The organism is Lentzea roselyniae (assembly GCF_039537795.1).
Taxonomy (GTDB): Bacteria; Actinomycetota; Actinomycetes; order Mycobacteriales; family Pseudonocardiaceae; genus Lentzea; species Lentzea atacamensis.
In genome coordinates this window covers 1-57,488 of record NZ_BAABBE010000007.1, presented here as the reverse complement: position 1 = coordinate 57,488, position 57,488 = coordinate 1, and the positions used below count along the sequence as shown (strand labels likewise).

Here is a 57,488-nt window from a genome sequence, read left to right as displayed (position 1 = left end):
CCGCCACGTCGTCGGTCTCGATGTCGACGTGGTAGCGCGGTGCTTCGTCGATCGCCTGGATGTCGACGGTCAAGCCGGGGACGGCGCCGTCCAGAGCCGTGAACTGCTCCTCGCCCTCCACCGGACGCGCCGGGACACCCAGCGCGGCGGACCAGAAGGCCGCCGCTGAACCGGCTTGTGCGACGGGTGTGTCGATGAAGATTCCGAACAGTCGGCTGCGATGCACGGCACCGGCTCCGCTCTCGTCAGATGTTGCGCCGGTACTGGCCGCCCACCTCGAAGAACGCCTCGGTGATCTGCCCCAGCGTGCACACGCGGGCGGCGTCCATCAGCACGGCGAACACGTTCTCGTTCGTCTGCGCGACCTCACGCAGCCGTGCGAGCACCTTCTGCGCCTCGTCGCGGTGCGCCGCCTGGAACGCACGTGTGCGCTCGACTTGCGACTTCTTCTCCTCCTCCGTGGCGCGGGCGAGCTCGATCTTCACGACCTCCCGCTCACCGCCCTCGGGCAGGAAGGTGTTGACGCCGATCAACGGCAGCGAGCCGTCGTGCTTGCGCTGCTCGTAGAGCATCGACTCGTCCTGGATGCGGCCGCGCTGGTAGCCGGTCTCCATCGCGCCGAGCACACCGCCGCGTTCGGAGATGCGGTCGAACTCCATCAGCACGGCCTCTTCGACGAGGTCGGTCAGCTCCTCGATGACGAACGAGCCCTGCAGCGGGTTCTCGTTCGCGGACAGGCCCCACTCCTTGTTGATGATCATCTGGATGGCCATCGCGCGGCGGACGGACGACTCCGTGGGAGTGGTGATCGCCTCGTCGTAAGCGTTGGTGTGCAAGGAGTTGCAGTTGTCGTACAGAGCGCACGACGCCTGCAGGGTCGTGCGGATGTCGTTGAAGTCCATCTCCTGCGCGTGCAGCGAGCGGCCGGACGTCTGCACGTGGTACTTGAACTTCTGCGAGCGCTCGGCGGCGCCGTAGCGGTCGCGCATGGCCACGGCCCAGATCCTCCGCGCCACCCGGCCGATGACGCTGTACTCGGCGTCCATGCCGTTGGAGAAGAAGAACGACAGGTTCGGCGCGAAGTCGTCGATCTTCATGCCGCGCGCCAGGTACGACTCGACGTAGGTGAAACCGTTGGCGAGCGTGAAGGCGAGCTGGCTGATCGGGTTCGCCCCGGCCTCGGCGATGTGGTAGCCGGAGATCGACACCGAGTAGAAGTTGCGCACCTGCTGCTGGATGAACCACTCCTGGATGTCCGCCATCATGCGCAGCGAGAACTCCGTGGAGAAGATGCAGGTGTTCTGGCCCTGGTCCTCCTTGAGGATGTCGGCCTGCACGGTGCCGCGGACGTTGGCGAGCGCGAACCTGCGCAGCTGCTCGTACTCCGCCGCGTCCGGCTCGCGGTCGTGCTCCGCGCGGAACTTGTCGACCTGCTGGTCGATCACCGTGTTCAGGAAGTAGGCGAGGATCGTCGGCGCGGGGCCGTTGATCGTCATCGACACGGACGTGGTCGGCGCGACGAGGTCGAAGCCGTCGTAGAGCGCCTTCATGTCGTCCAGCGAGGCGATGGAAACGCCGGACGTGCCGATCTTGCCGTAGACGTCCGGCGGGGTGTCCGGGTCGCGGCCGTAGAGCGTCACCGAGTCGAACGCGGTCGACAGGCGCGTGGCCGGGTTGCCCTTGGACAGGTACTTGAAGCGGCGGTTGGTCCGGAACGCGTCACCCTCGCCGGCGAACATGCGCGCCGGGTCCTCACCCTCGCGCTTGAACGGGAAGACGCCGGCGGTGTACGGGAAGAAGCCCGGCAGGTTCTCCTTGCGCAGGAACCGCAGCAGCGAGCCCTCGTCGTCGTAGCGCGGCAGGCTGACACGGCGGACCTGGTTGCCGGACAACGTCTCCCGCGTCAGCTTGGTGTGGATCTCCTTGTCCCGCACCTTGAACACGAGCTCGTCGCCGGAGTACTGCTCGCGGATCTGCTCCCAGCCGCTCAGCAGGTCCGCGGTGTCGCGGTCGACCTGGCGCTCGGCGTCGGACGCCAGCTCGGCGATGTCGGTGACACCCTTGCCCGCGGCCTCCAGCGCCCTCTGCGCGGCGGTGAGCTGGGTGTGCGTGCGGACGGCCTCGACCTGCTCCTCGGTCTTGCGGTGGTAGCCGCGCACGGTGTCGGCGATGTCGGACAGGTAGCGAGCGCGCGAGGCGGGCACGACTGTGGACGCCGAAGTCGACGTCTTGCCGTTGACCGGCGCGAGAGAACCGGCCTCCACGGCCAGACCGTGCTCGACGAGCCCGTCGCGCAGGAACTGGTACAGCGCGGTGACGCCGTCGTCGTTGAACGTCGCGGCGGACGTGCCGAACACCGGCATGTCCTCCCACTTGGCGCCGAACGCCTCACGGTTGCGCACCATCTGCCGCGCCACGTCGCGGCGCGCGTCCTCGGCACCGCGGCGCTCGAACTTGTTGATCGCCACGGCGTCGGCGAAGTCGAGCATGTCGATCTTCTCGAGCTGTGACGCGGCACCGAACTCCGGCGTCATCACGTACAGCGAGAAGTCCACGAACGGCACGATCGCCGCGTCACCCTGACCGATACCGGGCGTCTCGACGATGACCAGGTCGGCACCGGAGGCCTTGCACGCCGTGATGGCCTGCTCCAGGCCGTCCGGGATCTCGCTGCCCGCACGGCGCGTGGCCAGCGAACGGAAGAACACGCGGTCACCGTCGAGGCAGTTCATCCGGATGCGGTCGCCGAGCAGCGCGCCACCACCGCGGCGGCGCGTCGGGTCGACCGCGAGCACAGCGATGCGCAGCTTGTCCTGCTGGTCGAGCCGGAAGCGGCGCACCAGCTCGTCGGTCAGCGACGACTTGCCGGAGCCGCCGGTGCCGGTGATGCCGAGCACCGGAACCTTGCGCGTGGTCTCCAGCTCGACCGGCAGACCGGCCTCGATGTGCGTGATTGCGCGCGCGAGGGCCTCGTCCGCGCCCGTCAGCAACGCATCGTGGCTGAACGGCTCGGTGAGCGCGTGGTCGCACTCCTCGATCATCAGGTTGATCATCCGCGCGAGGCCGAGCGTCTGGCCGTCCTGCGGCGAGAAGATCCGCGCGACGCCGCGGGAGTGCAGCAGCTCGATCTCCTCGGGCACGATGACGCCGCCGCCACCGCCGTAGACCCTGATGTGCCCGGCGCCGCGCTCTTTGAGGAGCTCCACCAGGTACGAGAAGTACTCGACGTGCCCGCCCTGGTAGGCGCTGATGGCGACGCCCTGCACGTCCTCCTGGATCGCGGCGTTGACGACCTCGGCCACCGACCGGTTGTGACCGAGGTGGATGACCTCCGCACCCTGCGACTGCAGGATCCGCCGCATGATGTTGATCGCCGCGTCGTGGCCGTCGAACAGGCTGGACGCGGTCACAAAGCGGACCGGGTTCGCCGGCTTGTGCAGTGTGGTCGCCATGAGAATAGTTTGACTTCCTACTATTGGACGTGCAACCGAGGGTGGTTCACGTCTCTGAATCGAGCACGAACCGCCACCCCGTCGACCCTGCACGGACGGTCTCGACCGGGAGTCGAGGACGGCTGCGCGAGGGCGATTCGCGGCGGAACCAAGAGGCCACTCGCGGATCGCGCCAATGATTCCATATGTTGGAGAAAACGAAACCGCGCCGATCCGAGAATGCGCGCCGGACTGGCGCGAACCAGCCGAATGCAACGAGCACCGATGTTTTGTATTCCACGACACGGGTATGCGCACGCGCGCGAGGTGGTACCCCTTCGGGCAAGGGTCGAAAGACCCTGAAACGAACCGGAACCCTGCCCCCGCACTCCATCGGAAGCACTCGGCTCGTACACCTCCACCTGCGCACCAGTAGTCCGTTCGGCCCCATACGTTGCTCCCGAAAAGTCCTCCGTTTCGCACGAAACGAGGTACCGCCGGACAACTTTTCGCCATATCTTTTCTTTCGCGCCGACAGGGGAGGTCAATTGCGCAATCCCGCCTGACCGCTGCCCGGACGATGACTCCTGCCGTCATCACGGGATTCAATCCACCACACAAACCGCTGCTCCGCGCGGACAGTGCCGCGCGCCCAAAATCCCGAGGAAACCGCCATGGCTGCACGCACGAAGTGGATCGCGTCCGTCCTCGCCACGCTGACCGCGGTGGCGTTCGCCGGCCTACCCGCCGCAGGAGCCGCGGAGGACGCGGCCAGACACGGACTCAAGCACGGACACAGACACGGGCTCATCAGGGGTGACGTCGCACGGCCGGCACCACCGCCACCGCCGAAGCTGCGCGTGGTGAACGGCCCCCTCGAGCCGGGAAGGTCACGAGTCGCCGGCACCGGCAAGGTCGCGCTGCGGGTGCTGGTGATCGCGCTCGACTCCGCGGACTTCGGCCTGTCCACCTGGAAGGCGGTGCTCGACCGGATCGGCACGCCGTACGACGTGCTCACCGCGCGAACGGAGCAGCTGACCGCCGATCGCCTGGTGCGGTCGGACGGCACCGGCCGCTACCACGCCGTGCTGCTCACCGACAACGCGCTGCTGCAACCCGACGGGTCGGGCGGGTACGTCAGCGCGTTCGAGCCGGCGGAGTGGCAGACGCTGTGGGACTACGAGCGCAACCACCGGATCCGGCAGGTGTCGCTCTACACCTCCTGGGGCACGTTCCCCGAGGACTACTGCCTTCGCCCCGGGGTCGAGGGCAGCGTCGGCGGCAGCGGGCTGAGCGCGACGCTGACCGCTGCCGGAGCCGGCGTGTTCGACCGTCTCGTCGCCGACGCGGACGTACCCATCACCTTTTCCTATGTGTACCGCTCGACACTTGCACCCGGTTGCGCCGCGCAGCCGACGTTGATGGTGGGCGATCACGTCCTCGGCGTCGTCGGCACCTCGGCGGACGGACGCGAGCGCGCGGCGTTGACGTTCTCCTCCAACGAGTTCCTGCCGCAGACCGACATGCTGGGCTACGGGCTCGTCCGCTGGGCGACGCGCGGGGTGTTCACCGGCGAGCTGCGGCACTGGATCAACGTCGACGTCGACGACTGGTTCAACAGCACCGACCACCTCTACCCGGACGGTCACCTGGAGACCGATCCCGGCTTCCGGCTGAGCGGATCGGACGCCGCCGGGACCAACGCGCAGCAGAACGCCTTGCGCGCCGGCTACCCGGCGACCGCCGGCTTCACCCTGAACCTGCCCTACAACGGCGGTGACCTCACGCCGTCAGCACCGTCCCGCTGCTCGGGCTCGGGCACGCCGGACGCGCTCACCAGCTACTCGAAGTGCCTCAAGGGCAACTTCCGGTGGGTCAACCACACCGTGTCGCACCCGGAGATGAACTTCCTCGACTACTCGACGAGCCGCCGCGAGATCGCGGACAACCTCACCATCGGACGGCAGGCCGGGCTCACCGTGCCGACCGACGTGCTCAAGACCCCCGCCTACTCCGGACTCGGTGTCTACCACCCGGATCCGAACGCTCCCGACACCGAGCCGCCGGTCGACTTCGGGCTCCGCGCGTCCAACCAGGCGATGCTCACCGCCGCCGCGGACGTCGGCGTGCGCTACCTGCACGGCAACATGTCGTTCCAGAGCCACCGCCCGTCCTGCTTCAACTGCGGCATCCGGCATCCCCTGCGCCCGGAGCTGCTCGTCGTGCCCGACTGGCCGACCAACATCGGCTACCAGGTGACCACGCCGGCTGAGGAGACGTTGCTCTACAACAGCCTCTACGGACCGAACGGGCGATTCCCCTACTACGACCACGATCTGAGCTACCCCGAGCTGCTGAACTACGAGTCCGAGGTGGCGCTGCAGCACGTGATGAGCGGGTCGGCGTACGCCCACACGCTGCACCAGGGCAACCTGCGCCAGTTCGCCCCCGGCCGCAGCCTCACGTTCGACTGGCTGCGGACGGTCGTGGACAGGTACAGCACCCGGTTCTCGGTGCCGCTGCGCAACCCCGACTGGCCGTCCCTCGCGCGCTACGTCGACGCGCGCACGAGCCACTTCGCCGAGATCCGCGGTGGCGCGGACGCGGTGTGGGACCGCGCCACGAACACCGTCACGAGGACGAGCACGACGACCGGTTCGTTGTTCCTCACCGGTGTCACGCACGCGTCCGGAACGACGGACCGGTACGGGGCAGAGCTCATCACCCGGTTGCCGATCACGGCAGGCACCACCGTCCTCGCCACAGCGGTGCCCAGACCATGACGCCGAAGGTGATCGGTCCGCTGCTGGCGGCCATCGCGCTCGCCATCACGACGATCACGGTGCTCAGCCCGCCCGGCACCGACCGGGCGGGCAGGGCGCTCCAGTCCGCCGACCCGGTGCCGTACCCGTTGCCCGCCAAGCGGTTCGTGCCCGTCCGCGCGGCACAGGCACCGGTCGGCTCCGGCCGCCGCGGTGACCTCGTGGCGTTGCGGCAGCTCGTGGTCACGACGGGCGAGGGCGACTTCGGGCTGGAGACCTGGAAGTCGGTGCTGGACACCATCGGCACGCCCTACGACGTGCTGAACGCGAGCACCGAGCTGCTGACGCCCGACCGGCTGGTCCGGCCGGACGGCACCGGCCGGTACAACGGCGTGCTGCTCACCAGCAGCGCGCTGCTCAAAGCCGCGCCGGACGGGACGTACGCGAGTGCGCTGACCCCGGGACAGTGGGAGGTCCTGTGGGACTACGAGCGCACGTACGGCGTCCGGCAGGTGTCGCTGAACACCCACCCGAGCACGTCCCCCGAGGACCTCTGCCTGCGGGTGGGTGACGAAGGCCCCGTCGGCGGCACCGCGGTCGAGATGGCGCTGTCCGCGGAGGGCAGCGCCGTCTTCGACCACCTCAGGCCGGACGCGCGGATCCCGCTCCTGCGGTCCTACGTCCACCGGGCGCGGCTCGCGCCCGGTTGTGCCGCCGAACCCGTGCTGACGGCCGGGGACGCGGTGCTCGGTGTGCGGAGCAAGGCACCGGACGGCAGGGAACGGCTCGCGCTGACGTTCTCGTTGGGAGCCAACGACACGACGGCGCACCTGCTCGGCCCGTCGCTCGTGCGGTGGGCGGCTCGCGGCGTCCTGCTCGGGGAACAGCGGCACTGGTTCACCGTCGACGTCGACGACTGGTTCAACTCCACCGCGCGCAAGCACCCCGACGGCACCACCGACATGTTCCGGTTGAGCGGGAGCGACGCCAAAGCCGCGAGCGCGCAACAACGCGATCTCCGCGCCCGCCATCCCGTCGCCGCGGAGTTCACGCTCACGTTGCCCTTCAACGGAAGCAGGCTGAAGCCGGACGCGCCGGCGTCCTGTGACGACCCCGGCACACCGGACTCGCTCAGCAGCTGTTCGCGTGAGCTGGTGCGGGAGTTCCGCTGGGTCAACCACACCGCCACCCACCCGCAGATGAACCACCTTTCCTACGACGTGAGCCGGACCGAGATCAGCGAGAACCTCGCGATCGCCGCCGCGGCCGGGCTGCCCGTCCCCGCGAGCGTCCTCAAAACGCCCGAGTACTCGGGACTGGGCGTGTACACACCGGATCCGGGCTCGCTCGACCCGCCGACGGACTTCGGTCTGACCGGGTCGAACCGCGCGATGCTCGACGCGGCGCACGACGCCGGGGTGAAGTACCTGCAGGGCAACATGTCCTTCGCCGGTCATCGGCCGAAGTGCGGCAACTGCGGGATCTACCACCCGTTGCGGCCGGAGCTGCTCGTCGTGCCGGACTGGCCGACCGCCATCGACTTCGAGGCGACGAGCCCGGAGGAGCAGACCGCCCTCTTCAACCGTCAGTACGGCCGCAACGGCAAGGCGGACGACCACCGTGATCACGACCTGACCTACGAGCAGGTGATCGACACGGAGGCCGAGGAGGCGGCGCGCCACCTGATGAGCGGGTCGGCGTACGCCCACACGTTGCACCAGGGAAACCTCCGCGAGTACGCGCCGGGCCGTTCGCTCGCGTTCGACTGGATCAACGCGACCGTGGCGAAGTACGCGGCGCTGCACCGGGTTCCGCTGCTGGGGCCCGACTGGCTGACCCTGGCGCGGTACGTGGAGGCGAGGACCGCGCACTTCGCCGCGCTGGACGCCGGGCGTGACGCGGTGTGGGACCGCAGCACCGACGCGATCACCTACGTGCCGAGTGCCGCCGGGAGCCTCTTCCTCACCGGGGTGCGGCAGCGGGAGGCGACCGAGGCCGATCAGGGCGGCGCCGACGAGAGCGACACCTACGGCGCCGCCACCGTGGCGAAGATCGGCTTGGCGACGAACCAGACCGTGGTGCTGACGGCGAGCCCACGCCCATGACGACCCTGTCGAGCGAGGATCCGCTCCGCGTCGCGCTCGTGTCCGAGGGGTGTTACCCGTTCCACCCCGGCGGCGTGAGCCTGTGGTGCGACCAGTTGATCCGGGGCATGCCGCAGCACGCCTTCACCACCGTCGCGCTGACCGTGGACGGCACCGAGCGGCCGTGGTGGCCCGCTCCCGCCAACCTCACCGAGGTGGTGACCATGCCGCTGTGGGGTAGACGACCCCGGCGCGCGCGTCGCAGGCCCGCCGGGTTCGATGAAGTGCACGAGGCCTTTCTGAGGTCGTTCATCCCGCACACCGACAGCAGCCCGGAGAAGTTCGCGCGGGCGGTGCGGCGGATCTTCGACCTGGCGCAGACCTCGGACGTCGGCGCGGCGCTGGTGTCCAACGACTCGGTGGCGCGGCTGGTCCGCGCTGTGCACGACTGCGGCGAGGGGCCGATCTCGTTGCAGGACGCAGTGATCGCGACCGATCTGCTCGAACACTCGTTGCGGCCGTTGTCGTTCCCGCCTGTCCGCGCGGACGTGTGCCACCTGGCGATGAACGGGTTGAGCGCGTTGGTGGGTCTGGCGGCCAAGTGGGCGCACGGTACGCCGTTGCTGATGTCCGAGCACGGCGTGTATCTGCGTGAGCGCTATCTGGGCGCGGTCGGCGAGTCGCTCGCCCTGCCGGCGAAGGTCGTGCTGCTGAGCTTCCACCGGGCGCTCGCGGGCGCCGCCTACCGCGCCTGCGACATGCTCACGCCGCACTCCGACTACAACCGGCGGTGGCAGCTGCACAGCGGGGCCGACTCCGGTCGCATGTGGACGATGTACAACGGCATCGACCCCGCCGAGTTCCCGGTGGCGCCGGGAGAACCCGACGTGCCGACGATCGTGTTCGTCGGGCGGATCGACCCGCTCAAGGACCTGCACACGTTGATCAGGGCGTTCGGCGAGGTCCGCCGCGCGCTGCCGGAAGCGCGCCTGCGCGTCTTCGGCCCGGTGCCCGAGGCCAACAAGGACTACCACGCGAGCTGCGTGCGGCTCGTCGACCAGCTCGGGCTCGCCGGCAGCGCGGTGTTCGAGGGACTGGTGCCGAGCCAGGTCGACGCCTACCACGCGGGCCACCTCGTCGCGTTGACCAGTGTGTCGGAAGGCTTTCCGTTCACCGTCGTGGAAGCGATGTCCACCGGCAGACCGCCGGTGTGCACGGACGTCGGCGGGGTCAGCGAGGCGGTCGCCGACGCGGGTCTCGTGGTACCGCCGCGTGATCACGAGGCGGTCGCACGGGCGTGCGTGCGGCTGCTCACCGACAACGTGTTGCGGCGCAAGCTGGGCGGACTCGCGCGCCAGCGGGTGATCGAGCGCTTCACCGTGCAGCGGTGGAACGACAGCTACCGCGCGAGGTACGCCGAGCTCACTACGACGGGGGTCGCGCCGTGATCCTCGACGAGCTGGTGGAGCGCGTAGCGAGCCTGCTGCCCGACCCGGTGGACGAGCTGCAGGTGGCTGCCTTGCTGGAAAGCCAGGGCATCACCGACCAGGTCGCGGTGGACCGCTACGGGCGCGCCGACGTGTTCGCGCTCGGGCAGGAGGTGTTCGAACGGTTGCCGCGTGGGAGCGTCGCCGTCGAGGACCACTCCCCTGGCACCACGTGGCTGCACGCCGTGCGCGGACCGCTGTACCTCGTGCCGACGACCGTGTTTCCCGCCGTGGCCGCGGTGCTGGGCGGTCCGGCCGCCGTGCGGGCGATGGTCGTCGCCACCGCCGTGAGCTGGGTGTGGGGCTCGGGTGCGAGCGCCGTCGCGCACCGGTTGCTGAGCGGCGGGGCTGCGGCCACCGCGGCCAGGTCGTTGCGGTGGCTCGGTGCCGCGGGGACGGCTGTCGCGGCGACGACGGCGGCCGCGGTGCTGGGCTGGTGGTCCGCGTTGTTCGTGCTGGCGTTGGCCGGTCTGCAGTTCGCGATCGGGGTGCTCCTGTTCCACCGCGAGGAGGTTCGGCTCGCGGTGGCGGTGCTGCCCGCCGGTGCCGGCGGGGTGCTGTTCCTGGTGTCGGAGGTCGTCGGGATCGCGTTGGTGCTCGGTGGTGTGACGGTGCTGCTCGCCGTCGGTGGCGCGTGGCGGGCAGGGCGTGCCGCCCACGACTCCGGTGGTGTGCGCCCGCCCCGGGCGTTGACGCTGCTGGGTACCGCGTTGCCCAGCAGCGTGTACGCGGCGCTGTGCGCGATCCTGTTGCTGTACACGGACTCTCGCTACGTGCTCAGCGCACTCGACCTCGCGGTCGCGGCGGCGCCGTTGGTGCTGGGGATGGGCGTGGTCGAGTGGCGCGCCCACCGGTTCTTCGAGCTGGCGACGCAGGAGCTGCGCCGGTGCGCGCTGCCGGCCGACTTCCACCAGGCGATCTGGCGCGGGTTGCTGCGGGAACTGGGCTTCTGCCTGACGGCACTCGGCGCGGCCGCTCTCGTCCTGCTCGTGGCACTGCGCGTCTCCGGTGTGCTCACGTCGCCGGGTGCCCTGCTGATCGACGGGCACGTGCTGCTCGGCGGTGCGTTCTTCCTGGGCTTCGTGCTCGTCCGGACCTCCGGCCCGCTGCCGGCGCCGCTGATCGTGTCCGCCGCCCTGCTCGGTGACGTGACGGCGGTCGCGCTCGGCGCCGATCCCGTGCCGGCCTTCCTGATCACCTGCACCGCGTTGTCGATCTTCTTGCTCGTGGCGCTCCGCGGGAGCGTCGGACAGGTCCGCCACTACCGATGAGGAAGTGATTCCCATGCATGCGGTGATACTCGCCGGAGGCAGAGGAGTGCGGCTTCGGCCGTACACCACGGCTTTGCCGAAGCCGCTCGTGCCGATCGGCGAGGAATACGCGATTCTCGACATCATCCTGCAGCAGCTCGGCAGGCGGCACTTCGACCGCGTGACGCTCGCGATCGGCCACCTCGGTTCGCTGATCCGCGCGTTCGTCGGCGACGGGTCGCGATGGAACATCAGAGTGGACTACGCGGAGGAGAAGATGCCGCTGTCCACCATCGGGCCGTTGCTCAACATCGTCGACCTCCTGCCGGAGCACTTCCTCGTGATGAACGGCGATGTGCTCACCGACCTCGACTACGAGGCACTGCTGGGCCACCACATCACGTGCGGTGCTCCGCTGACAGTCGCTACCTACCAACGGAAGGTGAAGATCGACTTCGGCACGCTGTCCACTGAGGAGGGACGCATCGTCAGCTTCGTCGAGAAGCCCGAGCTGTCCTACGGCGTGAGCATGGGTGTGTACGCGATGACCCGCAAGACGCTCACCCCGTACCCGCGCAACGTCCCGTTCGGACTGGACGAGCTCGTGCTCGACCTGCTGGCGCGCGGCGAGGAACCGGCAGCCTACGAGTTCGGCGGCTACTGGCTCGACATCGGCCGGCCCGACGACTACGACGAGGCCAACCGGAACTTCGAGCAGCTGCGGCCGGCGCTGCTGCCCGGATCCGTTCGCCACACGCGATGGACGTGACGTCGTGACAGTGCTGCTGTTCGGCGCGTCCGGCTACCTCGGCCGCGCGGCGGGCGAAGAACTCCACGCGCGTGGCGCGCGGGTCGTCCGGGTCACCAGAACGGTGCCGGGCGAGGACGGCTGGGTGCGCCACGACCTGGTGCGAAGTAGCAGCGGTGAGCTCGTCGGCCTGTTGCGGTCGGTCAGGCCGGACGTCGTCGTCAACTGCACCGGGTTGCTCGACGGTACGACGAGTGAGCTGGTCACCGCCAACGTGACACCGACCGCGGCGCTGCTCGACGCGATCCCGCAGGCGGTGCCGCGTGCCCGGCTCGTCGTGCTCGGGTCGGCCGCCGAGTACGGACGCGTCCGGGAGGGCAGCGCGGTCGCGGAGGACGCGGCGGCGAACCCGGTGTCCGCGTACGGGATCACGAAGCTCGCGAGCACGTTGCTGGTGCGGGACGCGGTCGCGGCGGGACGGCTGGACGCGGTGGCGTTGCGGATCTTCAACCCGATCGGCCCCGACCTGCCTGCCGGCACCGTGCTCGGCCGAGCGGCGGAGGCGATACGGGCGGCGATGCGGGAGGGGGACGACATCACGCTCGGCCCGCTCGGTTCCTACCGCGACTTCGTCGACGTCACCGACGTGGCGTCGGCGATCGCCGACGCCGCGCTGGCACCGGGGCTGGGCGAGCCGGTGCTCAACGTCGGGAGCGGGCAGGCCGTGGCGGTGCGGCAGGTGGTGGCGATGCTGGCCGAGGTGGCGGGGTTCCGGGGCAGAGTGCGCGAGACCGCTCCGGTTCAGTCGCGGTCGGGCGCCGTCACGTGGATCGCCGCGGACACGAGCCGCGCCCACCGGGCACTGGGCTGGTCACCGCACCACGACCTGGCCGACTCGGTCCGTTCGCTGTGGCAGCACTCGTGACGCACAACGGGAGAAGCACGTCCGGGCTCGTCCCGGACGTGCTTTCCGCGCTGGGCTCAGAACTGGTCGGCGCGGTACCAGTCGAAGGTCCGGCGGACGCCCTCGTCGAGGGCGACGCGCGGGCGGTAGCCGGTCAGGCCGCGCAGCAACGTGAGGTCCGGGCAGCGGCGGGCGACCGATCCCGGCGGTGCGGCGGCGCGGTGCACGGAGGGAGCATGGCCCGCGATCTTGAGCACCAGCTCGGCCAGCTCGCCGATGTTCGTCTCGGCCGTGTCGTCTCCGATGTGGACGATCTGGTGCGCGGCCTTCTCGGTGCGCATCAGCCCCACCACCGCCTCGACGGCGTCGTCCACGTGGCAGAACGCCCGGAACTGGTCGGTGCCGTAGACCGTGAACGGGTCCTCGCGGCGCAACGCGCGCAAGCACAGTTCCGGGATGACGTGGTCGGCGCCCATGCGCGGTCCGTACACGTTGTGGAAGCGCCCGACGACGACCGGCACGCCCTTGGCCCTGCCCGTGTGGATCACCGCCGCCTCGCCCAGCATTTTGCTGACGCCGTAAGCGAACCGGGGCGCGGTGACGTCCTCGACCACGAGCGGCACGGTCTCCGGGGTGGGCACCGGCACGAGCCCGGTGCCGACGCCGCCCGCGTAGGTCTCGCTGGTGGAGGCGAAGAACAGCCGCTGCCGCGGCGTGATCCAGTCCAGGGTGTTGAGCACGGCGAGCGTGTTGATCCGGACGACGCGTGCGGGGTCGCGTTCCACGTTGCGCACGCCCACCACCGCGGCGAGCAGGTACACGTCGTCGCAGTCGCGTGGCAGCGCGGCGAACGACGCGGGGTCGGTGAGGTCGGCGGAGATCACCGGCACGTCCAGCGCTTCGAGCTCGGGATCGCGGCGGCCGCGCGAGAAGTCGTCGACGACCGTCACCTCGTGGCCGTCGGCGAGGAGTCTCCTGGTGAGGTGGAGGCCGATGAACCCGGCGCCACCCAGCACGAGGTTCTTCATTCACGCCACCTCCGGCTCGTAGCCGAGGGCGGCGTACCGGATGCCGTGCCCGGTCACATCGCGTTCGCTGAGCACCCGCCACGAGTCGTAGACGAGCCGCACTCCCGATCCCGGCAGCAACCGGCCGACGTCGAGCCGCCGGTACTCGGGGTGATCGGTGATCACCAGCACGGCGTCGGCGCTCGCGAACCCGGCCTCGACGTCCACCGGTGTGCCGCCGTAGCGCCTGATCACGTCGCCGTCCACGAGCGGGTCGTGGCCGAGCACCTGCACACCCGCCTCGGTGAACCCCGGCATCATCGACGCGATCGGCGTGCCGCGCATGTCGTCGGTGGGCGGCCAGCCCTTGTAGGCCCAGCCGAGCACGAGCAACCGCTTGCCCTCCGGCTCGCCCATCATCTCGATCACCCGTTCCGCGACGTGCACGGGCAGGTCCTCGTTCACGCCGCGAGCCGACTTGATCAACCTCGGCACGTAGCCCGCCTGCTCGGCCGCGGACAACAGCAGGTACGGGTCCTTCGACAGGCAGCTGCCGCCGACGTAGCCGGGCTTGCAGATGTCGGGACGCGGGTAGTCGGCGTTGGTCGCCCTGATCACCTCGAGCGGGTCGAGCCCGAGCCGTTCGGTCAGCCGCGCGACCTCGTTGCCGAACGAGTAGATGACGTCGGTGTGGCAGTTGTTGACGAGCTTCACCAGCTCGGCGGTCTCCAGCGTCGAGACCGGCACGAGCTGTGCGGAGAGCCCACCGAAGAGCTCCAGCCCCAGCCGCAGGCTCTCGTCGTCGAGACCGCCGACGACCTGCGGCAGTTCGACCAGCTCCCGCAGCGCCTGTCCCTGGATCGTGCGCTCGGGTGCCATCACCAGCCGGGCCGATCCCCACGCCTCGGCCAGCTTGGGCAGCACCACCGACCTCGTCGCCCCGACCGGCACGGTGCTGCGCACGACCACCAGCGTGCCCGGTGCGCACCGCTTGCCGATGTGCTCGGCCGCCGCGGCGAGGTTGAGCAGGTAGGGCTCGCGGCCAGACTCGCCGACGGGCGTGGACACGCAGATGATCGCCGCGTCCACCCCGGAGTCCGGCAGGTCGTGCGACAGGAAGATGCGTCTGCCGACCCACTCCTGGAACACGTCCTCGACACCGGGTTCGAAGATGTGCGGCCGCCCGTTGGAGAGCGACTCCAGCAACGCCGGCTGGGTGTCGACGCCGTGCACCTCGTAGCCGCGGCGGGCCATCGCCGCGGCGAGCGTGAGGCCGACGTACCCCATTCCGATGATGCCCACTTGGCGGAATTTCGTTTCCTCGCCTGTCACGACCGGCTCCTCCCTCGTGTTCGCACGCCATTCACCGGCAGGGAGCCGCGACCGTGTCGAGCGCCCGCACCGTCACATATCCTTCGAATCCTTCTTCGCGATAACGCCGGCACGCTTCGGCGACGTTCTCCGCACGCGTCGCGTAGTCAACCGCCAAAACGGTCTTCCCGGCTTCCTTCAGCTTCCTCGTCTGGGCGAGGTTCGCGGCGCAGAAGTCCGCGGTGCACGGCTCGTCGGTGGCACGGAAGAAAAGCTCCTCCATCCCGATGCCGTCAATCGCGCCGAGGTAGCCGGGGTACTCGCGCAGCTCCGGCGAATTCTGCGGGTAAACACCGAAGGCCGGGTTCAGCCGCTTGACGTGAGCGCTGATCCGCACGATCAGGTCCGTCATCCGCCCCGCCAGTGCCACCCGGTCGGTTCCCGGCAGGAGCGCGAGGTCGATCTCCTCGTACGCGAGCGGTGTGTCGAGGTAGACGCCGTCGAAGCCGGCTGCGAGCGCACGGTCCAGCCGCGGCCGCACCGCGAGCTCCCACCAGCCGGGTTCCCAATATCGGACGAAGTGCTCGCCCGGCCAGCTCGGCCACTCGTTGAGCAGCAGCCGCTCGGCGCGGATCGCCGCGTAGTCGGGCCGGAACTCCTCGATCGAGCCGATCTCGAAGTAGGCGAGCACCCGCTTTCCGGACACCTTGAGCCGGCCGATCTCGTCAGCCCGGAAATAGGACGAGCCGGCGTCGCGCGCCAGATCCACCACGGCGGTGCGAAACGGCGCGGCCGCCAGCTCGTCCAGTCGCCCGCCGGGATAGCCCTGCAACTGGTACACAAAGCCGCCCGGCAGCGGAGAATCGTCGGCGCAGGCGCTCGAAACCGAGGTCAGCATCGTCACCAAAACGATGACGAGCACTCGGAAACGGCGGCCTCCCACACGTTCACGGTACCGATCGGAACCAAACCATCAATGCGCCACCTGGACGATTTCCCGTGATTTACAACCCGCCAGGAATATCTCGAAAAGGCACCGGAATCACGCTTTCAACACCTCGACGAGGCTCGTGAGGCTGCGCTGCCCGTGGCCGGCCGCGACTCCCCGGCGGAAGAGCTCCAGCACCGCCGCGGGCAGTGAGCCGTCCACACCGGCCGCCTCCGCGGTGCGCACCACGTGCTCGACGCTCGCGACGCCCATGGAGATCCGGTCGACGTCCCCCTCGTGGTGGCCCGCCGTGATGCGCGGCGCGTAGAACTCCAGGAAGTAGCGGAGGTCCAGGGTCCTCACCGCGTGCGGCAGGAACTCGTCCGCCGAGATCCCGTTGGCCTCCGCGACCGCCTGGCCGTGCAGGTAGCCGGCCAGCGCCGTCCAGAACATGTCGATCCCGATCTGGTAGTACAGCGGCGCCAGCCCCTGGTCCGCACCGAGGTAGTGGACCCCGGTCAGCACCTCGAGGTCCGCCCGGCGCGACTCGATCACCTCCTCGGGCCCGCTGTAGTACGTCATCGCCTCCGGCGTACCGATGCCGGGCGGTGGCACCTGCACACCACCCGCGAGCTGGACGGCCCCGCGCTCAGCCAGCCACGCGGCCGTCGCGCGCATCCTGTCCGGGGTGTCGGAGGTGAGGTTGACGAACACCCGTCCGGCCAGCGCGGTCTCCGGCGCCTGCGCCAGGACGGCGTCCACCGCGTCGTGGTCGATCAGGCTCAGCACCACCAGGTCCGAGGCGATGAGCGCCGCCTCGACCGATCCCGCCCTGGCCGCACCCCGCACCACCAGCTCGTCCGCCCTGGCCGGCGTGCGGTTCCAGACGGTCACCTCGTACCCCTTGTCGAGATAGGCGCCGGCCATGGCCTGCCCCATCGGCCCCATCCCGATCACAGTCACAGACTTCATGAGACCCCTCTAGAAAGAACGTTCTAATTAGACCGTAGCAGCTCTAGAACGAACGCTCTATCCAGTACTCTGGCCGTCATGCGGACCCAGCACGAGATCGGCACCAGGGAGCGGATCGTCCGGGCGACCTCACGCCTGATCCAGCGGCAGGGGTACGAGGCGACGGGCCTCAAGCAGATCTCCCAGGAGGCGGAGGCCACGCTGGGCTCGGTGTACCACTTCTTCCCCGGCGGCAAGCGAGAGCTCGCGGTCGAGGCCATCGGCCACGGCGAACGGGAGTTCGCCGAGTTCCTGCGCGAGGCGTTCGAGCGGGAGGAGGACCCGGCAGCGGCGCTGGTCGCCTGCACCCGTGAGCTCGCCGAAGGCCTGCGCGAGTCGGACTGGCTGGACGGCTGCCCCGTCACCACCGCGGCGCTGGAGAGCGCGGGCAGGGAACCCGAGATCCAGCAGGCCGCCGAGAACGCCTACGAGAACTGGCGCGCGCTGGTCCGCGCCAAGCTCGAACGTTCGGGCTTCGCCGCCGACGTCGCGCACGACCTCGCGCACAGCGTGATCAACCTGCTCGAAGGGGCCGAACTGTCGGCGCAGGTCTCCCGGAGCAGCGCGCCGCTGGAGATCGCCGGCCGGCATCTCGCGGTGCTCGTCGAGGCGTACCGGCCCCGGTAGCGCGCCGTCATGGCGACGTGGTCCGCGTCCTCGACGACCTCGGGATCGGAGAGGGCGAGACGCTGCTGGTGCACGGGGCCGCAGGGGTCGTGGGTGTCGTCGGCGTTCAGCTCGCGGTGGCCCGCGGCGCCACGGTCATCGGTACCGCCTCCCCCGGCAACCACGACCACCTGCGCCCTCTCGGCGCGATCCCCGTCGCCTACGGTGGCGGCCTCGCCGACCGCGTCCGTGCGACAGCACCGCAGGGCGTCGACGCCGTGTTCGACGCCGCCGGGGCGGGTGACCTGGAGGTGTCGATCGAACTGCGCGACGTCCACCGATCGGATCATCACGATCGCCGATCCCCGCGCCGCCGAGCTGGGCGTCACGTTCTCCGCCGGCAGTCGTCCGTTCGGTGCCGAGCTCGCCGAGTACGCCCGCCTCGCCGCGGACGGCAAGCTCGTCGTGCGCGTCGCGGAGAGCCTGCCGCTGGTCGACGCCGGCCGGGCACAGGAGCTGAGCGCGTCCGGTCACGCACGGGGGAAGCTCGTCCTGCGCCCGTGAGCGCTGTCATCGAGTGGCAACATCTGACTCATGACTCAACGTGTCGCGGTGACCGGAGGCAGCGGGAAGCTCGGGCGTGCCGTCGTGGCCGACCTGCTGGAGCACGGCTGGGAGGTCCACAACCTCGACCAGGTCGCTCCCCCGGCTGATCAGGGGTGTGACTTCACGCGCGTCGACCTGACCGACTACGGCCAGGTCGTGGAGGCGATCAGCGGCATCGACGACAGGTACGCCGGTCTGGACGCCGTGGTGCACCTGGCGGCGATCCCCGGACCGGGTGTCGCACCCAACGCGCGTACCTTCCACAACAACGTGACCAGCACATACAACGTGTTCGCCGCGGCACGGCTGGCCGGTGTGCGCAACGTCGTGTGGGCGTCCAGCGAGACGGTGCTGGGGCTGCCGTTCGACACTCCCCCGCCGTACATCCCGATCGACGAGGAGTACGCGGGGCGGCCTGAGACGTCGTACTCGCTGGGCAAGCTCGTGGACGAGACGCTCGCCCAGCAGTTCTGCCGGTGGGAGCCGGAGATGAAGATCATCGGGCTGCGGTTCTCGAACGTCATGGAGCCGCACGACTACGAGCGCTTCCCGTTCGACGCCGACCCGCTTGCGCGCAAGTGGAACCTCTGGTCGTACATCGACGCACGGGACGGTGCTCAGGCCGTGCGCAAGGCGTTGGCCCACGACGCCACGGGCTTTGACGTCTTCATCATCGCCAACGCCGACACGTGCATGACGACGCCGAACGACGAGCTGGTGGCGAAGGTCTATCCGGGCGTGCCGCTCAAAAGGGAGTTCGGTCCTCACGAGACGCTGCTGTCGATTGAGAAGGCACGGCGGGTGCTGGGGTTCGAGCCGGTGCACACCTGGCGGTCGTGATCTCCCTGGCGAGGCCGGACAGGTCTTCCGCCGCCCGCGCCCTCGGCCCGGCCTGACGCAGGTGGTTGAGGGCGCGGGCGAGCAGCAGTTCCGCCTGCTGCTCGCACCACTTCCTACCGCCCGCCCGCTCGACGCGAAGAGCCAGCTCGCGGGGTTCCGCATCGGTCGCGTAGACGTCGGTGCCGGCGTTGATCGCGGCGACCACGGGCAGCGTGCGGCGGCGGTGCGCGAGGTCGTCGTAGAGCGGCCGGCCGCTGACGGGGGCGCCGCCCCAGATGGCCAGCACGTCGTCCACGTGCTTGCGCGCGAGGCCGACGTCGTCGCCGAACTCCCTGAGGTGGACGGCCTGACTCCTGACGGCGCCCGCGGCGAGGGCACCGAGCTCGCACGCGCAGGCCGTCAGCGCCGAGTGCTTCGCCGCCGCGACGCCCAGGTACTCGGCTATGTCGACGTCGTCCCGTTCGTCCATCTCGGCTTCCTGGACGTAACCGTCCACAACGGACAGCAGCGCGGCGTTGAGGATCATCACTTCGGGCCTGGTGAGCTGCGCGAAGGCGAGGGAGATCAGGGCGTCCGCGGCCGAGACGGCACGGTCGTCGCCGAACTCCACCCACGCGCTCGGCTGGTGGCCGCGGCTGAGTGCACGGGTCATCAGGTCCGCGTGCAGCTGTTCGTGCTGGTGGGCGAGTTCGACGGCGGTGGCGACGCGGATCGCCGGGATGGCGTCGCCGACGGCGTCGGCGGCGAGCAGCGCGAGTGCGGCCGTCGAGAAGTCCGACCGGTGGTACTCGACGACCTCGCGGGTCTCGTCGGGCAGTGCGGCGAACGCGGCCTTGAGCGGCGCGTCGATCATCGCGCGGCTCCAGGCCAGCACGGCCCGCGGCGGCGCCACCACGTCGATGCTCGTCATGCGCCTCCTCTCGGACCTCGGGAGGAGACGCTAAACCCGCAGGTCAGGTGTGGAGGCGTGATTGCCACTGTCGTGTTGAAGAGAGGCACGATCCGGCGAGCGCGACTACGTTGATGTTGAACGGGTTGTTGCCACCATCACCCGACCGTGACCGTCGTTTTCCTGAAGGGCTGACCGTGCGTTACACCAAGCTCGCCGGCATGGACGTGTCTGAGATCTGCCTCGGCATGATGAGCTACGGAGATCCATCGCTGGGCAACCATCCGTGGTCGATGCCGGAGGAGGAGTCCCGGCCGTTCATCAAGGCCGCGATCGAAGCCGGGATCAACTTCTTCGACACCGCCAACGTCTATTCGGCCGGTTCGTCGGAGGAGATCACCGGGCGTGCGTTGAAGGACTTCGCCCGCCGCGAGGAGATCGTGCTCGCGACGAAGGTGCACGGCCGCATGCGCCCCGGCGTGAACGGCGCGGGGTTGTCCCGCAAGGCGATCTTCGCCGAGATCGACGCGTCGCTGCAGCGGCTCGGCACGGATTACGTCGACCTGTACCAGATCCACCGCTTCGACGCGTCCGTTCCGCTGGAGGAGACGCTCGAAGCGCTGCACGACGTGGTGAAGTCCGGCAAGGCGCGCTACATCGGTGCCTCGTCCATGTACGCGTGGCAGTTCGCCAAGGCGTTGTTCACGCAACGGCAGAACGGCTGGACGCGCTTCGTGTCGATGCAGAACCACTACAACCTCCTTTATCGCGAGGAGGAACGCGAGATGCTGCCGTTGTGCGCGGACCAGGGCATCGCCGTGATCCCGTGGAGCCCGCTCGCCCGCGGCCGCCTGACCCGCGACTGGGACGCCACGACCGCCCGCACCGAGACCGACGAGTTCGGGTCCACCTTGTACGTCGAGTCGGACCGCGCGATCGTCGAGCAGGTGGCGTCCGTCGCCGCCGCGCGTGGTGTGTCACGGGCCCAGGTCGCGCTGGCGTGGCTGCTGCGCAACCCGGTGATCACCGCACCGATCGTCGGTGTGACGAAGCCGCACCACCTGGACGACGCGGTGGCGGCGCTGGAGTTCGAGCTGACCGACGACGAGGTGCGGCTTCTCGAGTCGGCGTACGAGCCGCACCGCATCGCCGGGCACGCGTAGGCAACACTCCGGCCCGGCGCAGTTGGTGGCGCGCGTGGTCGATGGCTTCGGGTGTGGTGGCGAACATCGGTGTGATCACGTTCGCTACGGAGCTCCCGGTCCGGGTCGTCGGCAGGAAGCTCACGCGGGTTCCTCGCGGAGCTGGACCAGCAGCTCGTTCCGCCCCACCAGCAGCTCGGTCAGGATGCGCCTCGCGGCTCGGAGCAGATCGGCCACGTCGGCACCCGCGAGGGCGTACACCACGGTCGAACCCTCGCGGGTCGCGGTGACGATCCCCGATCTTCGCAGCACGGCGAGCTGCGCGGAGAGGCTGGACGGCTCGACCTCGATCTCGGCGAGCAGCTCGCGCACCGCTTTCGGCCCGTCCTGGAGCAGCTCCAGCACCCGGATGCGCACCGGGTGCCCGAGCATCCGGAAGAACTCGGCCTTCGCCTGGTACAGCGGGACCGGCACCGGTCAGCCCACCCCGTGCTCGGCGGCCAGGCGCCTGAGGTTGGCGAGGTCGGCGCTGTGCACTTCCTCGGCGTAGGCGTCCTGCTGTTCGACCGCCTGCCGCACGGCTTCCTCGGCCTGCTCGATGCGGGCGAGGAGGTTGTCCCTGAACTCGTTCACGGCATCACGACCTGTCGAATTGAAGAAGTCTTCAATTCGGCAGGCTACCCGAGCTTGGCGACCTCGATGAAGTCGGGGACCTGGGCCTTGAGGGCCCCGTTCGGCTGGAACCGGTAGAACAGGACGGCGGTGCTGCACGCGGAGTTGCCGAACCAGGTGTGGTCGCAGGTGATCTGCGGGCCGAGGAAGCTGTCGAGGTTCTTCACTGCCCGCAGGGCCTGTTCCGGCGTACCGTCCGAAGTGGACAGCACTCGCGCGAGCGTCATGATGTCCGCGAACGACATCACCGCGCCCGCAACGGGTTCGTCGTGCCCGGCGGCCTTCATCGCCGTGCGGTACTCCTCGATCTCCACCTGGTTGGCGGGCGGCGCGGACAGCGGATCGGTGGGGTGCCAGAAGTCGGACGACAGCTCGACCCCGATCGACTGGTTCCCGACGGACTCCGGCAGGCCGGTGCACGACGCCGCGAGGATCCGCCCGGCGTAACCGGCTTCCCGCAACGCCCTGACGATGTGGGTGCACTGCTCCTCGGTGGCGGCGATGCTGCCCGACGCCTCCGCGGTCTTCACGGCCCGCGCGAGGCCGGCCCAGTCCGGGCTGCCGGCCGGGTAGTAGACGGAGCGGTAGCTGAGCCCGAACCTCTTGGCGGCCGGGACGAGCACGGTGTCGGTGAAGGCGTGCGTGGCCGGAGACTCGGGCAGCAGCCACGCGACTGTCTTCACCTCCTGGTCGGCGTAGTACTTGAGCGCTGCCGTGCCGTACGCGACTGCCGCGGCACCGAAGAAGAAGGCGTTCTTGTGGTTCATCAGACCTGGCGTGAACTGCACGTGCCCCACCAACGGGATGGCAGCCGCGCTCAGCACGGGCATCGCGGCGTCGGCACCCGTGTCCACACCTTGCACGACGACCGCGACCTTCTCGCCGGCGAACTTCTCCGCGCACTGGTGCGACTGCTCCGGCGTGCCGTCCGTGGGACAGGTGACGAGCTCGAAGGGACGGTTGCGCACGCCGCCGTTGCGGTTGAGGTGGGCAACGGCGACCTCGGCACCGATCTGCAGCTCCGGCACCGCGAAGGCGCCGGACGCGTTGTTGAGATACCCGATCTTCACGGGTTCTCCGCCTGGGCCTTTCTGCGGCCCGGCGGCACATCCGGTGACCAGAAGGAAGACGGCGACCAAGGTCCTTGAGTGCATGGCCGCCGATGGTCGCCAGCTGAGATGCCACCGATAAGTCGGGTTCCCTCGACACCTACGATCCGCACGGTTGAGAGTTCCGCAGACGCGGATATAAGCTCCCGTTCGTGCCGAATCTGCGGATCAGTGAGGCCGCCGCGTTGCTCGGGGTCAGTGACGACACCCTGCGCCGGTGGATAGACCAGGGCCGCCTGCGGTCCGTTGTGCTCGACAACGGGCGCAAGGGTGTCAGCGGGACAGAACTCGCCGAGTTCGCCCAGCACCTGACCGAGGTGGCGGAGCCGGGCACGACGGTCGCGGCATCGGCACGCAACCGGATGAAGGGCATCGTCACGCGCGTCATCAAGGACGGCGTGATGGCCCAGGTCGACATGCAGGCCGGGCCGTTCCGCATCACGTCGTTGATGAGCCGTGAGTCCGCGGACGAGCTCGGCCTCGAAGTGGGCAGCGTCGCCGTGGCCTCGATCAAGTCCACGCACGTCGTCGTCGAGATCCCGGAGGCCTCGAGTTGAAGCGCGTTCTCGTGCTGACGCTGCTGCTGGCGGGCTGCGGTTCCCCGGCGGCGACGAGCACCGGTGGGGACATCACGGTGTTCGCGGCGGCGTCGCTCAGCGAGTCGTTCACGAAGCTGGGGACGGAGTTCGAGGCCGCGCACCCCGGTTCGAAGGTGCGCTTCAGCTTCGCGGGCAGCTCGGCGCTGGCGCAGCAGATCAACCAGGGCGCGCCGGCGGACGTGTTCGCGGCCGCGGCTCCGGCCAACATGAAGCAGGTGACGGACACCGGGGCGGTCACGGCGACGCCGGCGACGTTCGCGAGGAACACGCTGCAGATCGCCGTGCCCAGGGGAAATCCGGGCAGGGTCACCGGACTCGCCGACTTCGCCAAGGCGGACCTGAAGATCGCGCTGTGCGCGGAGCAGGTGCCGTGCGGGGCGACGGCGAAGAAGGTGTTCGAGGCGGCCGGCGTGAAGGCCGCGCCGGACACGCTGGAGCAGGACGTGAAGGCCGTGCTGACCAAGGTGTCGCTGGGTGAGGTCGACGCGGCGCTCGTCTACCGCACGGACGTGAGGGCGGCGGGCGGCAAGGTCGAGGGCGAGGACTTCGCGGAGGCGGCCAAAGCGGTCAACGACTACCCCGTCGCACCGCTGGCGAAGGCTCCGAATGCTCCTACTGCCAAGGCTTTCGTCGACTTCGTGCTGTCCGGCCGCGGTCGCGAGGTGCTCATCGAGGCGGGTTTCAGCGCGCCGTGAGGTCCAGGCTGCCGGTCGTCCTCGTCCTGCCCGCGGTGATCGGGCTGGTGTTCCTGCTCGTGCCGCTGGCGGGACTGCTGATCAAGGCACCCTGGGCGACGCTGCCGGCCCAGCTCTTCAGCCAGGAGGTCGGGCAGGCGCTGCGGCTCTCGTTGATCTGCGCTTCGCTCGCCACGGTCGTGTGCCTCGTCCTCGGCGTGCCGCTGGCGTGGTTGCTCGCGCGCAGCGACCTGCCGGGACGAGGTGTGCTCCGGGCGCTGGTCACCGTGCCCCTGGTCCTGCCGCCGGTGGTGGGTGGTGTGGCGCTGCTGCTGGTGCTCGGCCGGCGCGGAGTGGTCGGCCAGTACCTCGACCAGTGGTTCGGGATCTCACTGCCGTTCACCACGGCGGGCGTCGTGCTCGCCGAGGCGTTCGTGGCGATGCCGTTCCTGGTCATCTCGGTCGAAGGTGCGCTGCGCGCCGCGGATCCGCGTTACGAGGAGGCAGCGGCGACGCTCGGCGCCTCGCGCTGGCTGACGTTCCGCCGCGTGACCCTGCCCGGCGTCATGCCCGGCGTCATCGCGGGAACCGTGCTGTGCTGGGCGCGTGCGCTCGGCGAGTTCGGCGCGACGATCACGTTCGCCGGCAACTTCCCCGGCAGGACGACGACCATGCCCCTCGCCGTGTACCTGGCGCTGGAGACCGACCCGGACGCCGCGATCGTGCTCAGCATCGTGCTGCTCCTGGTCTCCGTCGCGGTGCTCGCGGGGCTGCGCGACAAGTGGATCAGCGGGCCGTCATGACGCTGCAGGCAGAGCTCCGCGTCGAACGGGCGGGCTTCACCCTCGACCTCGACCTCACGATCGAACCGGGCGAGGTCGTGGCGTTGCTCGGCCCCAACGGCGCGGGCAAGACCACCGCCCTGCGCGCCCTCGCCGGACTGCTGGCCAGCACGAGCCGCATCCGGCACAACGGGTCCACTTGGGACGGTCTGCCCGCCGAGAAACGGCCCATCGGCGTGGTGTTCCAGGACTACCTGCTGTTCGCGCACATGAGCGCGCTCGACAACGTCGCGTTCGGCCTGCGCGCCCGCGGCATCCGCAAGGCCGAGGCCAACGCCGTCGCGCTGCGCTGGCTGGACCAGGTCGGCCTGGCGGACTTCGCCCACGCCAGGCCCCGCCGGTTGTCCGGCGGCCAGGCCCAGCGCGTCGCCCTCGCCCGCGCCCTGGCGACGTCACCGGAACTGCTGCTGCTCGACGAACCCCTGGCGGCACTGGACGCGAGCACCCGGCTGCGCGTGCGATCCGAACTGGGCAGGCACCTCCAGGACTACCCCGGCCACACGCTGCTGGTCACCCACGACCCGCTGGACGCGATGGTGCTCGCCGACCGGCTCGTCATCCTGGAGCACGGCCGGGTCGTGCAGGAGGGCTCGCCGCGTGACGTCGTCCGGCAGCCGCGGACCGACTACGTCGCCCACCTCGTCGGCCTGAACTTCTACCGGGGTGTCGCCCGCGGCACCGAGGTTCTGCTCGACGGCGGCGGCACCCTCACCATCGCCGAGCCGGCGGATGGCCCCGTGCACGTGGTGTTCCCGCCGTCCGCGGTCAGCCTGTACCCCGCGAAACCCGCGGGCAGCCCGCGCAACACGTGGCAGGCCGTCGTTTCCGGCATCGAACAGCACGCCCACACGACCCGCGTCGACCTCGACGGCTCCCCCGCCGTGCTCGCCGACATCACGACAGCGACGGTCGCCGAGCTGCGGCTGCAGCCCGGCGACGCGCTGTGGGTTTCGCTGAAGGCGACGGAGATCCACACCTATCCGCGTTAGTTCACACGAAAGCGCCGCGAAGTGCCCGCTAGTCCTTGCGGAGGCGTTCGGTGACCTGATCACCGACGGCGCGCGTCAGGCCTTCAGGAGCGTTGATGCCGAGGTGCTCGACGACGGCACCGGCGTGCAGGTCGACGGCCGACTCGATCAGATCGGACAACGTGTCGCAGGACGCCCTGCCGCGTCGCCACGCCACAACACAGGTCCCCACCGCGATCACCGCTGACGGCCACCACCACAGCGCAGGCACCAGATACATCAACCCCCACGCGCACAAGCGGGCGTCGTCGGTCAGACGTGCCCGTGCCGACGAGAGCTCTGTGCGGACACCGTCCGGGACGACCAGCCAGAGCCGGGGCCAGAGCGAGCCGAGGTCGAGGCCGTACGTCCCGTGCACGCGTTCGCCGACCGCCCGCAACCGGTCGGCCATCCACAGTGGACGATCTGGCTGGACCGGGCAGATGCGATCACGCCTGGCGAGCAACAGGTTGAGTTTCCGCATGTCGGGGTTCGACGCGACCAGCTCGTCCCCGTAGGCGTCGTCGGCCCGCTTCCACCACCACCGGCGCAACGCCGTCAGCGCCCAGCCCGGCGGTCCGAGCCGGGTCGCGAACCACAGCCGCTGCACGAGCGCGCCCAGGCCCTGCGCGACGAAACCCGCCCCGGCCGCGCCGACGAGCACCGCCGCGGCCAGCAGCACGAGCGAGGCGGCTGGGCGGTGGGGCCGCGACAGCTCCGCCACCACCGGCGAGACGTCGAACAGCCGCCCGTCGCGCATCAGCCAGGTGGCGGCGACGAAGGCGAGGAACAACGCGCCGGGCAACGCCAGCAGGGCGATCCACCGTTCGGCCGCCTTGGCACCGAGCGTGGTCAGCACGCCGGTCATCGCCGCCGCTCCACTCGCATCCGGCGGTCGTGCACCTGACAGATCGGTGGTTCGAGGCGCGTCTGCGGCGTGCTGCGCTCGATGCGCGGGCAGTCGCCGGGGCAGCGCAGCACCATGTGGACGGCGTGCACGTCCAGAGCGGACAGTGGCCGGTACGACCCTGTCACGCGAACCCTCGCCGGTTCCAGGCCGCGTGGAAATCCGGCCCGTCGCATCGCGGCGTCGAGCTCCTCGAACAGCCGGTCGAGATCATCACCACCCTTGCGCACAGCGCCGATGATGTCCCGCACCTTCGCTTGCAGCTCCGGATCACGGGTCAGCGGGCTGTCCGCTTCGGGCAGCCGCACGCACAACGCGGCGAGCAGCGGGCCGATACTGCGTTCGGGTGTGTTCACCGTTGAGCCCTCCACGTCGCGGCGCACGACCGTAGGCTGAGAATGCCTTCGACAACGCCGAGGAGCAAGATCGGTGGACCTACCGGATCTGATCGCCGCCGCCGGCCGGTTGTCGGCACAGGACGACCTGTTCGCTCCCGAGGCGCAGGAGATCTACGACCGCCTGCTCGTGCTGCACGGCGAGCAACCCGAGGCCGCACTGGCCGCGGGACGCCTCGCCTGGGCCCGGCATGTCGCCGCGATGCAGCCGTTCCTGCCCGACGACCTCATCGTGGCGGTCACGCTGCTGCACGGGTTTCCCGACGCCGAACCACCTGAACTCGCCTTCGTCCGGCAGGTCGAGCTACCCGATGACGTCGAGCCCGCCGCACCGGAGGCGCTCTACCACCCCGGCAAGCTCGTCATCGGCGCCGAACGGCTGTACCGGCAGCTGAGCTGTGACAGGTCCGAAGAGGACATCTCCCGCCTCGTCGTCCTGACGAGCATGGTGAACCTCGGCATGCTCTGGACCCGGCCCGACGGCGAGCTCAGGCCGTTCGCGCTGGACTCGCTCGCGCGCATGGTGCAGGCGCTGGTCGGCGCGACCTCGAACGGCCCGCTGGTCCCGTACCTGGTCCAGCTGCGCCGGGAAGCGGTCGCGGCGGCGAGGCCCGGCGAGGAGATGATCGACGAGTTGCTGCGCGAGCTCGGAATCGCGCTCGCGATGCTGTTCGCCGTCACCGGTGACATCGACGCGCTCGACGAAGCGGAGTCGCTGCTGGAGCTCAGCATCCAGAGGTCGCACGTGGAGTCCTCGGCCGGGCCGTCGGTAGAGGACCGGGCAGAGCAACTGGCCGACTACCTCCACATCCTCATCAGCGTCGCCACCGAGGAGGGCACGCTGCACTACTCCCATCTGGCTCTGGCACTCGCCCGCAAGGCGCTGATGAGCCGCACTGGCGGACGTGAGCTCAGGGACCTGCTCGTACTGGCCGATGCCGGGCCCGGCGGCACGGCGAACGTGGTCGACCACGACATCGACGGCGTCGGCGAGCCCGTGCGGTCCGCCACCGTGAACTTCGTCGAGATGACCATCGCCGCGATCGCGGAGGACATGGAGCGGACACCTTGGTGGAAGCCGGGGGCACGCGCGCGCCTGTTCGCCGAGTTGGCCGTGGTCTACCGCGACCGGTTCCACAACCGCCGCAGGGCCGTTTTCGTCGACCGGTCCATCGACCTCGCGCGCGCGGCGGTGCGGCGCTGCCCTCGTTGGCACAGCGCCCGTTCCCACTGCCTGTTCGTGCTGGCGTCCACGCTGATCGCCCGGTACCAGCACCTCGCGGGCACCGCCGATCGCGACGAGGCGATCACCGTGTTGCGGTCGCTCGCCCGCCACGAGCGCAAGCGGCCGGGCACCGGGACGATCATGCTGGCAAGCCTGCTCGCGGACCGCTACGACGAGACGCGCGTCCCCCGCGATCTGGTCGAGGCCGAGACCGTCGCCCGTCGGGCCGAGAGCGCGGCTGCCGCCGGCAGCGAGGCCGCGCTGGAGGCCGCGGGCGTGCTCGGGCAGGTGCTGCTGATCGCGCACGGCGCGAGATCACCCGGCCTCGACGAGGGCATCGCCTTGCTGCGCGAGGCCGCGAAGTTGCCACCGGGCCACATCAACCGGCACATCGCGCTCGTGAACCTCGCCGCCGCTCTCGCCACCCGGTACCGCGGCGGCGGTCCTTCGACCGATCTGGACGAGGCGATCGAACTCAGCCGGGCCGCGCTCGCGGGCGCGGCGGAACACGGCCACCAGTGGATGCGGGTGCACGAGATCCGCGGCAACCTCGCGACCATGCTCACGTCGCGCTATCGCGCCCAGGACACGTTGAGCGATCTCGACGCGGCGATCGAGCTGTCCAGGACGGTCGAGGCCGACCTGCCGCGGGGCCATCCGCTGATCGCCGAGGCGAGAGCGGCACTCGCGGAGCGGCTGGCGATGCTCGCGGCCCGCACCGCCGCGCAGCCGCCGATGACGGAGGCGCTGTGGCTGGCGGAGCAGGCCGTCGCCGAGCCCACAGAAGACTCTCGGGTGAGCACGGAGCTCAGCCTCGCGCGGGTGCTCGCCACCCCGGTCGGAGAGGACCGTGCCGTGCGGCTGGAACGGGCGATCGCGCTGCGCCGGTCACCCGCGTTGCGGTCGCGCGACTCCGGCAACGACGCCGCGCTGGCAGGTCTGCTCACCGAACTGTTCCTGCTGCGCCGGGACACGGCACTCGCCAGGGAGGCGGAGTCGCTGCACCCGGAGGGTTCGCTGGAGCTCGCCTCCCTCCGCTACGAACGCGGAAAACTCGACGGGGACACGGATGCGCTGGTCTCGTCGATGCAGCTCGCCCGCGCCATCGCCGGGAACGAGACGGTGCCGGTGCCCGGCCGGCTCGCGGCCGCCCGCATCAGCGGGGCCGCCGCGGCGACGCTCGGTCAGTGGCAGGAGGCGGCCGACGGCTTCGCGCTCGCGGTCGGCCTGCTCTCCGCGCTGGCGCCGCGCACGCTCGCCCGCGCGGACCAGGAGTTCCGGCTGGCCGCCGCCGCCGACCTGCCGTCGGACGCCGCCGTCGCCGCCGTGCGCGCCGGTGATCCGGTGCTCGCGGTGCAGTTGTTCGAGAGAGCACGCGGCGTGCTGTGGTCGCAGCTGGGCAGGAACTCCCTGGACGACCTGGAGATCGCCGCTCCGGAACTCGCCGAGCGCTACCGACTGCTGCGCGCCGAACTGGGCAGGGAGACCGGCGCGGCACGGCCCGATCCCCGCTTCCCGTACGCGTGGCGACGGCTCCTCACCGGCGACCCCGGCGGGCCTGCGGAACGTCTGCGCGCCCTCGGCTCGCGCTGGCAGGACACGCTCGCGGAGATCCGGGCGCTGGACGGGTTCGCGGAGTTTCCCGCCGAACCGCTCACCGACCGGCCGCATCCCGGCGTCGACGGGGAGGTGGTGCTGCTGGCGGTGAGCGACCACGGCGGTTGTGCGCTGATCGTGCGGCCCGGTTCGGTCGACCCGCTGCCGTTGCCGGAGCTGACTCCGCGTTCGGTGCGGCAGCAGGCGGATGCGTTGCGCGCCGCACTCGACGCCCTGGAGGATCCCGATCTGCCTCTCGCCGAACAGGAGCGGCGGGAGGACGAGATCAGTGCGTGCCTGGCGTGGTTGAAGAGCACGATCACCACGCCCGTGCTGGAACACTGCGGTGAGCGCGTGTGGTGGATTCCGGCGGGCCCGCTCGCCGCGTTGCCGGTCCACGCGGCCGCACTGACCGAGGTGTGCTCGTCCTACAGCCCGACGCTCGCGGCATTGCGCGGGCCCGAGCGCGGTGGTGAGGCGAGTTCGCTGCTACTCGTCGCCATGCCCGAAACGCCTGGTGCGCCGCCGTTGCCGGGGGTGGCCGCCGAGGTTGACCTGCTGCGGCCGTTGTCCCCCGTCGAGCTGATCGGCGAGGACGCGACCAAAGCCCGTGTCACCGCGGCGCTCGGCTCGTGCGAGGTCGCGCACTTCGCCTGCCACAGCGCACCCGCGACGGACCAGGCCCCGCCCCGGTTGCTGCTGCACGATCACCACCTGGAACCGTTGACGCTGCTGGACATCGCGCACGTGCCGGTGCCGTCGGGCCGCCTCGCCTACCTGTCGGCGTGCGCCACGTCGCTGGGCACCGCCCGGCTGGCCGACGAGGCCACCCATCTCGCGGCCGCGTTCCAGCTGGCCGGCTTCCCTCAGGTGGTCGCGACGCTGTGGCCGGTGGACGACGAAACGGCACTCGCCGTGGCGACCGGCTGCTACGGGCTGATGCGCACCGAGCGCGGTGTCGACCCGGCCAGGGCGGCGGAAGTGTTGCGCACCACCACTTTGCGGCTCGCGGCGGACAACCCGCGCAATCCGAGTCTGTGGGCCTGCCACATCCACGTCGGACGTTAGGAGCCGAGCGCGCCGAGCCTGCGTGCCGCTTCCGACTCACCCCACCGGAACCCGATCCGCCGCGACAGCGCCACAGCCTCGCCGTAGGACGCCTTGGCCTCGGCGACCCGCCCGGCGAGCTCGTGCACGATGCCGCGATCCAGCAACACCCCGGCCTCGATCTGCCTGTCCCCCACCGAACGCGCCAGCTGCAACGCTTCCGCGGACAACTCCAGAGCCCGGTCCAGCGAACCCATCTGCCGGTGCGCGTCGGCCATGTTCGCCAACGCGTGCAGCTCGCCGGACCTGTCGCCACAGGCGCGGAAAGTCCGGAGAGTCTCCTCGTAACACCCCAGCGCGGCGGGCAGATCACCCAAAGCCGCGTGCACCAGCCCCAGATTGGTGCGCACGTAAGCCGCGCCCTGCGAGTCGGCGAGCTCCTCGCGCAACGTCAGCGACGCTTCCAGCGAGGTGACCGCGGCGGGCAGGTCGCGCCGGCGCCAGTGCACGATGCCGAGGTTGTTGAGCGTCACGGCTTCGAGCTGCCGGTCGCCCAGCGAGCGGGCCAGGGAGAGGGCCGCGGTCCAGTGCTGCTGAGCCTCGGCGAACTTGAAGCCGCGCTCGCAGGCAGCGCCGAGTTCCTTCAACGCCAGGGCTTCCGCACGCGTGTCGCCCAGAGACCGCGCGGCTTCCAGGGCGAGCGTGTTGAGCTCGGCCCAGTCCGCCACCTCTGAGCGGCGGCGGAAGTACCAGGACAACCCGGCCGCGAACGCGATCGCGTCGGCGGGGGAAGCCTGGTGGGCGGCGGCGATCAGGTTGTCGCGCTCCTCGGCGAGCCAGAGGTCCGCAGGGTTGTCCGCCAGGGCTTCCAGGTAGTGCTTGTGCAGGCGTTCCAGCGCCAGCGCCCGCTCTGCGGACGACTCCGAGCCGCGGCACCGCTCCCGCGCGAACAACCGCAGCAGGTCGTGCAGGGCGAAGCGACCGGGTACCGGTTCCTCGACGAGGTGGGCGTCGGCCAGTTCGGCGAGCAGCTCCTCGACGTCCGGCACATCGGTCAGCGCCCGTGCTGCCGCGACGGCGAAGTCCGGGCCGTCGAGGAGGCCGAGCAGCCGGAATACCCTTGCCACGGCGGGGGATCCGAGCTCGGCGTAGCTGACCTCGAACGCCGAGCGCACCGCGACGTCACCGAGCCTGAGCTCGTCGAGGCGGCGCGCCTCGTCGGCCAGCCGTGCCGCGAGCAACGGTGCGGTCCACTGTGGACGGGCCACGAGGCGAGCACCCGCGATGCGCAGCGCGAGCGGCAGTCCGCCGCACCAGCGCACGAGTTCCGCCGCGTCGTCGACCTTTCCGGCGACACCCTCCAGCAGCTGGAAGGCCTCCTCCAGCGGCAAAGCGCCGAGTTTCACGTACGAGGCACCGTGCAGGGAGGTGAGCGGGCGGCGTGAGGTGATCAGCACGGCCGAGCCCGGCCCAGTCGGCAGCAGGCGTTTGACCTGGGAGGCGGTGGCAACGTTGTCCAGCACCACGAGCAACCGGCGCGACGCGGTGAGAGAGCGGTAGCGCAGGGCTTCCTCGTCGCCGGGACGTTCGCCGAGCGCGCGCAGGAACTGGCTCAGGATCCGGTCGGAGGCGCCGTCGGAGAGGTCGGCGTAGAGCTGGCCGTCCGGGAACCGGTCGGCGATCTCGTGCGCCGCCCGCACGGCCAGTGCCGACTTTCCGATGCCCGCCTGCCCGGTGATCACGCACACCGCGACCCGGTCCTGCCGCGGCTGCCCCTTGATCAGACTCAGCTCGCGCGACCGGCCGGCGAACGTGACCACGTCCGGCGGAAGCTGGCGGATCGCCGACACGCCAACGGGTTTCGCGCGCAGGATCTCCGCCTGCAGCCGCCGCAGCGACTCCCCCGGCTCGACGCCGAGCTCGTCCATGAGCACCCGGCGGCACTCCTGGTACGCGGCCAGCGCCTCGGCCGGGCGTCCCGCGCGGTGCAGCGCGAACATCTGCTGTTCGCGCAGGCGTTCGTTCAACGGGTGTTCGCGCACCCACTCGTTCAGGTCGGCGACGATCTCCACGTGCCGCCCGAGGTCCAGCTCGGCCTCCGCGCACTCGACCCGCGCGGCCAGCCGCAGCTCCTCCAGCTGGGCGACGACCCCGCGCAGCAGCCCGGACGCGGCGAGATCGGCCAGCGCCGGACCACGCCACAACGCGAGCGCCTCTCGATATCGTTGCGGCGTGCGTTCCCTGCGGGCGACGTCGAGCAGCTCGGTGAACCGGGTGAGGTCGAGCTCGGCCGGGTCGATCGACATCAGGTAGCCGGGCGCCCGCGACAGCAGCCGCGAGCCGACGATCTTGCGCAGCTGGTAGACGTAGACCTGCAGGTTCTTCAACGCGGTCTTGGGCGGCGCGTCGTCCCACAGCACGCTGATCAGCCGGTCGACCGACAGCACCCGCCCCGGCTGGGCGAGCAGCAGCGCGAGCACGGCCCGTTGCTTGGGCGGCCCAAGGCTCAGACGCACGCCGTCGTCGGCGTAACACTCCACCGGCCCGAGCACCCGGAACTCCACAACGCCCGATCGTAACTACCGAACGCATACCGGACACATGCCACGCGCGTTGACGTTTGATCCATGACGAAAACATCACTGGCGCTGGTGGTGGCACTCGGCACGCTGGCCGCCGCCGTGTCCCCCGTCCAGGCTGCCGAGCCCTACTCCGAGAGCCCGTCCCAGTCGCAGGCCGTCCGGGCCGGCAACGGCTACGACGTGATCGTCGGCGGCGTCAAGAGAGCCACCGTGCAGGTCAGCGACCCCGCCTACACAGTCCGCTCGGTCTCCTCGGCCGACGGCTCGCTGGCCGCCGTGATCTCCGACTTCGACGGCGTCAAGGGCGCGTCGCTGCAGACCGTCGACCGCTACGGCAAGTCGCGATTCGTGGCACGCGGCGCGATCACGTCCGCCGTCTTCCACGGCTCGAAGCTCGCCTACGCCGACGGTGAGAACGTCGTGGTGGACGGCGCGGTCGCGGGCAAGCTCAAGGGCCGCGCACCCGAACTGCTCGGCTTCACCTCCGACGGCACCGGCCTGCTGGCCGTGCAACACCCCGACGCGGCCGACGAGAGCACGTACGTCGGCTCGCTGGTCCGGTTCGACCTGAAGACCGGCGCCGCGAAGCCGTTGGTCACCTCCGGCATCGAGGCGCTGTACCGCGACTTCAAACTCGTCGACGTCAAGGGCGAACGGCACGTCAGCTTCATCAAGCACAACGAGATCTACCGCTGCGGCGGCGCGGAACCGCAGTGGCTGGGCCTGGTCTCCGAGAACGGCGAGGTGCGTTCCCTCGTGGGCGAGACGCGCCATCACTACCGCAGCGCGGTGTGGAGCACCGACGGCACCCGCGTCGCCTACGAGGTCATGGGTTGCGTGTCCGACAAGACCCGCGGCCCCGACCAGTTCGCGGGCTTCAACGGCGTCTACGTCCAGGACCTGGCCACCCGCAAGGCGTCCCGCGTCGTCGAGGGCCTGTCGTTCAACTACGCCCTGACCGGCATCGAGGGCTCCACGCCGGTCATCGGCAGCCCGCAGAAGGGCTACCTGAAGGCGTCGGGCATCTCCGCGTCGTCGCTGGACGGCGAGATCACCACGATGGGCCGCCTGAACCGCGCCGAGTACATCCACCAGCTCTGGGACACGCGCAACGAGTTCAACGGCAACTCCTCCTGCGGCCCGACCAGCGCCGTGATCGACCTCGTGACCTACCAGCTGCCCAACGAGTTCGGCGTGCAGGTCTCACAGCCGACCTCCCACTGGTCGAAGTGGGGCCGCTACATCACCGACGAGTTCACCAACCGCGGCACCACCTTCAACCGCACGATGAACGACTGGTCCCGCACCGGCAGCTGGAAGGGCGCCCACGGCTGGATCACCGGCTACTACTGCGGCGGCAACCCGGCCCGCCCTTGCGCCTCCTGGGAGTCCGAGCGCGACTTCCTGGCCCGCAACGGCGCCGCCGTGCAGCAGGGCAACTTCACCCCGGCCCAGGTCCGCGCGTTCATCGACCAGGGCAAGTTCGTCATCATGAGCGGTACGTGGGGGTCGACCTCCGGCCACCTGTCCGTGGTGATCGGCTACCACGACAACGGCTCCTTCTACGTCCACGACACCTACGGTGCGGGGACTGACGGCAGCTACGACGGTGCGAACCAGCTCTACACGTGGAGCTACATCGCGCCCGTCCAGATGTGGGCCGCCTGATCCAGCGCTCGCCTTCCCTCCTACCTGTGCGTGCCGCGGGTAGGAGGGATTAGGCCGTTCAAGTGACGGCTCTCTGGCCAAAAAATGGCCATGAATCCAGTCGAAGCAAAGATTCTAACGCGAAACTGAATGGCCGGGAACAACATCACTGATCCGGAGCAGACCTGCACTGCCCGTTCGCGTGAACCTGATCGTCCGCACTCCAGCCGGAAGTATCGTACAAATCAGCAGCGGGTGCACCCGCCGAGGGGGTCACGAGGATGTAGCCGATGACGTTCGGAGCGAGTATACGCAGGACACGACGCAAGCAGTCGAAAAACGGACAGTCCACAATGCTGGGCTCCACAGTGGAGGCCCTGCAGTCGTACGTGCTCAACACAGGCGTCATAGGCATCGTCGAAGGCGTGCTCGGAATTCTCGCCTGCGGCGGAATCCTCAGCGCCCTGCTCGGCCGGCCCGGTGTCCGCGCCGCCTCGACAGTCGCGGTGATAGTGGCCGTCCTGGGATTGTTCGTCCTCCTCGTCGCGAACAAGCTGGAGTGGCGACGCCGGACGGAGCTGGACCGCAGGCTCCTGCTCCGTTACTGCGACCGGCTCCACGAGCGCTGCAACTTCACCTGGCGGATCTCCGACTGGCGGCAGGTCGTGACGATCGAGGCCAACGGCGACACCCACGACAAGATCACGTTCACCGCCGTGCCGACCTGCGACACCCTCGACTTCCTGACGTTCTGGGAAGGCCCGAACTGGGACTGGCCCGAGAGGTGCCGGCGCAAGACCGACGTGCACGTCCGCAGCGTCGAAGTCGAAGGCGAGGGCGGGACCCGCTTCGACGTGACGTCCCGGTGGCTGAGCAGAGGACGCCTCAAGGTGATGGTGCACCTGAGTGAGCCCGCTCTTCGCGACAGCGAGATCAGCCTCATCGCCGAGTTCACTTTTCCAGCGAAGTGCCTGCCGCTGGTGCAGGGCTCACCCGAGGAATTCGTCAAGAAGTTCACCCCGGGACCCGAACACCTCGAATACACGGTGGTCCTGCCGCCGGACTGCAGCGGTTACTGGGACGGGGTGGGCCTGAAGTCCGGAACCGAGCGTTATTCCATTCAACGGCGTACGAACACGAGCGGCCGCGAGGAGATCAGCCTCGTCGCCGATGGCGTGGCCACCGGCGCACGAGTGGGCATGAAACTGGACATCAAGTGAGACGGGAGGCCTCACTTGTCGTCTGCTCCTCCCGAGCCACCTTCGCCACCAAATCCGCGCAAGATTCACTCCTGTTGAATTGAACGACGGCACACGTCGTCAATTCTGCGGCGATAGCGGAAATTGATACGACAATGGGCCGATGTGCCGAGCACCCCGTCGGGCGTCCTGCTGAATCGTAGATCAAACTCGCCTCGGTATACCAATCGCCTACTCCATCCGATACTTGACACATCCCGTCAAGTAGTTGCTAGCGTGTGCCTGTGGCGACCACCTCGGACCATGTGGACCTGCGCGACGACCTGATCCGGCTCGTGACGAGCCGGCTGCTCGACCCGCTGGAAATCCTGCTCCCCCAAGCAGATCTCGCCGACCTCCGCGACCAGGTGCGGATCGACGCCGAGATGTGGGCGGCCCAGCTGCTCGGCGAGGACGGCGCCCTGGCCAAACAGGTGGCAATCCGCCTGATGGCCGTGCTCTACCCCGGCGACACCCCGTTCGACCCGCCCGACAGGTGGTGGGCGACCCCGCTGGGGCGCGTCACCGCACGCCGCGCAGGTCACCCGAGCAAGGAAGGCGTCTCGTTCGGCGTGGCGGGCGCGATGCTCGGCATCACCCGCCAGGGCGTCCACGACCTGGTGAGCCGCAAGAAACTGCTGCGGCACCCGGACGGCGGCGTCACCGTCGACTCGATCCGCGCCCGCCTCGACCAACGGAGAGAACTGTGAACCTCGCGGCCCACGACCACGGCGGCGACGGCCCGCCGATCCTGCTGCTGCACGGCGCGGGCGGTGACATGTCGGCCTGGCAAACGGTTGCGCCCCAACTGAAAGGCCGCGCCGTCACCGTCGACCTGCGCGGCCACGGTCAGTCGCCGGACGGGCCGTGGGAGTGGGACGCGGTGCTGGAAGACCTCGAAGCCACCGCGGTCCACTTCGGACTGACGAATCCGGTCGTCGTCGGACACTCGCTCGGCGGCATCCTGGCCGGCATGTGGGCGCGCCGGCACCCGGACTGCCCCGCGGCGATCAGCCTGGACGGACACCGGTCCGCCGCAACGGATCCAGCCAATTACGCCGGCCTGCCGCGCGAACAGGTCGAGGCGGACCTCGCCAAGCTCAACGCTGTCTTCACCGCCCAGGAGGAGGTGATCACCCGCCCGAACCGCGAGATCACCAGCGCCTGGCGGAAGTCTCCGGAGTTCGCCGACGCGCTGCCGATCTTCGCCGAGGTCACGAGCCCGTTCCTGCTCGTCCTGGCCACCAGGAACCTTCCGGTGCCGCCGGATCTGATCCCGCTGATGGACGCTCACCGCGCGGGACTGCGCCGCGACCTCCCGGTCGTCTGCCCGAACGTCCGCGTCCACGAGATCGACGCGACGCACGGCATGGTCTTCGAACAGCCCGCCGAGGTGGCCGCGCTCGTCAACGCGTTCATCGCGCGCTGAACAGCCGCTCCAGCGCCTTGCGGGCGCGGACCGGCGCCGCGCTGTCGCGTTCCAGCTGCAGGAAGTGGTTGAGCGCCAGCATGATCCCGATGATCTCGTAGACCAGCTGGTCGACATCGGTGCCGGCGGGGAGATCACCGTCGCTGACGGCGCGCCGGATGTGGATGCGGAGATCCCTGCGCCACAACGCGTTCATGCCCGCCAGCGCGTCCCGCACACGGCCGCTGCGACCGTCGAACTCGGTCGTGGCCGCGGTGAAGAAGCAGCCGCCGGGCAGCACCTCGCGTTCGAGGTAGGACACCCACGCCTCGCACACCGCCTTCAACCGCGGCAGGCCGGACGGGAGTTGTTTGACGCGCTGCGGCACCTCACGGGAGAAGACCGCGGCCGCCTCGTCGACCACCGCCAGCTGCAGGCCTTCCTTCGTGCCGAAGTGTCCCAGCAGACCGGCTTTGCTCATCCCTAGCTCGTCGGCGAGCCTGCCGATCGTCAGGCCCTCCAGTCCTTCCGCGGAGGCGATCGCCAGGCTGCGTTCCAGGATGCGCTGCCGCGTCTCGAGGGTGTCGGCAACAGATCGGCGCGGGCTCACGACGACATCTTAGCCCTTTAGCTACCGACCGATCGGTTGCTATATTCGCGTCGTCGTCTCGCTGAAGGAGCTCACCTTGTCCGGATCCCGTGTCGTCGCGCTCGGCCACCACCAGCCGCAGCGCGTGCTGACCAACGCCGACCTGGAGAAGATGGTCGACACCGACGACGAGTGGATCCGCCAGCGCACAGGCATCGCCACCCGCCGCATCGCCGACGACGAGTCGGTCACGGACATGGCGGCCTCAGCAGCAGCCAAGGCGCTCGCCGCGTCCGGCCTGGAACCCGCGGCCATCGGCCAGATCATCGTCGCCACCTGCTCCGCGATCGACCGCTGCCCGTCGATCGCCGCGCAGGTCGCCGCCCGCCTGAACGTGCCCAGCGCGGTCTGCTTCGACCTCAACAACGCCTGCGCCGGCTTCTGCACGGCCCTCGCGACGGCCGACCACACCCTGCGCGCGGGCGCCGCCCAGCACGCCCTGGTCATCGGCGCCGAGAAGATGTCCGACCTGGCCGACTGGACCGACCGCGCCAGCTGCATCCTGCTGGGCGACGGCGCGGGCGCCGCGGTGCTGAGCGCATCCGACGAGCCGCAGATCGGCCCGGTCACCTGGGGCTCCGACCCGACCCGCAACAACGCCGTCCGCCTGGTCGACGCCTGGCAGCCGCGCTTCGCCCAGGAGGGCCAGGCCGTGTTCCGCTGGGCCACCAGCGAACTCCCGGCCGTGGCGGCGCAGGCCTGTGAACGCGCGGGCATCGCCACCACCGACCTCGCCGGCATCGTCACCCACCAGGCCAACCTCCGCATCATCGAGGCCATGACCCGCAAGCTCGAGCTGCGCGACGATGTGGTGATCGCGCGCGACGTGGTGGACTCCGGCAACACCTCAGCCGCTTCCGTGCCGCTGGCACTGTCCAAAATGGTCGAACGGGGTGAGCTGCCGTCCGGTCAGCCGGTGCTGCTCTTCGCGTTCGGCGGCGGGCTCTCGTGGGCCGGCCAGGTCGTCACCTGCCCGTGAAGGTTGCGCTGAACGAGCACCCTCCAGGCACTGTCTGCGCACAGAGGACGAACTCCGTCACGTGGCGTACGCGGCGTCTCGCCTAGCTGGGTGCGACTCGGATGCCGGCCGTCGGCGTTCGAGTGACAACTCGCGAGATCACCGACCCCGGTGCGGCACACTCCGTCAGAGAGGACTTTGCGGACAGCGGCCGGGGGGTGAAATGCTGCGGTACTTCATCTCCTGGCTGGACGACTACCTGCAAAGCGAAGGCCCACCGGCCATCGCCAAAGCGGTCCTGGGCATCCTGTCCGTCGCGGCACTTCCAGGCGCGGTGTTCGGAAGTCTGCTCATCAAGTCTGCGGCGCTCTTGGTGGCCCTTTCACCGTCACGTCAGTCGGTCTCATCCTGCTCGCCGATCGCAGTGCGCTGCGGCGCGAACTCGAAGAACACAGGCAGCTGGTCCGCCGCTACTGCGCGCACATCAGGCGCGAGGAGAAGCCTTCCTACCAGGTGACAAGCTGGCACGAGGTGTGCGTGGTGACCGACGACCGCGGCAACACCGATGGCGTGGTCAAGATCAGAATCCGCGTCCTGCGGCCGGACATGCTGTTCCTCCGCCTCAGGTTCAGCTGCGACTGGGCGCAACCAGCGCGGTACCGCCGCCGCGTCCAGACGCAGATCCGCGGCATCACGGTCGACGGGGCACCGGGCATCCGCCTGCGTACCACCAGGTCGTGGGCCGCCGACGGCAAGATGTACATCATCGCGCACTTGGATGAGCCCCCCAGGGCCGGCAGCGAGATCAGCCTGGAGATGAGGGTGAAGTGGCCGCAGCGGTGCGCCCCGCTGATGGTCTCGCGACAGCCGGACAGTTTCGTTCTGAGGTTCGGCAAACCGATCTCGACCGCGAGGTATGAAGTGATCCTTCCCGCCGGTCGCGAGGCGTTCTGCGAGTCGGCCGGGTTCGAGCAGGGCGACGAAGGTTTCTCGTTGCACCGGTCGGTCGACGACGAAGGCCGGGCGCACTACGTCTTCGAGGCGCTCGATCTCGAACCACTCCGCGAGGCCGGGATGAAACTCGAACTGAAACGGCGAGGAGATCTCGCAACCTCCTCGCCGCACCAGGTCTACAGCTCAAGGCGACGTCACTCGTCGCCGTCGCCGTCGCCGTTGCTACCGCCGGCAAAATAGCTCATCGAAGCAGTCCCTCTCAGAAGTCGGCTCACGCACCGGCAGAAAGAAAGCCCCGACGGTGGTTCCGCGCGAGGCAAAGTGCGCGAAGGCAGCCCGGCCCGGCCACAAGATCAAAGTCTGCGTCGCACGATCGAGTGAAGCACCCAGCAAACAGGCCGGTGTGGCGGCTCGGGAGCCCGCCGAGCCGCCACACCGTTGGTGACGCACGAGAAGGAGGTTCACCAGCCGACGCGGGAACGAGCGCATCGCCGCGTGGCGTCATCGGTCCGCCACCTGGCCAACGCAGCGACGTCGGAGTTCGCCGTCCCCGCTTGCCCTGTGCCGACTGGTACATGCCTCCTGACCGGGTTAAGGCCTCGCGCGTCCTCCGCCCACTCGCACCATCTCCGGCCTCGAGCGTGAATGCCTCCGCCGCTGCAAAGGCGGGGACATCGACGACGAGACGGACGGGGGAACGGATGATGCGCGGGCGGCGACCGGTTCGGGAACTGGGATCTGGGTGGTCGGGAGAACTTCCGGGGTGGAGGCGACCTTGGTCTCCTCCTCGGCCGGCTGGGTCCACACCGGACGGTTCGCGTCGACCGTGTTCTGGCGGAAGAGTTCCGGGGTCTCGGTGATGATCTTGCCCGGGGATTCGAGACCCACGATGCCGACGAGCTTGCCGTCGGCGATGAAGCCGGTGAGGCCGTTCACGTCGGTGGTGTCGGTGCCCAGGACGGGCAGTCCGGCGCCCTGGACCCGCATGCCGTACTGCTCGGTCCAGAACCGGGGCACCGGCGTGTACGGCTTGGCGTGCGAGCGGCCCACCAACAGGTTCTCGGCGGCGGCGCGTCCGCCCTCGACGGCGTTCAGCCAGTGCTCGACGCGGCGCACCGCGCCGTTGAAGCGCAGGTTGGGCCACCGGGCGACGTCGCCGCACGCGACGATGTTCTCGGCGCCGACCACGTGGTTGGTGGCGTCGCAGAGGACGCCGTCCTCGATGACCAGACCGGAGCCGCGCAGCCAGTCGACGGCCGGTGAGGCGCCGACGGCCAGGACGACACAGGAAGCGAAGAAGACCTGGCCGTCCGAGAGATGGATGCCGATACCGCCGGGCTGGCGCACCCAGTGCTTGATGCCGACACCGGTGGCCAGACGCACACCGTGCTCGACGTGCGCCTCGGTGATCTTCTTGCCGATGTCGTCACCGACGACACCGCCCAGAAGCGCGGGCGACCGGACGATCAGCGCCACGTCGCGGCCCATGTGACGAACCGAACACGCGAGCTCGCAGCCGATGAAGCCGCCACCGATGACGGCGACCAGGCCCTGCGACTGCCGGATGTTCTTGCGGATCGCGACCGCGTCGTCCAGCGTCCGCAGCACGTGCACCCGCGGGTCGTGGCGCGGCGCCCCGCCCATCGCCCTGGCGTCGACCCCGGTGGCGATGATCATGCCGTCGTACTTGATCTCCTCGCCGCCGGGCACCCAGACGGACTGCGTCTTCGGGTCCAGGTGCAGGGCCGGCGAGTTCAGGCGCCACTCGGCGTCGAGGTCGCCGGAGAACGACAGCAACGCGTCGTCGGGGTGCCATTCACCCGTGATGATCTGCTTCGACAGGCATGGGCGGTGGTACGGGAGGTGGCGCTCCGCCGACAGGATCGTGATCTGCCCGTCGAAACCCATCTCCCGCAGCCGTTCCGCGGAACGGACTCCTCCGAGCCCGCCGCCGACGACCACGATCCGTTCGCTCACTTCACTCGCTCCCTGATCTCGATCGCGCGCATCGGGCACGCGCGCTGCGCCGCTCGGGCCTGGGCGAAGTGCTCCTCCGGCGGCCGGCGGTTGTAGGTCAGGCGGTTGTCTTCGATCAGCTGGAAGACGTCCGGGGCCTCCGCCTGGCAGGTGCCGTAGCGGTGGCATTTCTCGTTGTTGACGCTCACGTCCATCGCGTCGCCCTCGCCGACGCCGGGTTCCTTGCCGCGCTCGGTGTCGAGCATGCCGATGCGCATGAGCACATCGGGCGGCAGGAAGCGGGCCAGGGCCAGGGTCGCGGTCGGGACGAGGACGGTGAGGCCGGCGAGCCACAGCACGGACAGGTTGCCGTTCGCGATGGCGCCGAACCAGGAGTGGACCACGGTGATGCCCACCGCGATGTAGGCGGTCTGATGGAACCGCAGCCACTTGCGGTAGAAGACTTTGTGTCGCATGGAGGCCAGTACGGCGATCGCGAGCATGACCTCCAGGCCGAGGATGCCGAGCGCGTGCCGGAACAGACCGCCGTCGACGAACGGCAGGACGAGCTTGATGAAGCTGAACGTGCCGGTCTGGATCAGTGTGAAGGCGAACGCGTGGATGGAGCCGAAAGCGATCGCCAGTGAGGCGAGCACCATGTGCCCGTTCTTCAGTCCTTCACGGCCGGTGAGCTTCTCCGCCCACCCGGTCGCGATCAGCACACCCCAGGACAAGGTGGCGCACATCAGGACGTAAGCCAGCCTGGCGGAGATCTGGGCCATCTTCTTGACGCCCGAGTCGAACTCGGACGACTGGGCCACCAGGAGCGGAATCTGGCTGGACAGCAACTCTTCCTCCGGAAAAGAACTTCTCGCGGGAACCCGCCCGGTCCTGTCGTGCAGGAGTGGACACATCAGGGCCGGGCGGGTGGGAACAGGTCCGCGTTGGAGTGCCTCTGACCTTGGGACACCACCTCCGTTTCCCGTTTTCTGACGGGGTCTTGCTGACCTACCGCACCGGTCGTCGCGGGCGGAGTACTCGGAGCAGGAGGATCGTGAGGACCGCTCCCGCGGCGGTGACCGTCAGGATCACCCACATGTTCGGCCCCTCACCGGAGGCCAGCGAGGCGTTGATGATGCCGCCGGCGGGCTGGGGTTCCGCGAAGGACGAGTCGCCCGCGAGACCGGTGCTCTCCAGCAACGTCATGTGCTTCATCACAACGTCGATACCGGCCTGCGCGAACGGGCGGATCGTGTCGTTGCGGGTCTGCGAGCGCACCTTGGCGACGAACATGAAGACCTGACCGTGCGCGGCCCGCAGCCGGGCGACGAACGCCTGGTCGAACGCGTCTCCGTCGAGCGCGCTGATCTCGTCCATCCACGACTGCTGCGCCGGGCTCGGCACGTCGGGAATGGTCACACCCAGCGTCGCGGCGGCCTTCTTCGTCGCCGCGTCCAGCATCATGTGGTCCAGCATGATCATCCTGCCGATCTGCTTGACCCGCGCGTTCGACCCCTTGGTGGCGGTGAGCTCACCCATGGGCATTTCCCACAGGCCCGCCTGGCGGACTTTCACCAGGAGTTCGCGGTCGTTCGCGGTCAACGGGCCCGTCGGCGTGTCCTGCACTCCACCGGTGTCCGCGGGCTGTGCTTGAGCCGTGACGGTCACGCCGGAGAAGAGGAACAACATCGCCAAGACGGTGGCGAGGGCTCTGGTCATCGTCTTGATGTCCTCGTTGTTCAGTGGAAGTCGGAAGGGGTTTTGAAGATCGAGCAGTGGGCTCAGTAGCCGGGGGCGCCCGACGTCGGCGCAGGAGGAGGTGCCTGACCGTTGTTCGGGCTCGGGGACGTGCTCGGCTTGCTGCTGCTCTTGCTGTTGTTCTGCGCTTTACCGCCGGTGATCTTGGCGCCGTTCGGGGCGGTGACCCACCACGTTCCGTTCTTTCCCTGACCCTTCATGTCGCCGGCGACCTTGTCCTCGGCGTAGGTGTACTGCGGGAAACCGGCGATGGTGAGCTGCTTGGTGCCGTCCGGCCTGGTCAGGACGCCCATGGAGATCGGGTCGACCCCGGTCGCCATCGGTGCCTTGTCCGCGAGAACCGGCTTCCACGCCTTCGCGCACTCGCCCTCGCAGTTCGACTTGGACGGCTTGGGGGTGTCCCTGTCGAAGCGGTAGAGCGGGAGCCCTTCGGCGTCGGTGACGAACCAGCCCATCTGGTCGGTGTGCGCGATGAAGTACATGTTCGTACCGCCCAGATCAGCGGGTTTGGCCTGCAAGCCGCCCGTTGCCGCCCCTCCGGGAGGAGTCTGGGTGCTACCGCACGCGGTGAGGCTGACAGCCAGTGCCGCCAGGGCGGTGATGGCTCGACCACGTCGCATCGGCAGGTCCTTTCTCGGCTGGGGGTACCGAGGAGTACGGACACGATCCGGCAACGGTTCACGAAGTTCGCGAGGAATATTTGCCTCTCGACTTCCGCCGGTTCATGAGGCAAGGATGTCCCCCGTGGCGCGGCATAGACGTCAACGAGAGTTAGACGAACAATCACCAAGACCGGGATCCCTCGAGGAAGAGTTGATCCGTCGGCTGTACGAGGAATTCGGCAGCGCCCTGCTCGGGCACTGCATGAGGTTGACGGGCCATGATCGTCAGTGGGCCGAGGACATCGTGCAGGAAACCCTGGTCAGGGCATGGCGCAACGCCGAGAAACTCGAACGTGACCCCGTGCTCCTGCGGTCGTGGTTGTTCACGGTGGCAAGGCGGTTGGTCATTGACGACAGACGTAAGAGGAGCGTCCGTCCGCAGGAGTTCGAACTGACCCCTTCGGACGAGTCGCCATCGGGCGGCGAGGAGGATCGCACCCTCGCGGCGATCGTCGTCGCCGAGGCGATGAACGGTCTCTCAGAGGAACACAGGGAGGCTATTCTCGAGACATATCTGCGGGACCGCACCGTCGGTGAGGCCGCGGCGGCACTGGGTGTGCCACCGGGAACGGTCAAGTCGAGGGTGTACTACGCGCTCCGTGCGTTGCGGCGTGCGTTGCACGATCGGGGAGAGACGCGGTGACAACGGCACCAGATCACCTCGACGTCGCCGCCTACGTGCTCGGCATCCTCGATGCCGATGAGGTGGAGGCGTTCGAGAACCACCTGACCGAATGTCGGCGGTGTGCTCTTGACCTGCGCGACTTCGCGGTGGTGCCGGACCTCATCGACGAGGCCGACGCGGGCGGAATGCTGCGCGGAACAGCTCCGGAACGCCCGGACGGCAAGTCGGTGCGGGTCATGCTCGACGCCGTCGCGGCGCGCAGGAAGCGCAGACGGTGGTTCGTCGCCCAGGGTGTCGCGGCCGCCGCCGCCGGCATCGTGGCGGTGACGGCTGTCGTCACCTCGCTGGTCGTACGTGGCGGCGAGGACGGTTCGAACCAGGCAGCGCCCCCGAACCCCGGCACCACGACATCGCAGACTCGTGTGGCGAACAACTCCACCGACTCGTCGATGAAGGTGCAGCAGCAAGACCCCAACAGCGGTGTCTTCACGAAGATCACCGCCTCGGACGAGCCGTGGGGCACCTCGATGGACATCGAGGTCAGCGGCATGACCGGCCCCAGCCGGGGCTCGCTCGTCGCCGTCGGGCGCGCGGGCCGTGTCGCCCAGGTCACCTCCTGGTACGCGCCGGAGCCGGTCGCGGGCGACTCCAAGACCATCCGCCTGCAGGCGAACGTGGCCATGCGCTGGCACGAGATCGCGACGTTCCGGATCGTCGACGAGAACGGCAAGACCCTGCTCGAGGCCGTCGCTTCCTGACGCTTCCGGACACCAGACCACTGCCCCTGCGGGATCCGTGAGATCCTGTGGGGGCGGTTGTCGTTTTTGGGGAGGCTGTGCACGTGGCGATTGGCCCGTCAGCTGTCGAGCGCTGGCTCGATCTGTCCACAGAGGAGCTACGTGCTCAGGTCAAGCAGCTCGTGTCCGCCCGGCTACCGGGCGATCACGCTGTGTGGCAGGCGATCCGGCGTCATCCAGCACTGGTCCCGCGCATCCGCGGTGTCCTCTCCGGACTCGCCGCGACCGCGGCGGGCAGCAAGGACGAGGCCATGCAGAAGGTCTGGATCTCCAACGCGCGCGCCGCTCTGGACCTGCCGGCGCCGGTGAAGGCCGCGCGCAAGCCGGTGGTGAAGGAGGATCCGGTGCCCGAACCGGAACCCGTCATCGAGCTGAAGCAGCCCGAGCCGCAGCAGCAGAAGCAGCCGCACAAGCCAGCGCCGACGATGCTCTTCCAGGAGCCGAGTTGAGTGCCGCGGCCTCCAACCTCCACCGCGTCTTCCGGCGCCCAGCAGGGCGCCTCGCGGCACCGGCCCCGCATCCACGGACAACCAGTACGAGGACGCGGGGCCGGCACCGCCACGCACCCGTCTGAACGGCGAAACACGAGGCAAAGGCTGGAGGCCGCGGCACTGTGGTCATCTTCGGATCGCTCATCTCCCTGTCGGGTCTGCTGATCCTGCTGTTCCGCACCGCGAGCCTGGGCGGGCTCAGCCCCACCGTGGTCGGCTGGGTGATGATCCCGCTCGGCCTGGTGTTCGCGGTGCTGGGCGTGCTGCGCAACCGGCGCAAACGCGGTCAGAAGGGCCCCGGCCCGGTCGGCAACCCGATCCAGCGCGCGAAGGCGTTGCCACGCCTGTGGAAGGCCTGGCGCAGCGGCAAGTACCCGGAGCTGCCGCGCAGCCAGGTGATGCTGTGGGCGGTCGCGCTGGTGTACCTGGTGTCGCCGATCGACGTCGTGCCGGAGCTCCTGCCGGTGATCGGGGTCACCGACGACGCCGGGGTCGCGGTGTGGCTGCTCAGCAGCCTTTCGATCGCGTCAGGTTCGTTCCTGCGCTGGGAGAAGGACCATCGCGACCCGAGCCGAGGGATCGAGTCCCCGTGAGGCCTCCTCGCGCATGATCCCGGCCAGGCCGGGCGACGTCTCGGTCACCGGCCGGAAGCCGAGGCGTTCGTAGTACGGAGCGTTCCACGGCACGTCACGGAACGTCGTCAGCGTCACGGCGTGCCCGCCGCGCTTCACGTGCTCGATCAGCGCCGCACCGATCCCCTGGCGTGCGTGTGAGGGGTGCACGCTGACCTGGTGGACGTGCTTCGCGCCGTCCACGTCACCCACCGCGATGAACGCGAGAGGCACGCCCTGCTCGCCCACCGCGACCCAGACTTCGTGCTCTGCCAGCGCTTCCAGGGACATCGGGTCGTCATCCGCGATCTCCGGCATGCCGACGTCGCGGAACGGCTCTCCGGACGCGACTTCGATCTCCTGGAGGTACGGCAGTTCGGCTGGTTGGGCGAGACGGATCAACACGCGCGCAATCCTGGTAGGTCGGACGCGAACGACGCACCTGAATAACGTTAAAGTCCGATCTGATGCGAACCAGAACCGTGCGGGTCCTCCTGGTCGAGGACGATGATGGCGACGCCCTGCTCGTCGAGGCACTGCTCGAAGAGGCGAGGGCGCCGTTCATCCTGTCGCGCGCCCGCTCACTGGCTGAGGCGGAGCGCCTTCTCTCCGACGCCGAGTGTGTGCTGCTCGACCTGGGCCTTCCCGACGCGCACGGGCTCGACAGCCTGCACCGGCTGCTCAGCAAGCCGGACGCGCCCGCGATCCTCGTGCTGACCGGGCTGGACGACGAACGCGAAGGCATCGACGCGGTCTCGGCCGGTGCGGAGGACTACCTCATCAAGGGCCAGGTCGACGGCGAGCTGCTGCTGCGCGGTGTCCGGTACGCGGTCGAACGGCGGCGCGCCGACGACGCCCAGTTCCAGCTGCGCGAGGCCAAGCTGCTCGCCGCGGAACGGTCCCGTCTCGAACGCGGCCTGCTCCCTCCCCCGCTGCTGCAGGGCTCCGACCTCGACCTCGAGGTGCGCTACCAGCCCGGTGGCCAGCGGATGCTGCTGGGCGGCGACTTCTACGACGCGGTCGGGCTGCCGGACGGCTCGGTGCACGCGATCATCGGCGACGTCTGCGGCCACGGCCCCGACGAGGCCGCCCTCGGCGTCTGCCTGCGCATCGCGTGGCGTGCCCTGGTGCTCGCAGGAGAACCTCCGGAGAAGGTGCTGCGGACGCTCGACCAGGTGCTCGTCGCCGAACGACACGGCGAGGGCATCTTCACCACCGCGTGCGTGGTCACCGTGGCACCGGACCGGCGGTCCGCGCGCTACTTCCTGGCCGGCCACCCGGAGCCGTTGCTGGTGGTCGGCCAGCAGATCGTCGACCTGCCGAAGTGCAAGGTCGGCGTGCCGCTGGGCGTGCTGCCGGACTACGCGTGGACCGGTGTGGACGTGCCGTTGCCCCCTGGCTGGCAGCTCGTCTGCTTCACGGACGGACTGATCGAGGGCCGGGTACCCGGTGACACCGATCGGCTCGGTGTCGAGCGCCTGTGCGAGATCCTGCGTGACCAACTGCGGCGAGGGCCTGACTGGCTGGATCCGCTGATCGCGGAGGTGACCAAGCTCAACGGAGGGGAACTCGACGACGACATGGCCGTGCTGCTGTTGAAGGACCCCGCGTGAAGCTGACGGAGAGGCTGCCTGCGAGCAGGCTGCTGACCGCCATCGTCACGATCCTGCTGGCCATGACAGCGGTGGCGATCGCGTCGACGGTCGTCGCACTGGACTCGCTGAGCGATGCGCGGAAACAGTCGATCGACCGGATCGCGCCGGCGGAGCGCCGGGCGAAGGACCTGAACCGCGCGCTGCTCGACCAGGAGACCGGCCTGCGCGGTTACGTGTTGACCGGCGAGCAGGACTTCCTCAAACCGTACCTCGACGGGCAGACCGCCGAGGTGCAGGCCGCGCAGGACGTGAAACGCCTCGTCGGCGACGTCAACGGCCGGGTGAGCCGCATCGAGGAGCTCACGCGGCAGTGGCGGTCGCAGTACGCGGAGCCCGCGATCGCGGGTGTCCGGCAGTCCGGTCCCGCCGGCACACTCGTATCGGACACCGATCGCGGCAAGGCGCTGTCCGACCAGCTCCGCAGCGAGGCCGGTGCGGTGCAGGCCGACATCGGCAGCCTCGGCGAGACGGCGCGCCAGGACGTCGAACACGCCGCGAAGGTCGTGCTGTGGCTGGTGATCGGCATGGGCGTGTTGCTGGTCGCGGTGATCGGCGGACTGTCGTTGCTGTTGTACCGCCTGCTGGTCGCGCCGCTCGCGGAACTCGCCGAGCAGGTCCGCCAGGTCGCGTCCGGCGACTTCCAGCACGAGATCGATGTGAGCGGCCCGCGCGAAACCGTCATGCTCGGCGAAGACGTCAACGCCATGCGCCGCCGCATCGTGCAGGAGCTGGCCACATTGGACGCGGCCTCCGCCGAGCTGCAACGGTCGAACTCCGAGCTGGAGCAGTTCGCCTACGTCGCCTCCCACGACCTGCAGGAGCCCCTGCGCAAGGTGGCGTCGTTCTGCCAGCTGCTGCAACGACGGTACGGCGGCAAGCTCGACGAGCGCGCCGACCAGTACATCGAGTTCGCCGTCGACGGCGCCAAGCGGATGCAGGGGCTGATCAACGACCTGCTGGCGTTCTCCAGGGTCGGCCGGATCACCCGCGAACGCACGATGGTCGACCTGGGTGAGGTAGTGCGCCAAGTGGTGGACAACTTCTCCGAGCGCATCGAGGAAACCGGCGCCCGCGTCGACGTCGTTGGCGACCTGCCTTCCGTGCGAGGTGAGGCGACTCTGCTCAGCGCGGTGTTCCAGAACCTGATAAGCAATGCGTTGAAGTTCAGAGGCAGCGAGACGCCGGTGATCACCATCGGCGCCGAACCCGACGGCGATCACTGGAAGTTCTCCGTCCGTGACAACGGCATCGGGATCGAGCCGGAGTACGCTGACCGGATCTTCGTCATCTTCCAGCGCCTGCACCCGAAGGACGCCTATCCGGGCACGGGCATCGGGCTGGCGATGTGCCGGAAGATCGTCGAGTACCACGGCGGCACCATCTGGCTGAAGACCGATGTGGACGCCGGGACGACGTTCGAGTTCACGCTGCCCGTCGCCCCGGAAGACCTGGTTGAGGAAACGCATGACTGAAGCATCGTTGAACGTGATCGACGTCCTGCTCGTCGAGGACGACCCCGGCGACGCGCTGATGACGCAGGAGGCGTTCGAGCACCACAAGATCCGCAACGTTCTGCACGTGGTGAAGGACGGTGTGGAGGCGCTGGAGTTCCTGCGGCGCGAGGGCCGGTACACCGAGGCTCCCCGGCCGGGGCTGATCCTGCTCGATCTGAACCTGCCCCGCAAGGACGGCCGCGAGGTGCTGGCCGAGGTGAAGGGCGATCCCGAGCTGCGGTCGATTCCCGTGGTGGTGCTGACGACCTCGGAGGCGGAGGAGGACATCCTGCGCAGCTACAGCCTCTACGCCAACGCGTACGTCACCAAGCCGGTGGACTTCGACAGGTTCATCGAGGTCGTCCGCCAGATCGACGACTTCTTCGTCACCGTGGTGAAGCTGCCGCGCTGATCACGGCGGCGCTGAAGTCGAGGCAGTGCCGGCAGATCCGTACGGTCCCGCTCTCGTGGACGGGCCTGGTCTCGCCGCAGAACGAGCACTCGCCGTCCTCGGCGACCTGGAGCGACGCGACGCAGATGTCGCAGATCATCGTGCTCGGGCCGGCCATCATCTTGTCGACGTCACCGCCGCTGCGGCCGCAGAACGAGCACAGCTCGGTGCGCTTCGAATGCTCGACGATCTGATGCACGCGCTGATGGCTCATCTTCAGCGCTTCCGCGATCTCGCGCATCGAACCGCCGGCGCGGTGCAGGCGCAGCACGGTGTGGTGGTAGACGGCCTTGGCGATGTCCGCCCGGTCCTGTGCGGCCGCGGCCGCGGTGCACGCCCTGCGCGCCGCCGCCAGCAACTCCTCGTCGAGGGTCATGGCGTCTAGGCTAGCTAGACGCGTCTAGTGTGTCTAGACAGCAAGTCAGTCGACGCCGCGGACGATCAACGGATCGTCGTCGGCTTGGACGACCCACTCCTGGTCTTCTCGTGGTTCGGGGACGACAGGCGCCCAGAGCCCGTCTCCTCCAGGTCTGATGGTCACATTCGGCGCAGTCATGTTCTCTGGCTACCCGATTGCGCGGCACGTATGCCCGACAACATGGTCGTGATGGCGGCCATCACCCGTGCGGTGGCCTCGTCCAGCGCCTCGGCGGTCAGTTCGAGGTCGTACAGGTCGGACAGGTCGACCGGCGCGCCGGCGACCACCTCGACCTTCTTGCGCGGCAACAGCCTCGGCGGGATCGTGCCCCCTGGGCAGCAGGTCCTGCGTGCCCCACTCGGCCACCGGGATCACGGGCACCTGGCTCTCCAGCGCCATCCGCGCGACACCCGATTTGCCCTTCATCGGCCAGCCCTCCGGGTCGTCGGTGAAGGTGCCCTCGGGGAACACCGTCACGCACTCGCCGTTCAGGAGCGCCTCCGCGGCCGGTTTGAGGGCCTCCGAGGCTTTGACCGTGCCGCGTTCCACCGGGATGTGGCCGCCCGAGCGCATGACCCGGCCGATGACCGGCATACGCCACAGCGACGCCTTCGCGAGCACGCGCGGCACCCGGCCGGACATCAGCGCGAACACCACGGCGGCGACCGTGTCGGAGTTGGACAGGTGGTTGAACGCGAGGATCACGCCGCCGTTGCCCGGCACGTGCTGCCTGCCGCGCACCCGCAGACGAACGAAGAGCACGACGATCGGCCACAGCACGTCGATCGCCAGCGAGAACCAGAAGCCCCTGCCTCTCCGGGGCATCTTCCACGTCCAGGCGGCCAGCTCCACCGGTGTCACGGTTGGTATTCCAACACTCAAACCCGGGACTGATCCCGTGTTCATCTGAACACAAGGGGTCATGATCGTGAGGTTAGCAGTAACGGCGAGCGACCTCACAACACGGGATGCGTCTCGTATCCCGCGGCATCACGACCACTTATTGAGCCTTACCTGTGCGAGACCCCCGTAGTTGCTAGGGGATGCTGACGTTCTTTTCGGGTTCCCTGCCTGGGTTGTGGCCGCGCCGATCTAGCGGGTGGAGTCAAGGTCGGCCGGAGGCCGTCCCGGAGGGGTTGCCTTGACGCCGCCCGTGGTCGGCGCAGGCTGTACAGGTCAGGGAAGTGGGGGTGTTCAGCTCCTTGTTGTTCGTCGATGGGCGGGGAGTGTGCGGGGCGCCCTGCCTTACCTGGGCCCTCGGGTCTGATGATCATGACCCGGCGACATGATGATTGATGGGGTGTGTCCCCGATGGTGTGGCCGCTCAATCCTTTGAGGCCGTCCGCGCCGGATATCAACGCGGCGACGTGCTCATATAGGGGCCGGGCCCGTCCCGTCGGCGCGCACAGATCCCCGGCGACCACCGGGACACCCTGATGGAACAGCGTTGCGTGAACACGCTGCACCCACGCGGTGTGCTCATCCCGCAAATCCTTGTACAACTCCAGCAACACCCGCGTCTCCCGCACCTGCTCCGGAGCGATCCACGACAACGGCAACCGGTCCTGGACCAGCAACTGCCGCAGATGCCGGGCGTCGGTCCGGTCGGTCTTGGCTCGCCGCTTAGGACCTCGCGCCTGCGCGCCTCAGCCGGTTCCGCCAGCCGGGCGGTGATCCCGGCCAACTCCAGCTCCTCCACCACGAACGGCCAGCCGGTGCACGCCTCCACCGCGAACACCACGTCCTCACGACCCGCGAACCGCTCCAGCCACCGCCGCAACGTATCCCGGCAGGCCGGACTGACCCGGCCCCGTGACACCGCACCGGTGTCCGTGTCCAGATAATCGAAAGTGATCTGTCGACGATGCACATCGAACGCGCCTACGATCGCCATTAGAGACCTCCTCACGCTCCCTCATTCGCACCCATCGTGCGCCTGAGCTGAGGGGTCTCGCCTCATGTCATCTTTTTCATCCTGCGGTGACCTCGTAGTTCTGTAGGACGTGGATGGCTTTGGCGAGTCGGCCGGCGCGGCGGGATCAGCGTGCCGTCGATCACCACGTAGGCCATGCCCTGCCGTTTCGCCGTCCGCAGTGCCTCCCGTAGCTTCGGGGACCGTTGGGCCAGTAACTCGACGACTTCGTTGACGAGCGCCAGCAGGTCGTGGCGGAGACCTCAAACCCGGCACCCACCTCGGCGAACGGCTCGCCCTTGCGCAGGTACACCAGCACCAGCCTGCTGTCCTGGGTTGAGCTTGCGCCACACCGACCCCAGCTGCTTGCGGTGGGCGCGGACCAGGCCTGTCACGAAGGTCAGGGTCTGATGTGACCACGGCAGCGCGGCACGGTAGAACAACACCTGAAGCCCCTGGGTTCGGCAGAACGATCTTGGTCGAAAGCTCTGCTACCAGGGGCTTCGCCACATCCAGGCGTCGACGCGCCGGTGCTCATCAACGTGTCACCCGCAAGAACCCTTGCCTGCCAACGCATCCAGCCCAGGATGAAATGGCTCAATGTTCGCTGCGTGTGGAACCGGCGGCGAAACCCCCGCCGCCCGCTGATCGAACGGGGTTTCGGGCGATACGGAGATGAGATCTCGTCGCGGTGGCGGACGAATTCGGCGGCGACGAAGGTTCGCGCTGTACTGCGACGTGTGACCGACGCTTCGTCACGAGGGTGCCCGGCGGATCTTTCGCCGGGCCCTCGGTCGTTGTGTCGTGGTCAGGCAGGGGTGAGCTCCCAGAGGAACTTGGGATCCTCGAATTCGGTGGTGTCCCGGTCCTTCACACAGTTCCTGACGACGACCCCTGCGCCCGCCGTAGGTTCCGCGATGGTGATGCATGCCTCGAGAAAGGCCGTGCTGTGCAGGTAGAACCGGCCATCGCCGGTGAGGACGGGTCGGAAGAACTGGGGCTCTGTGTTGTCTGCCGAGCACCCTCCTTCGAACACGGCCTGGCGGCGGCTGCCGACTTCCAGGCACGCATCGCTGACCGCCACACTGAAGAAGCGCCATTTACCGGGAGCCTCGGCTGATGTTTCTGCTCTCCATTTCGCAGAATCGTCTTTTGCTTCGGTCAGCAGCGAATATACCCCGCCACCCTTCGCTCCCACCGCCAGGTCCTTCGCGGTGACCGGCTGCAGCCTGAAGGCAGTGCCCGTCTGCCATCCTGGGAGCGGCCGCGATTTCTCTGCGGCAGGGGAGTTGAACTTGACGTCGCGCGCGTCCACGAAGTAGTAACCGCCCTCCGAATCCTGCTCGCTGATCTCGTAGAACACCGTGCCGTCTTCCTCGTGCACGCCGTTGCTCGCGGACCGCAGGACGCACTTACCGTTCTCGAACGGCTTCTTCTCCTCCTCGGACTCCTCGTCGTATGCGTCTGGAAGGAGATAGCGGTCGTCATCGACGTTCACCCAGTGGTATGGGTACACGTCCTCGCCGGAGATCGACATCGGGCAGGCCTCCTCGATGGGCGGCGCTGTGGTTTGCCCCGGTGTGAAGGGCATCTGAGCCACGGGCATCAGTGTCTCGGCGGACGGCAGGGAGATGGAGCTGAACACGGCCGAGCGATAACAGCCGTCCTCGGGCACCGTGTACCAGCGAGCGATGGCTGTGGCGTCATCACCGACCATGATCTTCTCGCCGGTGAGATGCCACTCCGCGCGCCACGGGGTCTCCTGCACGGAGAAGACGTCATAGGCGATCCCGTACTGGTAGTAGATGACCTTGTTGGCCGTCTTGTTCGGCGCGTCGATCTGCTTGCCCTTCGCGACGGAGATCTCCTTCTGGTAACTCGTGCTGTACGTAGCCGCGACGCTGGTCTTCACCACCTCGAAGTCGAACTCGACGGTCAACGTCAGACTGGCGCTTCGCTGCCACGTCTCCGTCTTGGCGTGCTCGGTGGTGTGCGTGATCGTCTGGTTCGGGAAAACGGCGAAAGGCCGCTCGTCGGACTTCAGTTTGCCCACCGCGCTCCGGAATACCGGATTGAGCCGCTTGTCGTTCCTGAATCGCTTGACGTCGTTCTTCCAGTTGGCGTTCTCCTGCATTTTCTGACAAGAATTCTCAGTTTTCACCTTGTCGTGCAGGTAGACCATGCCGTGATACCCCAGAGCGGCGATGTCCTCGGATTGCGCCCCGTCGAAGACGCGTTTGCCACCCAGCCTGTCGGGGTTGTTGCTGTCAGCGGCAACCTTTGTGTTCATTGCGGTTCCGGTCGGCTCGGCTGTCGCCGGCGCCAGGAACGCGGCAAGGGCAAGTCCAGCCGCGATCGTCGCCGCAAGATTTTTTCGGCATCTCGTGATGGACATCTTTCTCCTCCGGAACCGCCCTGGCAGTGCCCAGGTCTCCGTCTCGTTGCTAGTGCATCGAGGTCGCCTCGGCCATTCGTGCACCCATGTGAGTGATCGCCGCTGCGGCGGAGGCAAGGGTCTGCCTACGCTCTTTCTCCGCGCAAAAGGAGGGTTTTGGTGGCAGCCATAAGAGCACGACGATCGCGCCTGCTCGTGGCGATGACGGTGGTGATCGCCATGTGTCCCGAGGTGGCGTCGCCGGCATCTGCCGCCTGCGCGCCGACCCTCATCTCGGACGCTCCCGGCGTGGTGGTCGTCGACGGATGCGACGGCAGCGACGACGAGTTCGGAGCGATCACGGTGACCGAAGACGGTCATGTCGTCATGGTGGGGATCACCCGCACCGACGGCATGGCGAAACTGATCGTGGCCCGAGTGACCCCGTCGGGCACGTTGGACACCAGTCTCAGCGGGGATGGCGTGATCATCGACGGCGATGTGGGCGCTGACATCGCGCCGTCCGGAGTCATGGTCACCGGCGAAGGGCACGTGGTGGTCATCGGCACCGCGCGTCGTCCCGACACGAAGACTCGGGCGTTCGTCGCCGTGAAGTACACCAACTCGGGTGATCGTGACGCCAGCTTCGGCGACAACGGCCTGGCCACCGCAAGGCTGCAGGCCGGTGGCGACGACAGCTCCTCCGGTGGCGCGATGGGCCCGGACGACACCGTGGTCGTAGGCGGTACCACCCGCGCTACTTCGGACTCGCCGACCGAGATCACCGCGTACCGGTACGAAAACAATGGCAAGCCCGACACCGGGTTCGGCGCGAACGGTGCCGCAGCCACCCGGATCACCGCTGGTGCCGGCGTCCTGGCAGGTGGCCTCGGAGTGGCCGGCGTGGACGTGTATCAGGACGGCACAGTGGTGCTCGCGGGCACCGTACAGGCCGCTCAGGGCGTCCCCGCACAGCTGGTGCTCGTTCAGTACGACACCAACGGCGCGGCCGACTCGGCCTTCGACAAGGACGGGATCGTGCAGAGCTCGGCAGACGGCGTGCCGGTGCAGGACGTCGTTCTCGTGCTCCAGGGCGACGGATCGATCGTGGTCGCCGGAAAGGCGGGTGAACGCACGGCGCTGGCACGGTTCTCGAGCACCGGCGAGCGTGACGAGTCGTTCAACAAGGACGGAACTGCGGTCGACCTCGGCGGTGAGGGCGACATCATCGCCCTTGGCACGACCGAGGCAGGGGAGGTGCTGCTCATGGGTAGCTCGCGCACCGCCGACGAGAACTCCCAGGACCTGGTGGTGCTGCGTTTCGACGGCAAGGGAGAACTGGACACGAGCTACGCGGACGGCGGAACGGCCCGGACGAAGCTCTCCGGCAACCGCGACTTCCATCCGGTGAGCGTCGCCCTCGGCACCGATCATGGGGTCGCGGCAGGTGGCACCGCCGGCGCCAAAGGAAAGCGCGACCTGGTCGTGGCACGTCTCGATCCGGCAGGCAAGCCGGAGACGACGTTCGGTTCCGCCGCTCACCGGCGCAACTGATATGTCGAAGGACCTGAGATCACGATCCGCCCGGTTGGCACCCGTCGTCTCGTGGCGGGTGGTTCCCGATGAGCCGCCGCAAGATCATCACTGGGTTGACCGACTTCGAACGACCAGACCAGCGTGGGTTTGCCGGTGGCGGGGTCAGTGCCCACCGTGGTGCGCAGCACGGTGCTGACCCGGACAGCCGGCTGATCGCGACGATCCGGGCGGTGA

At 68.9% G+C, this 57,488-nt stretch carries 53 protein-coding genes and 1 pseudogene (1 of these 54 running past the window's edge); 30 read left to right on the top strand and 24 right to left on the bottom strand.

Annotated elements, in window-relative coordinates:
* Both ABFX45_RS14240 and icmF read right to left on the bottom strand, forming a co-directional pair.
* Positions 1-226: the 5' portion of a VOC family protein gene (locus tag ABFX45_RS14240; protein WP_346130214.1), read on the bottom strand. The gene continues 155 nt to the left of window position 1, outside the view; only the first 226 of its 381 coding nucleotides appear in the window; the start codon lies at positions 224-226; the stop codon falls past the left edge of the window.
* 19 nt (positions 227-245) lie between these two features.
* The gene (gene icmF / locus ABFX45_RS14235; protein ID WP_346130211.1) at positions 246-3,452 is read right to left on the bottom strand and encodes a fused isobutyryl-CoA mutase/GTPase IcmF; all 3,207 of its coding nucleotides are present in this window, start codon (positions 3,450-3,452) and stop codon (positions 246-248) included.
* A 653-nt stretch (positions 3,453-4,105) separates the two neighbouring features.
* Between icmF and ABFX45_RS14230 the strand changes: the two genes are divergently transcribed.
* Genes ABFX45_RS14230 through ABFX45_RS14205 form a run of 6 tightly spaced genes read left to right on the top strand, consistent with a single transcriptional unit; the run spans position 4,106 to position 12,687 of the window.
* The gene (locus ABFX45_RS14230; RefSeq protein WP_346130209.1) at positions 4,106-6,214 is read left to right on the top strand and encodes an Agd3-related carbohydrate-binding protein; all 2,109 of its coding nucleotides are present in this window, start codon (positions 4,106-4,108) and stop codon (positions 6,212-6,214) included.
* A complete protein-coding gene (locus ABFX45_RS14225; protein WP_109635690.1) occupies positions 6,211-8,298 on the top strand; it encodes an Agd3-related carbohydrate-binding protein in 2,088 nt (695 codons plus the stop codon). The genes ABFX45_RS14230 and ABFX45_RS14225 overlap by 4 nt, the downstream gene beginning before the upstream one ends.
* Entirely contained in the window at positions 8,295-9,725 is a 1,431-nt protein-coding gene (gene pelF, locus ABFX45_RS14220; protein ID WP_109635688.1) for a GT4 family glycosyltransferase PelF, read from the top strand. The genes ABFX45_RS14225 and pelF overlap by 4 nt, the downstream gene beginning before the upstream one ends.
* Complete coding sequence (locus tag ABFX45_RS14215) at positions 9,722-11,035, top strand: hypothetical protein (RefSeq protein ID WP_346130207.1); 1,314 nt, start codon at positions 9,722-9,724, stop codon at positions 11,033-11,035. The genes pelF and ABFX45_RS14215 overlap by 4 nt, the downstream gene beginning before the upstream one ends.
* A gap of 13 nt (positions 11,036-11,048) precedes the next feature.
* Entirely contained in the window at positions 11,049-11,783 is a 735-nt protein-coding gene (locus ABFX45_RS14210; RefSeq protein ID WP_346130205.1) for a nucleotidyltransferase family protein, read from the top strand.
* Between the two features lie 4 nt (positions 11,784-11,787).
* The gene (locus ABFX45_RS14205; RefSeq protein ID WP_211337266.1) at positions 11,788-12,687 is read left to right on the top strand and encodes an NAD-dependent epimerase/dehydratase family protein; all 900 of its coding nucleotides are present in this window, start codon (positions 11,788-11,790) and stop codon (positions 12,685-12,687) included.
* Positions 12,688-12,743: 56 nt separating this feature from the next.
* Here ABFX45_RS14205 and ABFX45_RS14200 read toward each other — a convergent pair whose 3' ends face one another.
* The 4 genes from ABFX45_RS14200 to ABFX45_RS14185 all read right to left on the bottom strand — a co-directional run bounded on the left by ABFX45_RS14200 (position 12,744) and on the right by ABFX45_RS14185 (position 16,884).
* Positions 12,744-13,694, bottom strand: a complete 951-nt coding sequence (locus tag ABFX45_RS14200) for an NAD-dependent epimerase/dehydratase family protein (protein WP_109635681.1) — start codon at positions 13,692-13,694, stop codon at positions 12,744-12,746.
* The gene (locus ABFX45_RS14195) at positions 13,695-14,975 is read right to left on the bottom strand and encodes a nucleotide sugar dehydrogenase (protein ID WP_346130201.1); all 1,281 of its coding nucleotides are present in this window, start codon (positions 14,973-14,975) and stop codon (positions 13,695-13,697) included. It abuts the gene before it with no gap.
* A 61-nt stretch (positions 14,976-15,036) separates the two neighbouring features.
* A complete protein-coding gene (locus ABFX45_RS14190; protein ID WP_346130199.1) occupies positions 15,037-15,927 on the bottom strand; it encodes a glycoside hydrolase family 191 protein in 891 nt (296 codons plus the stop codon).
* Positions 15,928-16,026: 99 nt separating this feature from the next.
* The gene (locus ABFX45_RS14185; protein WP_346130197.1) at positions 16,027-16,884 is read right to left on the bottom strand and encodes an NAD(P)-dependent oxidoreductase; all 858 of its coding nucleotides are present in this window, start codon (positions 16,882-16,884) and stop codon (positions 16,027-16,029) included.
* A gap of 78 nt (positions 16,885-16,962) precedes the next feature.
* Here ABFX45_RS14185 and ABFX45_RS14180 point away from each other — a divergent pair, with 78 nt between their 5' ends.
* The 3 genes from ABFX45_RS14180 to ABFX45_RS14170 all read left to right on the top strand — a co-directional run bounded on the left by ABFX45_RS14180 (position 16,963) and on the right by ABFX45_RS14170 (position 18,975).
* Positions 16,963-17,550 carry a TetR/AcrR family transcriptional regulator gene (locus tag ABFX45_RS14180; protein ID WP_346130195.1) on the top strand — a complete coding sequence of 196 codons (588 nt, stop codon included), beginning with the start codon at positions 16,963-16,965 and terminating at the stop codon, positions 17,548-17,550.
* A gap of 279 nt (positions 17,551-17,829) precedes the next feature.
* The gene (locus ABFX45_RS46445) at positions 17,830-18,093 is read left to right on the top strand and encodes a zinc-binding dehydrogenase (RefSeq protein WP_428834147.1); all 264 of its coding nucleotides are present in this window, start codon (positions 17,830-17,832) and stop codon (positions 18,091-18,093) included.
* 30 nt (positions 18,094-18,123) lie between these two features.
* Positions 18,124-18,975, top strand: coding sequence for an NAD-dependent epimerase/dehydratase family protein (locus tag ABFX45_RS14170; protein ID WP_346130192.1), 852 nt, complete (start codon positions 18,124-18,126; stop codon positions 18,973-18,975).
* Here the strand turns inward: ABFX45_RS14170 and ABFX45_RS14165 are convergent.
* Positions 18,881-19,885 carry a polyprenyl synthetase family protein gene (locus ABFX45_RS14165; RefSeq protein ID WP_346130190.1) on the bottom strand — a complete coding sequence of 335 codons (1,005 nt, stop codon included), beginning with the start codon at positions 19,883-19,885 and terminating at the stop codon, positions 18,881-18,883. The genes ABFX45_RS14170 and ABFX45_RS14165 overlap by 95 nt on opposite strands.
* 176 nt (positions 19,886-20,061) lie before the next feature.
* Between ABFX45_RS14165 and ABFX45_RS14160 the strand changes: the two genes are divergently transcribed.
* Complete coding sequence (locus ABFX45_RS14160; protein ID WP_109635671.1) at positions 20,062-21,027, top strand: aldo/keto reductase; 966 nt, start codon at positions 20,062-20,064, stop codon at positions 21,025-21,027.
* Between the two features lie 120 nt (positions 21,028-21,147).
* On the opposite strand, the gene ABFX45_RS14155 is transcribed toward ABFX45_RS14160, so the two are convergent.
* From ABFX45_RS14155 to ABFX45_RS14145, 3 genes are read right to left on the bottom strand one after another with little or no spacing between them, the layout of a single operon-like run.
* Positions 21,148-21,480: an ArsR/SmtB family transcription factor gene (locus ABFX45_RS14155; protein WP_109635667.1), complete on the bottom strand. Its 333-nt coding sequence runs from the start codon at positions 21,478-21,480 to the stop codon at positions 21,148-21,150.
* Positions 21,481-21,483: 3 nt separating this feature from the next.
* The gene (locus ABFX45_RS14150) at positions 21,484-21,639 is read right to left on the bottom strand and encodes a hypothetical protein (RefSeq protein ID WP_170154881.1); all 156 of its coding nucleotides are present in this window, start codon (positions 21,637-21,639) and stop codon (positions 21,484-21,486) included.
* A 44-nt stretch (positions 21,640-21,683) separates the two neighbouring features.
* Entirely contained in the window at positions 21,684-22,748 is a 1,065-nt protein-coding gene (locus ABFX45_RS14145; protein WP_346130187.1) for an ABC transporter substrate-binding protein, read from the bottom strand.
* A 191-nt stretch (positions 22,749-22,939) separates the two neighbouring features.
* Here ABFX45_RS14145 and ABFX45_RS14140 point away from each other — a divergent pair, with 191 nt between their 5' ends.
* From ABFX45_RS14140 to ABFX45_RS14125, 4 genes are read left to right on the top strand one after another with little or no spacing between them, the layout of a single operon-like run.
* The gene (locus tag ABFX45_RS14140; RefSeq protein ID WP_109635661.1) at positions 22,940-23,344 is read left to right on the top strand and encodes a TOBE domain-containing protein; all 405 of its coding nucleotides are present in this window, start codon (positions 22,940-22,942) and stop codon (positions 23,342-23,344) included.
* Positions 23,341-24,081 (top strand): molybdate ABC transporter substrate-binding protein, encoded by a 741-nt coding sequence (gene modA, locus ABFX45_RS14135; protein ID WP_109635658.1) that lies wholly within the window; start codon positions 23,341-23,343, stop codon positions 24,079-24,081. The genes ABFX45_RS14140 and modA overlap by 4 nt, the downstream gene beginning before the upstream one ends.
* Positions 24,078-24,863: a molybdate ABC transporter permease subunit gene (gene modB, locus ABFX45_RS14130; protein WP_109635655.1), complete on the top strand. Its 786-nt coding sequence runs from the start codon at positions 24,078-24,080 to the stop codon at positions 24,861-24,863. The genes modA and modB overlap by 4 nt, the downstream gene beginning before the upstream one ends.
* Entirely contained in the window at positions 24,860-25,891 is a 1,032-nt protein-coding gene (locus ABFX45_RS14125) for an ABC transporter ATP-binding protein (RefSeq protein ID WP_346130184.1), read from the top strand. Before modB ends, ABFX45_RS14125 begins: the two co-directional genes overlap by 4 nt.
* A 28-nt stretch (positions 25,892-25,919) precedes the next feature.
* Here the strand turns inward: ABFX45_RS14125 and ABFX45_RS14120 are convergent, their stop codons facing one another.
* Positions 25,920-26,777, bottom strand: coding sequence for a hypothetical protein (locus ABFX45_RS14120; RefSeq protein ID WP_109635650.1), 858 nt, complete (start codon positions 26,775-26,777; stop codon positions 25,920-25,922).
* Positions 26,774-27,199: a hypothetical protein gene (locus ABFX45_RS14115; RefSeq protein ID WP_109635647.1), complete on the bottom strand. Its 426-nt coding sequence runs from the start codon at positions 27,197-27,199 to the stop codon at positions 26,774-26,776. Before ABFX45_RS14115 ends, ABFX45_RS14120 begins: the two co-directional genes overlap by 4 nt.
* 46 nt (positions 27,200-27,245) lie before the next feature.
* Here ABFX45_RS14115 and ABFX45_RS14110 point away from each other — a divergent pair, with 46 nt between their 5' ends.
* Positions 27,246-31,100, top strand: coding sequence for a CHAT domain-containing protein (locus tag ABFX45_RS14110; RefSeq protein ID WP_109635645.1), 3,855 nt, complete (start codon positions 27,246-27,248; stop codon positions 31,098-31,100).
* Here the strand turns inward: ABFX45_RS14110 and ABFX45_RS14105 are convergent.
* The gene (locus ABFX45_RS14105; RefSeq protein ID WP_346130181.1) at positions 31,097-33,643 is read right to left on the bottom strand and encodes an AfsR/SARP family transcriptional regulator; all 2,547 of its coding nucleotides are present in this window, start codon (positions 33,641-33,643) and stop codon (positions 31,097-31,099) included. The genes ABFX45_RS14110 and ABFX45_RS14105 overlap by 4 nt on opposite strands.
* Before the next feature lie 63 nt (positions 33,644-33,706).
* Here ABFX45_RS14105 and ABFX45_RS14100 point away from each other — a divergent pair, with 63 nt between their 5' ends.
* From ABFX45_RS14100 to ABFX45_RS14085, 4 genes are all read left to right on the top strand, one after another.
* Positions 33,707-35,329 carry a C39 family peptidase gene (locus ABFX45_RS14100; protein ID WP_346130179.1) on the top strand — a complete coding sequence of 541 codons (1,623 nt, stop codon included), beginning with the start codon at positions 33,707-33,709 and terminating at the stop codon, positions 35,327-35,329.
* 269 nt (positions 35,330-35,598) lie between these two features.
* On the top strand, positions 35,599-36,528 hold the full coding sequence (locus tag ABFX45_RS14095) for a hypothetical protein (protein WP_346130177.1): 930 nt from the start codon (positions 35,599-35,601) through the stop codon (positions 36,526-36,528).
* A gap of 263 nt (positions 36,529-36,791) precedes the next feature.
* Positions 36,792-37,256 (top strand): hypothetical protein, encoded by a 465-nt coding sequence (locus tag ABFX45_RS14090; protein WP_346130175.1) that lies wholly within the window; start codon positions 36,792-36,794, stop codon positions 37,254-37,256.
* A complete protein-coding gene (locus ABFX45_RS14085) occupies positions 37,253-37,975 on the top strand; it encodes an alpha/beta fold hydrolase (RefSeq protein WP_233439429.1) in 723 nt (240 codons plus the stop codon). The genes ABFX45_RS14090 and ABFX45_RS14085 overlap by 4 nt, the downstream gene beginning before the upstream one ends.
* On the opposite strand, the gene ABFX45_RS14080 is transcribed toward ABFX45_RS14085, so the two are convergent.
* Complete coding sequence (locus ABFX45_RS14080) at positions 37,962-38,564, bottom strand: TetR/AcrR family transcriptional regulator (RefSeq protein WP_109635634.1); 603 nt, start codon at positions 38,562-38,564, stop codon at positions 37,962-37,964. The two genes, ABFX45_RS14085 and ABFX45_RS14080, sit on opposite strands and share 14 nt — an antisense overlap.
* 76 nt (positions 38,565-38,640) lie before the next feature.
* Here ABFX45_RS14080 and ABFX45_RS14075 point away from each other — a divergent pair, with 76 nt between their 5' ends.
* From ABFX45_RS14075 to ABFX45_RS14065, 3 genes are all read left to right on the top strand, one after another.
* Positions 38,641-39,582: a beta-ketoacyl-ACP synthase III gene (locus ABFX45_RS14075; RefSeq protein ID WP_109635632.1), complete on the top strand. Its 942-nt coding sequence runs from the start codon at positions 38,641-38,643 to the stop codon at positions 39,580-39,582.
* Between the two features lie 202 nt (positions 39,583-39,784).
* Complete coding sequence (locus tag ABFX45_RS14070; protein ID WP_346130172.1) at positions 39,785-40,078, top strand: hypothetical protein; 294 nt, start codon at positions 39,785-39,787, stop codon at positions 40,076-40,078.
* A 23-nt stretch (positions 40,079-40,101) separates the two neighbouring features.
* Positions 40,102-40,755, top strand: coding sequence for a hypothetical protein (locus ABFX45_RS14065; protein WP_346130170.1), 654 nt, complete (start codon positions 40,102-40,104; stop codon positions 40,753-40,755).
* Positions 40,756-41,106: 351 nt separating this feature from the next.
* On the opposite strand, the gene ABFX45_RS14060 is transcribed toward ABFX45_RS14065, so the two are convergent.
* The 4 genes from ABFX45_RS14060 to ABFX45_RS14045 all read right to left on the bottom strand — a co-directional run bounded on the left by ABFX45_RS14060 (position 41,107) and on the right by ABFX45_RS14045 (position 44,849).
* Positions 41,107-42,492 carry an NAD(P)/FAD-dependent oxidoreductase gene (locus ABFX45_RS14060; RefSeq protein ID WP_170154879.1) on the bottom strand — a complete coding sequence of 462 codons (1,386 nt, stop codon included), beginning with the start codon at positions 42,490-42,492 and terminating at the stop codon, positions 41,107-41,109.
* Positions 42,489-43,319 carry a ferredoxin gene (locus ABFX45_RS14055; protein WP_233441970.1) on the bottom strand — a complete coding sequence of 277 codons (831 nt, stop codon included), beginning with the start codon at positions 43,317-43,319 and terminating at the stop codon, positions 42,489-42,491. The genes ABFX45_RS14060 and ABFX45_RS14055 overlap by 4 nt, the downstream gene beginning before the upstream one ends.
* A 160-nt stretch (positions 43,320-43,479) precedes the next feature.
* Positions 43,480-44,190, bottom strand: a complete 711-nt coding sequence (locus ABFX45_RS14050; RefSeq protein WP_346130167.1) for a DUF4142 domain-containing protein — start codon at positions 44,188-44,190, stop codon at positions 43,480-43,482.
* A gap of 62 nt (positions 44,191-44,252) precedes the next feature.
* Positions 44,253-44,849 (bottom strand): hypothetical protein, encoded by a 597-nt coding sequence (locus ABFX45_RS14045; protein WP_109635621.1) that lies wholly within the window; start codon positions 44,847-44,849, stop codon positions 44,253-44,255.
* A gap of 115 nt (positions 44,850-44,964) precedes the next feature.
* On the opposite strand from ABFX45_RS14045, the gene ABFX45_RS14040 reads away from it, so the two are divergent.
* The 4 genes from ABFX45_RS14040 to ABFX45_RS14025 all read left to right on the top strand — a co-directional run bounded on the left by ABFX45_RS14040 (position 44,965) and on the right by ABFX45_RS14025 (position 47,397).
* Entirely contained in the window at positions 44,965-45,534 is a 570-nt protein-coding gene (locus ABFX45_RS14040) for a sigma-70 family RNA polymerase sigma factor (RefSeq protein WP_030468711.1), read from the top strand.
* The gene (locus ABFX45_RS14035; protein WP_109635618.1) at positions 45,531-46,274 is read left to right on the top strand and encodes an anti-sigma factor family protein; all 744 of its coding nucleotides are present in this window, start codon (positions 45,531-45,533) and stop codon (positions 46,272-46,274) included. The genes ABFX45_RS14040 and ABFX45_RS14035 overlap by 4 nt, the downstream gene beginning before the upstream one ends.
* An 83-nt stretch (positions 46,275-46,357) precedes the next feature.
* Entirely contained in the window at positions 46,358-46,762 is a 405-nt protein-coding gene (locus ABFX45_RS14030) for a hypothetical protein (protein WP_146231496.1), read from the top strand.
* A 164-nt stretch (positions 46,763-46,926) separates the two neighbouring features.
* On the top strand, positions 46,927-47,397 hold the full coding sequence (locus ABFX45_RS14025) for a YkvA family protein (protein ID WP_109635614.1): 471 nt from the start codon (positions 46,927-46,929) through the stop codon (positions 47,395-47,397).
* Here the strand turns inward: ABFX45_RS14025 and ABFX45_RS14020 are convergent.
* A complete protein-coding gene (locus ABFX45_RS14020; protein ID WP_211337304.1) occupies positions 47,332-47,817 on the bottom strand; it encodes a GNAT family N-acetyltransferase in 486 nt (161 codons plus the stop codon). The two genes, ABFX45_RS14025 and ABFX45_RS14020, sit on opposite strands and share 66 nt — an antisense overlap.
* A gap of 65 nt (positions 47,818-47,882) precedes the next feature.
* On the opposite strand from ABFX45_RS14020, the gene ABFX45_RS14015 reads away from it, so the two are divergent.
* The 3 genes from ABFX45_RS14015 to ABFX45_RS14005 are packed head-to-tail and all read left to right on the top strand — an operon-like array spanning position 47,883 to position 50,975.
* Positions 47,883-49,028, top strand: coding sequence for a PP2C family protein-serine/threonine phosphatase (locus tag ABFX45_RS14015; protein WP_346130163.1), 1,146 nt, complete (start codon positions 47,883-47,885; stop codon positions 49,026-49,028).
* Positions 49,025-50,542 carry a sensor histidine kinase gene (locus tag ABFX45_RS14010; RefSeq protein ID WP_233439427.1) on the top strand — a complete coding sequence of 506 codons (1,518 nt, stop codon included), beginning with the start codon at positions 49,025-49,027 and terminating at the stop codon, positions 50,540-50,542. The genes ABFX45_RS14015 and ABFX45_RS14010 overlap by 4 nt, the downstream gene beginning before the upstream one ends.
* Positions 50,535-50,975, top strand: coding sequence for a response regulator (locus ABFX45_RS14005; RefSeq protein WP_109635607.1), 441 nt, complete (start codon positions 50,535-50,537; stop codon positions 50,973-50,975). The genes ABFX45_RS14010 and ABFX45_RS14005 overlap by 8 nt, the downstream gene beginning before the upstream one ends.
* Here the strand turns inward: ABFX45_RS14005 and ABFX45_RS14000 are convergent.
* The 5 genes and pseudogenes from ABFX45_RS14000 to ABFX45_RS13980 all read right to left on the bottom strand — a co-directional run bounded on the left by ABFX45_RS14000 (position 50,950) and on the right by ABFX45_RS13980 (position 55,739).
* Positions 50,950-51,390 carry a MarR family transcriptional regulator gene (locus tag ABFX45_RS14000; protein WP_346130160.1) on the bottom strand — a complete coding sequence of 147 codons (441 nt, stop codon included), beginning with the start codon at positions 51,388-51,390 and terminating at the stop codon, positions 50,950-50,952. The genes ABFX45_RS14005 and ABFX45_RS14000 overlap by 26 nt on opposite strands.
* Before the next feature lie 45 nt (positions 51,391-51,435).
* Positions 51,436-51,570 (bottom strand): hypothetical protein, encoded by a 135-nt coding sequence (locus ABFX45_RS13995; protein WP_346130158.1) that lies wholly within the window; start codon positions 51,568-51,570, stop codon positions 51,436-51,438.
* Between the two features lie 9 nt (positions 51,571-51,579).
* Positions 51,580-52,293, bottom strand: coding sequence for a lysophospholipid acyltransferase family protein (locus tag ABFX45_RS13990; RefSeq protein WP_346130156.1), 714 nt, complete (start codon positions 52,291-52,293; stop codon positions 51,580-51,582).
* Between the two features lie 1,173 nt (positions 52,294-53,466).
* A pseudogene (locus tag ABFX45_RS13985) lies at positions 53,467-53,790 on the bottom strand (helix-turn-helix domain-containing protein); the annotation flags it as partial.
* 362 nt (positions 53,791-54,152) lie between these two features.
* Positions 54,153-55,739 (bottom strand): hypothetical protein, encoded by a 1,587-nt coding sequence (locus ABFX45_RS13980; protein WP_346130154.1) that lies wholly within the window; start codon positions 55,737-55,739, stop codon positions 54,153-54,155.
* A 159-nt stretch (positions 55,740-55,898) separates the two neighbouring features.
* Between ABFX45_RS13980 and ABFX45_RS13975 the strand changes: the two genes are divergently transcribed.
* Positions 55,899-57,272, top strand: coding sequence for an NHL repeat-containing protein (locus tag ABFX45_RS13975; RefSeq protein WP_346130152.1), 1,374 nt, complete (start codon positions 55,899-55,901; stop codon positions 57,270-57,272).
* Positions 57,273-57,488 lie beyond the last annotated feature (216 nt).

Bases quoted from the DNA above. Each gene is read 5' to 3' on its own strand.
- ABFX45_RS14125 (WP_346130184.1), top strand. From the start codon at position 24,860: ATGACGCTGCAGGCAGAGCTCCGCGTCGAACGGGCGGGCTTCACCCTC.
- ABFX45_RS14100 (WP_346130179.1), top strand. From the start codon at position 33,707: ATGACGAAAACATCACTGGCGCTGGTGGTGGCACTCGGCACGCTGGCC.
- ABFX45_RS14120 (WP_109635650.1), bottom strand. From the start codon at position 26,777: ATGACCGGCGTGCTGACCACGCTCGGTGCCAAGGCGGCCGAACGGTGG.
- ABFX45_RS14210 (WP_346130205.1), top strand. From the start codon at position 11,049: ATGCATGCGGTGATACTCGCCGGAGGCAGAGGAGTGCGGCTTCGGCCG.
- ABFX45_RS14185 (WP_346130197.1), bottom strand. From the start codon at position 16,884: ATGAAGTCTGTGACTGTGATCGGGATGGGGCCGATGGGGCAGGCCATG.
- ABFX45_RS14165 (WP_346130190.1), bottom strand. From the start codon at position 19,885: ATGACGAGCATCGACGTGGTGGCGCCGCCGCGGGCCGTGCTGGCCTGG.
- icmF (WP_346130211.1), bottom strand. From the start codon at position 3,452: ATGGCGACCACACTGCACAAGCCGGCGAACCCGGTCCGCTTTGTGACC.
- ABFX45_RS14200 (WP_109635681.1), bottom strand. From the start codon at position 13,694: ATGAAGAACCTCGTGCTGGGTGGCGCCGGGTTCATCGGCCTCCACCTC.
- pelF (WP_109635688.1), top strand. From the start codon at position 8,295: ATGACGACCCTGTCGAGCGAGGATCCGCTCCGCGTCGCGCTCGTGTCC.
- ABFX45_RS14095 (WP_346130177.1), top strand. From the start codon at position 35,599: ATGACGTTCGGAGCGAGTATACGCAGGACACGACGCAAGCAGTCGAAA.
- ABFX45_RS13980 (WP_346130154.1), bottom strand. From the start codon at position 55,739: ATGTCCATCACGAGATGCCGAAAAAATCTTGCGGCGACGATCGCGGCT.
- ABFX45_RS14040 (WP_030468711.1), top strand. From the start codon at position 44,965: ATGTCCCCCGTGGCGCGGCATAGACGTCAACGAGAGTTAGACGAACAA.
- ABFX45_RS14070 (WP_346130172.1), top strand. From the start codon at position 39,785: ATGCTGCGGTACTTCATCTCCTGGCTGGACGACTACCTGCAAAGCGAA.
- ABFX45_RS14045 (WP_109635621.1), bottom strand. From the start codon at position 44,849: ATGCGACGTGGTCGAGCCATCACCGCCCTGGCGGCACTGGCTGTCAGC.
- ABFX45_RS14000 (WP_346130160.1), bottom strand. From the start codon at position 51,390: ATGACCCTCGACGAGGAGTTGCTGGCGGCGGCGCGCAGGGCGTGCACC.
- ABFX45_RS13995 (WP_346130158.1), bottom strand. From the start codon at position 51,570: ATGACTGCGCCGAATGTGACCATCAGACCTGGAGGAGACGGGCTCTGG.
- ABFX45_RS14015 (WP_346130163.1), top strand. From the start codon at position 47,883: ATGCGAACCAGAACCGTGCGGGTCCTCCTGGTCGAGGACGATGATGGC.
- ABFX45_RS14050 (WP_346130167.1), bottom strand. From the start codon at position 44,190: ATGACCAGAGCCCTCGCCACCGTCTTGGCGATGTTGTTCCTCTTCTCC.
- ABFX45_RS14180 (WP_346130195.1), top strand. From the start codon at position 16,963: ATGCGGACCCAGCACGAGATCGGCACCAGGGAGCGGATCGTCCGGGCG.
- ABFX45_RS14005 (WP_109635607.1), top strand. From the start codon at position 50,535: ATGACTGAAGCATCGTTGAACGTGATCGACGTCCTGCTCGTCGAGGAC.
- ABFX45_RS14225 (WP_109635690.1), top strand. From the start codon at position 6,211: ATGACGCCGAAGGTGATCGGTCCGCTGCTGGCGGCCATCGCGCTCGCC.
- ABFX45_RS14230 (WP_346130209.1), top strand. From the start codon at position 4,106: ATGGCTGCACGCACGAAGTGGATCGCGTCCGTCCTCGCCACGCTGACC.
- ABFX45_RS14170 (WP_346130192.1), top strand. From the start codon at position 18,124: ATGACTCAACGTGTCGCGGTGACCGGAGGCAGCGGGAAGCTCGGGCGT.